This window comes from Pseudoalteromonas sp. MMG033 (assembly GCF_057197785.1).
This window is the reverse complement of the sequence record NZ_CM170070.1, coordinates 1,695,001-1,752,671: the sequence shown is the minus strand read 5'-3', so window position 1 is coordinate 1,752,671 and position 57,671 is coordinate 1,695,001. Positions and strand designations below refer to the sequence as shown.

50 protein-coding genes and 2 rRNA genes (2 of these 52 only partly in view) are annotated in these 57,671 nt (G+C 44.6%); 22 read left to right on the top strand and 30 right to left on the bottom strand.

Annotated elements, in window-relative coordinates:
- Positions 1-1,102: the 5' portion of an imidazolonepropionase gene (gene hutI / locus AC2CZC_RS07700; protein WP_484584859.1), read on the bottom strand. 80 nt of this gene lie to the left of the window's left edge; 1,102 of the gene's 1,182 nt are visible here — the first part of the coding sequence; the start codon lies at positions 1,100-1,102; its stop codon lies off the left edge, out of view.
- Positions 1,103-1,256: 154 nt separating this feature from the next.
- On the opposite strand from hutI, the gene hutC reads away from it, so the two are divergent.
- Complete coding sequence (hutC, locus tag AC2CZC_RS07695) at positions 1,257-1,967, top strand: histidine utilization repressor (protein ID WP_484584381.1); 711 nt, start codon at positions 1,257-1,259, stop codon at positions 1,965-1,967.
- An 11-nt stretch (positions 1,968-1,978) separates the two neighbouring features.
- On the opposite strand, the gene AC2CZC_RS07690 is transcribed toward hutC, so the two are convergent.
- Positions 1,979-2,743 carry an NAD-dependent epimerase/dehydratase family protein gene (locus AC2CZC_RS07690; RefSeq protein ID WP_484584380.1) on the bottom strand — a complete coding sequence of 255 codons (765 nt, stop codon included), beginning with the start codon at positions 2,741-2,743 and terminating at the stop codon, positions 1,979-1,981.
- 254 nt (positions 2,744-2,997) lie between these two features.
- Here AC2CZC_RS07690 and AC2CZC_RS07685 point away from each other — a divergent pair, with 254 nt between their 5' ends.
- The 4 genes from AC2CZC_RS07685 (at position 2,998) to AC2CZC_RS07670 (ending at position 9,186) form a co-directional block, all read left to right on the top strand.
- Complete coding sequence (locus tag AC2CZC_RS07685; RefSeq protein ID WP_484584379.1) at positions 2,998-5,028, top strand: methyl-accepting chemotaxis protein; 2,031 nt, start codon at positions 2,998-3,000, stop codon at positions 5,026-5,028.
- 325 nt (positions 5,029-5,353) lie between these two features.
- Positions 5,354-7,285: a HAMP domain-containing methyl-accepting chemotaxis protein gene (locus tag AC2CZC_RS07680; RefSeq protein ID WP_484584378.1), complete on the top strand. Its 1,932-nt coding sequence runs from the start codon at positions 5,354-5,356 to the stop codon at positions 7,283-7,285.
- Positions 7,286-7,407: 122 nt separating this feature from the next.
- Positions 7,408-8,778, top strand: coding sequence for an oxygen-independent coproporphyrinogen III oxidase (gene hemN, locus AC2CZC_RS07675; protein ID WP_484584377.1), 1,371 nt, complete (start codon positions 7,408-7,410; stop codon positions 8,776-8,778).
- A 126-nt stretch (positions 8,779-8,904) separates the two neighbouring features.
- The gene (locus AC2CZC_RS07670; RefSeq protein ID WP_484584376.1) at positions 8,905-9,186 is read left to right on the top strand and encodes a hypothetical protein; all 282 of its coding nucleotides are present in this window, start codon (positions 8,905-8,907) and stop codon (positions 9,184-9,186) included.
- Positions 9,187-9,193: 7 nt separating this feature from the next.
- Here the strand turns inward: AC2CZC_RS07670 and AC2CZC_RS07665 are convergent, their stop codons facing one another.
- The 12 genes from AC2CZC_RS07665 to rpsJ form a co-directional block, all read right to left on the bottom strand.
- Positions 9,194-9,883, bottom strand: a complete 690-nt coding sequence (locus AC2CZC_RS07665) for a hypothetical protein (protein WP_484584375.1) — start codon at positions 9,881-9,883, stop codon at positions 9,194-9,196.
- A 160-nt stretch (positions 9,884-10,043) separates the two neighbouring features.
- A complete protein-coding gene (gene rpsQ, locus AC2CZC_RS07660) occupies positions 10,044-10,301 on the bottom strand; it encodes a 30S ribosomal protein S17 (RefSeq protein ID WP_023398452.1) in 258 nt (85 codons plus the stop codon).
- Positions 10,301-10,492, bottom strand: a complete 192-nt coding sequence (gene rpmC / locus AC2CZC_RS07655) for a 50S ribosomal protein L29 (protein ID WP_039607538.1) — start codon at positions 10,490-10,492, stop codon at positions 10,301-10,303. Before rpmC ends, rpsQ begins: the two co-directional genes overlap by 1 nt.
- Positions 10,492-10,905 (bottom strand): 50S ribosomal protein L16, encoded by a 414-nt coding sequence (rplP, locus tag AC2CZC_RS07650; protein WP_023398454.1) that lies wholly within the window; start codon positions 10,903-10,905, stop codon positions 10,492-10,494. The genes rpmC and rplP overlap by 1 nt, the downstream gene beginning before the upstream one ends.
- A 13-nt stretch (positions 10,906-10,918) precedes the next feature.
- Positions 10,919-11,620 (bottom strand): 30S ribosomal protein S3, encoded by a 702-nt coding sequence (rpsC, locus tag AC2CZC_RS07645; RefSeq protein ID WP_023398455.1) that lies wholly within the window; start codon positions 11,618-11,620, stop codon positions 10,919-10,921.
- Between the two features lie 12 nt (positions 11,621-11,632).
- Positions 11,633-11,965 carry a 50S ribosomal protein L22 gene (gene rplV / locus AC2CZC_RS07640; RefSeq protein WP_010386167.1) on the bottom strand — a complete coding sequence of 111 codons (333 nt, stop codon included), beginning with the start codon at positions 11,963-11,965 and terminating at the stop codon, positions 11,633-11,635.
- Between the two features lie 12 nt (positions 11,966-11,977).
- The gene (gene rpsS, locus AC2CZC_RS07635; RefSeq protein WP_010367084.1) at positions 11,978-12,256 is read right to left on the bottom strand and encodes a 30S ribosomal protein S19; all 279 of its coding nucleotides are present in this window, start codon (positions 12,254-12,256) and stop codon (positions 11,978-11,980) included.
- A 16-nt stretch (positions 12,257-12,272) separates the two neighbouring features.
- Positions 12,273-13,097 (bottom strand): 50S ribosomal protein L2, encoded by an 825-nt coding sequence (gene rplB / locus AC2CZC_RS07630; protein WP_023398456.1) that lies wholly within the window; start codon positions 13,095-13,097, stop codon positions 12,273-12,275.
- 17 nt (positions 13,098-13,114) lie between these two features.
- Complete coding sequence (rplW, locus tag AC2CZC_RS07625; RefSeq protein ID WP_023398457.1) at positions 13,115-13,417, bottom strand: 50S ribosomal protein L23; 303 nt, start codon at positions 13,415-13,417, stop codon at positions 13,115-13,117.
- Positions 13,414-14,016, bottom strand: coding sequence for a 50S ribosomal protein L4 (gene rplD, locus AC2CZC_RS07620; RefSeq protein ID WP_023398458.1), 603 nt, complete (start codon positions 14,014-14,016; stop codon positions 13,414-13,416). The genes rplW and rplD overlap by 4 nt, the downstream gene beginning before the upstream one ends.
- Positions 14,017-14,033: 17 nt before the next feature.
- The gene (gene rplC / locus AC2CZC_RS07615) at positions 14,034-14,669 is read right to left on the bottom strand and encodes a 50S ribosomal protein L3 (RefSeq protein ID WP_010376387.1); all 636 of its coding nucleotides are present in this window, start codon (positions 14,667-14,669) and stop codon (positions 14,034-14,036) included.
- Positions 14,670-14,696: 27 nt separating this feature from the next.
- Complete coding sequence (gene rpsJ, locus AC2CZC_RS07610) at positions 14,697-15,008, bottom strand: 30S ribosomal protein S10 (protein WP_005495349.1); 312 nt, start codon at positions 15,006-15,008, stop codon at positions 14,697-14,699.
- A gap of 523 nt (positions 15,009-15,531) precedes the next feature.
- Here rpsJ and plsB point away from each other — a divergent pair.
- Positions 15,532-17,958: a glycerol-3-phosphate 1-O-acyltransferase PlsB gene (gene plsB, locus AC2CZC_RS07605; RefSeq protein ID WP_484584374.1), complete on the top strand. Its 2,427-nt coding sequence runs from the start codon at positions 15,532-15,534 to the stop codon at positions 17,956-17,958.
- A 21-nt stretch (positions 17,959-17,979) separates the two neighbouring features.
- On the opposite strand, the gene tesB is transcribed toward plsB, so the two are convergent.
- Entirely contained in the window at positions 17,980-18,837 is an 858-nt protein-coding gene (gene tesB / locus AC2CZC_RS07600) for an acyl-CoA thioesterase II (RefSeq protein WP_284021784.1), read from the bottom strand.
- Between the two features lie 74 nt (positions 18,838-18,911).
- Here tesB and AC2CZC_RS07595 point away from each other — a divergent pair, with 74 nt between their 5' ends.
- On the top strand, positions 18,912-19,373 hold the full coding sequence (locus AC2CZC_RS07595; protein ID WP_484584373.1) for an EVE domain-containing protein: 462 nt from the start codon (positions 18,912-18,914) through the stop codon (positions 19,371-19,373).
- 1 nt (position 19,374) lies between these two features.
- On the opposite strand, the gene AC2CZC_RS07590 is transcribed toward AC2CZC_RS07595, so the two are convergent.
- Together AC2CZC_RS07590 and AC2CZC_RS07585 are read right to left on the bottom strand one after the other, a co-directional pair.
- Positions 19,375-19,581 carry a hypothetical protein gene (locus AC2CZC_RS07590; protein WP_231099565.1) on the bottom strand — a complete coding sequence of 69 codons (207 nt, stop codon included), beginning with the start codon at positions 19,579-19,581 and terminating at the stop codon, positions 19,375-19,377.
- The gene (locus tag AC2CZC_RS07585) at positions 19,578-20,639 is read right to left on the bottom strand and encodes a potassium channel family protein (protein ID WP_484584372.1); all 1,062 of its coding nucleotides are present in this window, start codon (positions 20,637-20,639) and stop codon (positions 19,578-19,580) included. The genes AC2CZC_RS07590 and AC2CZC_RS07585 overlap by 4 nt, the downstream gene beginning before the upstream one ends.
- A 204-nt stretch (positions 20,640-20,843) precedes the next feature.
- Between AC2CZC_RS07585 and AC2CZC_RS07580 the strand changes: the two genes are divergently transcribed.
- The 5 genes from AC2CZC_RS07580 (at position 20,844) to AC2CZC_RS07560 (ending at position 28,115) form a co-directional block, all read left to right on the top strand.
- On the top strand, positions 20,844-21,785 hold the full coding sequence (locus tag AC2CZC_RS07580; protein WP_039607532.1) for a chemotaxis protein CheV: 942 nt from the start codon (positions 20,844-20,846) through the stop codon (positions 21,783-21,785).
- Between the two features lie 149 nt (positions 21,786-21,934).
- Positions 21,935-24,100, top strand: coding sequence for a DNA helicase II (uvrD, locus tag AC2CZC_RS07575; protein WP_484584371.1), 2,166 nt, complete (start codon positions 21,935-21,937; stop codon positions 24,098-24,100).
- Positions 24,078-26,156 (top strand): GNAT family N-acetyltransferase, encoded by a 2,079-nt coding sequence (locus AC2CZC_RS07570; protein ID WP_484584370.1) that lies wholly within the window; start codon positions 24,078-24,080, stop codon positions 26,154-26,156. Before uvrD ends, AC2CZC_RS07570 begins: the two co-directional genes overlap by 23 nt.
- A complete protein-coding gene (locus AC2CZC_RS07565; protein WP_484584369.1) occupies positions 26,122-27,228 on the top strand; it encodes an ABC transporter substrate-binding protein in 1,107 nt (368 codons plus the stop codon). The genes AC2CZC_RS07570 and AC2CZC_RS07565 overlap by 35 nt, the downstream gene beginning before the upstream one ends.
- Before the next feature lie 38 nt (positions 27,229-27,266).
- On the top strand, positions 27,267-28,115 hold the full coding sequence (locus AC2CZC_RS07560; protein WP_063362872.1) for a chemotaxis protein CheW: 849 nt from the start codon (positions 27,267-27,269) through the stop codon (positions 28,113-28,115).
- 62 nt (positions 28,116-28,177) lie between these two features.
- On the opposite strand, the gene typA is transcribed toward AC2CZC_RS07560, so the two are convergent.
- A complete protein-coding gene (gene typA, locus AC2CZC_RS07555) occupies positions 28,178-29,998 on the bottom strand; it encodes a translational GTPase TypA (protein ID WP_039607527.1) in 1,821 nt (606 codons plus the stop codon).
- A 270-nt stretch (positions 29,999-30,268) separates the two neighbouring features.
- Between typA and AC2CZC_RS07550 the strand changes: the two genes are divergently transcribed.
- The 10 genes from AC2CZC_RS07550 to AC2CZC_RS07505 all read left to right on the top strand — a co-directional run bounded on the left by AC2CZC_RS07550 (position 30,269) and on the right by AC2CZC_RS07505 (position 43,185).
- Positions 30,269-31,627, top strand: a complete 1,359-nt coding sequence (locus AC2CZC_RS07550) for a sigma-54-dependent transcriptional regulator (RefSeq protein ID WP_484584368.1) — start codon at positions 30,269-30,271, stop codon at positions 31,625-31,627.
- Complete coding sequence (locus AC2CZC_RS07545; protein WP_484584367.1) at positions 31,611-32,909, top strand: sensor histidine kinase; 1,299 nt, start codon at positions 31,611-31,613, stop codon at positions 32,907-32,909. Before AC2CZC_RS07550 ends, AC2CZC_RS07545 begins: the two co-directional genes overlap by 17 nt.
- Positions 32,910-33,060: 151 nt before the next feature.
- Positions 33,061-34,308: an HlyD family secretion protein gene (locus AC2CZC_RS07540; protein WP_484584366.1), complete on the top strand. Its 1,248-nt coding sequence runs from the start codon at positions 33,061-33,063 to the stop codon at positions 34,306-34,308.
- Between the two features lie 35 nt (positions 34,309-34,343).
- On the top strand, positions 34,344-35,075 hold the full coding sequence (locus AC2CZC_RS07535; RefSeq protein WP_484584365.1) for an ABC transporter ATP-binding protein: 732 nt from the start codon (positions 34,344-34,346) through the stop codon (positions 35,073-35,075).
- 12 nt (positions 35,076-35,087) lie between these two features.
- Positions 35,088-37,526 carry an ABC transporter permease gene (locus AC2CZC_RS07530; protein WP_484584364.1) on the top strand — a complete coding sequence of 813 codons (2,439 nt, stop codon included), beginning with the start codon at positions 35,088-35,090 and terminating at the stop codon, positions 37,524-37,526.
- Between the two features lie 433 nt (positions 37,527-37,959).
- Entirely contained in the window at positions 37,960-39,366 is a 1,407-nt protein-coding gene (gene glnA, locus AC2CZC_RS07525; protein WP_211012904.1) for a glutamate--ammonia ligase, read from the top strand.
- Positions 39,367-39,613: 247 nt separating this feature from the next.
- Complete coding sequence (locus AC2CZC_RS07520; protein WP_484584363.1) at positions 39,614-40,126, top strand: DUF4124 domain-containing protein; 513 nt, start codon at positions 39,614-39,616, stop codon at positions 40,124-40,126.
- A 103-nt stretch (positions 40,127-40,229) separates the two neighbouring features.
- The gene (gene glnL / locus AC2CZC_RS07515) at positions 40,230-41,294 is read left to right on the top strand and encodes a nitrogen regulation protein NR(II) (RefSeq protein WP_237135691.1); all 1,065 of its coding nucleotides are present in this window, start codon (positions 40,230-40,232) and stop codon (positions 41,292-41,294) included.
- 11 nt (positions 41,295-41,305) lie between these two features.
- Positions 41,306-42,712: a nitrogen regulation protein NR(I) gene (ntrC, locus tag AC2CZC_RS07510; RefSeq protein WP_484584362.1), complete on the top strand. Its 1,407-nt coding sequence runs from the start codon at positions 41,306-41,308 to the stop codon at positions 42,710-42,712.
- A 14-nt stretch (positions 42,713-42,726) separates the two neighbouring features.
- Entirely contained in the window at positions 42,727-43,185 is a 459-nt protein-coding gene (locus tag AC2CZC_RS07505) for a Crp/Fnr family transcriptional regulator (RefSeq protein WP_046358425.1), read from the top strand.
- Between the two features lie 51 nt (positions 43,186-43,236).
- Here the strand turns inward: AC2CZC_RS07505 and AC2CZC_RS07500 are convergent, their stop codons facing one another.
- The 12 genes from AC2CZC_RS07500 to AC2CZC_RS07445 all read right to left on the bottom strand — a co-directional run.
- A complete protein-coding gene (locus AC2CZC_RS07500) occupies positions 43,237-43,410 on the bottom strand; it encodes a hypothetical protein (protein ID WP_237135692.1) in 174 nt (57 codons plus the stop codon).
- A gap of 216 nt (positions 43,411-43,626) precedes the next feature.
- Complete coding sequence (locus AC2CZC_RS07495; RefSeq protein WP_484584361.1) at positions 43,627-44,862, bottom strand: cysteine desulfurase-like protein; 1,236 nt, start codon at positions 44,860-44,862, stop codon at positions 43,627-43,629.
- A gap of 10 nt (positions 44,863-44,872) precedes the next feature.
- The gene (locus AC2CZC_RS07490) at positions 44,873-45,505 is read right to left on the bottom strand and encodes a 2OG-Fe dioxygenase family protein (RefSeq protein ID WP_284021802.1); all 633 of its coding nucleotides are present in this window, start codon (positions 45,503-45,505) and stop codon (positions 44,873-44,875) included.
- Between the two features lie 288 nt (positions 45,506-45,793).
- The gene (locus tag AC2CZC_RS07485) at positions 45,794-46,771 is read right to left on the bottom strand and encodes a hypothetical protein (protein ID WP_484584360.1); all 978 of its coding nucleotides are present in this window, start codon (positions 46,769-46,771) and stop codon (positions 45,794-45,796) included.
- Complete coding sequence (locus tag AC2CZC_RS07480) at positions 46,771-47,718, bottom strand: autotransporter outer membrane beta-barrel domain-containing protein (RefSeq protein WP_484584359.1); 948 nt, start codon at positions 47,716-47,718, stop codon at positions 46,771-46,773. Before AC2CZC_RS07480 ends, AC2CZC_RS07485 begins: the two co-directional genes overlap by 1 nt.
- A gap of 235 nt (positions 47,719-47,953) precedes the next feature.
- A complete protein-coding gene (gene acnB / locus AC2CZC_RS07475; RefSeq protein ID WP_484584858.1) occupies positions 47,954-50,551 on the bottom strand; it encodes a bifunctional aconitate hydratase 2/2-methylisocitrate dehydratase in 2,598 nt (865 codons plus the stop codon).
- Positions 50,552-50,804: 253 nt separating this feature from the next.
- Positions 50,805-51,863, bottom strand: a complete 1,059-nt coding sequence (locus tag AC2CZC_RS07470) for an OmpA family protein (protein ID WP_237135697.1) — start codon at positions 51,861-51,863, stop codon at positions 50,805-50,807.
- 117 nt (positions 51,864-51,980) lie between these two features.
- The gene (locus AC2CZC_RS07465; RefSeq protein WP_247686936.1) at positions 51,981-53,783 is read right to left on the bottom strand and encodes an ABC transporter ATP-binding protein; all 1,803 of its coding nucleotides are present in this window, start codon (positions 53,781-53,783) and stop codon (positions 51,981-51,983) included.
- On the bottom strand, positions 53,784-55,214 hold the full coding sequence (locus AC2CZC_RS07460; RefSeq protein ID WP_484584358.1) for a protein adenylyltransferase SelO: 1,431 nt from the start codon (positions 55,212-55,214) through the stop codon (positions 53,784-53,786).
- Positions 55,215-55,217: 3 nt separating this feature from the next.
- Positions 55,218-55,907, bottom strand: a complete 690-nt coding sequence (locus AC2CZC_RS07455; RefSeq protein ID WP_484584357.1) for a DNA-3-methyladenine glycosylase I — start codon at positions 55,905-55,907, stop codon at positions 55,218-55,220.
- Positions 55,908-56,300: 393 nt separating this feature from the next.
- Positions 56,301-56,415 (bottom strand): 5S ribosomal RNA (gene rrf / locus AC2CZC_RS07450).
- Positions 56,416-56,531: 116 nt separating this feature from the next.
- A 23S ribosomal RNA gene (locus AC2CZC_RS07445) occupies positions 56,532-57,671 on the bottom strand (it continues 1,738 nt past the right edge of the window).

The window sequence follows — 57,671 nt, the reverse complement described above, 5'->3', positions numbered from 1 at the left end:
GCTGAATTTGCCACATCGCAATATCGGCTTTTGCACCCACTTTCAGTACACCCCTATCAGATAAACCCAATGCTTTCGCCGCATGTCTCGTCACACCTAATAACGACTCTTCTGGTGTCATTTTAAATAATGTGCATGCCATATTCAGCATTAAACGTAGCGAGCATAACGGTGCGGTACCTGGATTAAAATCACTGGCAATGGCAATCGGTACTTTATGTTCACGCAATAAGTCAATTGGCGGATGCTGAGTTTCTCTTAGGAAGTAAAACGCGCCCGGTAAAATCACCGCAACCGTGCCCGATTTGGCCATAGCCATCACACCGCGCTCATCTAAATATTCGATATGATCTGCCGATAAACCACCAAACTCAGCGACCAGCTCACTACCGTGTTGGTTAGATAGCTGTTCTGCATGGCATTTCACTTTCAAACCTAATTCAGTTGCACGTTCAAATACACGCTTTGTTTGCGCATGACTAAAGCCCACGTTTTCGCAAAATACGTCAACCGCATCCGCGAGGCCACGCTGTGCCACTAAAGGCAACATTTCGTCACAGACTAGGTCAATATAGCCATCGCTATTCCCTTTAAACTCTGGAGGTAGGGCGTGCGCCCCCAAAAACGTACTTTGTATTTGGATAGGGTGATGTTCATCCAAGATTTGATTTACTTCGAGTAATTTCAGCTCACTTTCAGTATCAAGACCATAGCCCGATTTACTTTCAACCGTAGTTACCCCTTCTTTTAACAAGGCATTTAAGCGCGACTTAGCAACCACGAATAAATCTTCTTTTGAGGCCTGACGTGTTGCTTTCACTGTTGTTGCAATGCCACCGCCCTGCTCTGCGATTTGCTGATAGGATACCCCATTCAAACGCTGCTCAAATTCTTGTGCACGAGAGCCTGCAAATAAGATATGAGTGTGGCAATCAATCAGACCCGGCGTCAGCCACGCCCCTTTTGCAGATGTCACTGGGGTCGCTAATGCGTCAAACTCTGGCATCTCAGGTGTTTTACCAAGCCATATAATCGTATCGCCTTTTAACATGATCGCCGCATTTTCAATTACGCCATACGCGCCTGCGATCTGCTCATCCATTGTGGCAATATTTGCATCAGTTATTACTAAATCTACTTCAATCACTGTCTACACTCAGTTGGAGAAAATTAATACAAGTTTAGCAAGAATACTTGTATATACAAGATGACTATGCCACCTTTATGACTAACCTTTTATTACACGGTAGCAGACAGTGACTGAACAACCTAAATTTGCACAAATCAAACAGCATATTATTGAGCAGATCCGCGCTGGAGTGTGGCTAGAACACCAACGTGTCCCCTCTGAAAATGAGCTATCCGATCAATTTAAGGTGAGCCGCATGACGGCGCGACGTGCACTGAGTGAACTCACCGAGGTAGGCATACTTACCCGCAGTCAAGGATTAGGCACGTTTGTCGCCAGTTTTAAATCTCAATCTTCACTGCTGGAAATACGCAATATCGCTGATGAAGTTGCACAGCGCGGTGGTGACTATGCCTGTGTGGTATTATCACTAGCGTCCATCTTTGCGATTGCGCCAATAGCCATAGCACTTGGGGTTGAAATTGACAGTCAGGTATATCGTAGTGTGATAGTCCATCACGAAAATGACGAACCACTGCAAGTAGAAGAGCGCTTTGTCAATCCGGCATTGGTACCTGAGTACTTACAGCAAGACTTTACCGCATTGACACCGCACGAATACTTAACACAAGTTGCGCCACTGACCGAAGCTAGACATACTGTTGAAGCCGTTATGCCCAACGAGGAAGTATGCCAATGGCTGAATATGTTTAATGAAGAACCTTGCCTGCAAGTCATTCGACGAACTTGGTCGTCTCAAGGTATCGTCAGCTTTGCCCGACTGATCTCCCCAGGCAGCAAGTACCGCCTTGGAGGTCACCTCACATTCAAAAAATAAAACGCTGCAGCTTAAATATCGTGACGATATTCAAAGCCCAATTTCGTGATTAGCGTGCCATCTATTACCCTTGCCACAGATTCGTCACTGGCAAAGCTAGGAGGCTCACTGCCATATTGCGTGCAGTGCTGTTGATAATAGTCTTGTTTAGTCGGATGAGCAGGATGACATATATTGTAGACAGGCTTTGCTGACTGCCAATTGGATATGATGCGCAGCAGTCCATTGACCACATCTTGCTGATCTACCATATTAACCAGCGCGTGTGAGGAACTTGATAAGTGTTTGCCTGAGATGAACCTGCCCGGCTCTCTGCTTGGACCAACCAAACCAGCCAAACGCGCGATTTTACCATTTTGTTCAAGAACCATGTCCTCTGCCGTTTGCAATATCTGCTGACGAATGGTGTCTTTTGACGCCAGTGGCGATTGCTCATCAAAATGACCCGAGTCAGTACCATACACCGCAGTTGAAGAGCATAATAAAAAGCCTCGACACTTTAACGATGCCGCAGTTTCCAGCGCCAAGCGCAATGTTTCTAGGTACAAGGTTTCACTTTGACGCATGCGTGGTGGTATAGCACACACCCAATATGCCTCATCAAGTGTAATAGAATGATGAAGTACTGAGTCAGTCACGCAAAATGCTTTGATGTCTTCGTCTACATGCGCTTCTCGGCGTGTCGCTTGAACTTGCCAACCGCTCGCTTTTGCATCTCGAACTAATGCGCTTCCCAGCCAACCTGCTCCTAAAACGACTAACTTATTATTCATCATATTTTCTTAATTTTACCTAAATCAGGTCATAATGTTAGTACAGCATAATAAAAAATACCATCAACATTTCCTCAGCTTTTGGTTATAAATTAGCTACTGCAATATGATGATTCTTTACTATTTTTTTATCTTTTTAGGAACGATATGATGAAACCACTTATCTCATCTTGCACGTACCTCGCCCAAATTAGCTAGATATATCAAATGAGATATGGTTTATTACGTTAGCGCTGTCCCAATAAAAAGAATACGTCATGTTTGAAAACTTATCTCTTCGTAAAAAAATTCTCATACTGATCGGTGGCACAATTTCGGTGTTATTGATGCTGGCTTCCACTTATTTTGTTAATCATATCGCAACAATCTCACGTCAAGGTATTGAACGTGAAGCACAGAGTTATATCTACTCTGAAAAACTATCAATGGAGTCATTTTTCGCTCAATACGGCAAGGTGGTCGAAACCTTTGTCACCAATCCCCATAACGTCAATTGGTTTGATAACTACTCAGTTAGAGAGCAAAGTCTAGCTAGTGACAAAGGCTATGATGAAGTCAACGAAGACTTTCAGCGTATCAGTAAAAGCGATGAAAACATTTTGTCTGCATTTATGGCGTCAGCACGCACTGGTGAGTACTTTAAGGAAAACGAACGTACTTCAAACTTCTCTGATGGACGACCTTATTACGCATACAAACGCCCATGGTGGCAAGACGCGCTGAATCACGGCAAGCTGTACGTTGGTGCACTGTCTGTAGATATCAATACAGGTGATGTGTCTGCCGTTGTTCAGCAACCAGTTTATAATAAACAAGGCGAGCTGGTCGCTGTTGGTGGTGTCGATTTACAAATAAACAAAATCAATGCCATGGTCGAAGAGATCCAATTTGATGGTGAAGGCTACGGATTCTTACTGGATAACGAACTCAAAGTCGTCCATTTATCAAAGCGTACTGGACATAACCTGTCGACAACGGATGCAGGACCTCGCGGTAAAGAAGGCTTAGCAGGTCTTGAACAGCAGTTTCAAGACACCAGTGGCTTTACCGAACTCACCCGTTTAATTGATCGCCAAGACGCAGGTAACGCCACTGTGACATTGCAAGGTCAAGACTATTATGTTGTGTTCAACAGCGTAAAACTGGATACGCCAGTGCTTGATTGGCATGTAGGTATTCTTATTCCAGTGAGTCTAATTGAAGAACCTGTAAATGAAGCGGTAATGAGCACTGTGACAGCCGTGATCGTCATTTTATCAATTATTGTCGCCATGATTTTACTTGCTGCACAGATGATCACACGTCCTATCATTACTTTAACAGACACCATGCGTGATATTGCTTCAGGTGAAGGTGACCTAACTCGTCGCATCAATATTGAGAGTCAAGATGAAGTGGGGCAGCTCGCTATGCACATGAACACCTTCATCGATAAGTTACGTGCCATGATGATCGATACAGCAGCGCAAGCAGAACAACTTAGCGGTGCCTCAGCTCAATTACGTGATGTCTCAAATAACACCAACGATGAAATCCAGCAAGAGAAAGAGCAAGTAGACAGCGTATCCGCAGCCGTCACGGAAATGGCTGCAACGGTAACCGAGATATCTCGCAATGCCCATGAAACAAATCGCGCATCGGATTTAGTGCAAAGTATGACCAACGATGGTGCTCAGCGCTCCAGTCAAGCTCAAGAAGTGATGACGGAACTAGCCAGCCACATTGGTGAAGCAGCCAAAGTTGTTGCAGGCTTAGAGCAAGAGACTAGCAATATCGGCGCGGTCATTGACGTTATCAATGGCATTGCCGAGCAAACAAACTTGCTGGCTTTAAATGCAGCAATTGAAGCGGCTCGTGCTGGCGAGCAAGGGCGCGGATTTGCGGTTGTTGCGGACGAGGTAAGAAGCCTTGCAAGTCGTACTCAAGAGTCAACAGATGATATTCGTAATATGATCTCGCGTTTGCAGCAAATTGCACAACAAGCGTCAACCATGATGCAGCAAGGTCAGGAGCGTGCGCAAAGCTCAGTTGAGCAAACTCAAGAAGTCTTAGATGCATTGCGTAATATCACCGAGTCGGTTAACACGGTACAAGATCAGAGTCACCAGATCGCGACTTCTACAGAAGAGCAAACTGTGGTGGCAGAAGACATTAATAATAGCCTGAACGCGATTAATGACTTAGTTAATAGCACGGCAAATCATGCCCACCTACTGGCTGATGAAGCTAGAGACTTAAATGACTTGGCCAAAGCCCTCAACGCGACTGTCAATCAGTTTAAGCTTTAACCGTTTTATGTACGGTGCATAAAATGCGCCGTACTTGCCCACCTTAAAATTTTTTCAAGTTAATGCTTGAGTTGAGTGATTAAATTACATACTAAAATTGGGTAATTATCCCCTCATCCGCAACAAAACCCAATAAATATCAATAGTTAATAAATTAAAGACAACTGTTGATCATAATCAAACAATTTCACCTAAAACGCTTTACATGGGTATTTTTTTTCGTCAAATTAATAATAAAATCGTAGAAAACAAGTATATTAATATATGGCACTGTATATTTATGTGCAGATCAACTCATAGCTCAACGTAGCTTCTAGGGTGTTATATGATAAAAAACTGGCGGCTCAGCCAACAATTAAACGGCGCCTTTGGCGTAATGATATTGATGATAATCGTATTATCCATTACCGCCTTCTGGGGATTAAACAGCGGGTACAACAATTTTGTCGAATATCGTACCAAAGCAAGGGACAGTAATTTAGCAGGACGAATTCAAGCAAATTTATTAGAGGTAAGATTACAGGCCATAAAATATTTAAAACACCAAAGCGATGCCAATATAGCCCAGTTTGACCAGCGACTAGAGCTGCTTGAATCCCTCCTCGACACCGCGCAAGCACAGTATACTAATTCCTCTCAATTGAACATCATCACAAACAGCCAAAAGCAAATGGAACAATATGAAGGCAGCTTCAGGCAGGTTATTAGCTTGTATGAACGACGCCATCAAATTGTTCATAACACATTGAACAAATATGGACCTGAGCTAGATGGTAAACTGCGGACCATGATGGATAATGCCCAATCTATCGAAGAGGTGAATAAAATCAGTGCGCTGAGAAGTCTATTACAACAAGGCAGGCTATCAACAAACCAATTCTTAGTGGCCAATGCTGAGCGAGACTACCGATTAGCAAAAGATACCTTGGGCACGTTAAACCGCCAAGCCAAACAATTTTTTCAGCTATCCCAATCAGGTCAATCTCAAGGGTTCATCACCCCTCTTGAAGCCTATCAAGCAGGTTTGGAAGAGGTGTATCAAGTCATCATAAAGCGTAATACTGAAATCACCCAAGTACTTGATAAAATAGGCCCTGACGTTGCGGCGCAAGTTGAAAATATCAAACTCGATATTAAATCCTCTCAAGATGAACTTGGGCCGATTGTGCAAGCGGCCAGTGCCAATGCCAAATTTACTGTGATCACCCTTGCCATACTTATTATTATTTGTGGGCTCTTCTTTAGCTGGTTTATCAGTAAAATCATCAAGCAACCTATTGGTGGTGAACCGCGAGAAATCGAAGCCATGGCTAGAAAAATTGCCTCAGGCGATCTCACTGTGCACTTCGATCACAGTCAAAATAACAGTGGCATTTACCAAGCCATGTCCGAAATGGTGACCAACCTGAGGGCCTTTATTGAGCAGATCCATCAATCTACCGATACATTGACCGCGACTGCACACAATATGAGCGCCATCACCACACAGGCTATGCAAGGTGCAGAGCAACAAATGTCACAGTTAGAAAACACCGATAGAGCGATGGATGAAATGGCGCAAACCGTCGCAGATATTACGCAAAGCACGCAGTCAGCAGCAGATACCGCCACAACCGCGGAAGAATCTTCTCAGCATGGACTAAATGCAGTGGCACAAACCACCACGTCAATCACAACGCTCAAAGCCGACATTGATAATGTTAGCCAAACAATTTCAAAACTTGCCGAAGAAACCCAGTCTGTCGGCTCCATCCTAGATGTGATCAGAGGCATTGCCGATCAAACCAACTTGCTTGCACTCAATGCTGCAATTGAAGCTGCGAGAGCTGGTGAGCAAGGTCGAGGCTTTGCCGTTGTTGCTGATGAGGTGCGCAGTCTTGCCAGCCGAACTCAGCAAAGTACCGAAGAGATCCAGGCCATGATTTCTCGTCTACAGCAGGAGGCACAGCGCTCAGTTGAGCTCATGGGCAGTAATGTAGAGAATGCAGAAACCACGGCCGAACAAATTCACCAAGCGGGAGAAACCCTTCAGCAGGTTTCCGATTCCGTGATTGCGATCCGTGACATGAGCATTCAAATTGCCAGTGCCACTGAGCAGCAATATGCTGTGACACAGCAGGTCTCACAAGGTGTACGTGACGTCACCGGCACAGCAAAAGAAACCGCACAAGGGGCAGAAAAAGCCTCAAATGATGCGACATTGTTGGCAACATTAGCAGATGACCTAGCTACCACCGCCAAGCGTTACCAACTTTAACTACTCGCTAGGCAATACAGCACACGCTGTATTGCCTAATAAACACCCGATTGCGTCAGATCAAGTTCTGCTGTTGTGCTAACACCTATAATTAGGCTGTGTAATTTTATTTGAGTGCGATCGTGATTAAACTACCTCATTGGGAAGACTCCCTGATCCAGAAATACAATATTTCTGGTCCAAGATATACATCTTATCCCACCGCTTTGTCATTGGCCTCTGGGTATACACAAAGTGATTTAACCAACGCGATTGCCAGCTCTGCCAATCGTGCACTGTCGCTGTATATTCATATCCCCTTTTGCCATCAGCTATGCTATTACTGTGGTTGTAATAAAATCATTACGCGCCACCAATCTAAAGCCGATGTTTACCTTGACCATCTGCTTCAAGAAATTGCCGCTCAAGCGCCCCTATTTAAGGATTATCAAATTGAGCAATTGCATTTAGGTGGCGGCACACCGACATTTTTAACTGCTGAACAAATGACGCGGCTCATCGACGCCCTCGAGCAACATTTTGACTTTGCTCACACTGCGCAGCGCGGCATTGAAATAGACCCTCGCTCATTAGCTGATGGCATGCTGGAGTCACTCAAAGCACTTGGCTTCAATCGCGTATCTTTTGGCGTGCAAGACTTTAATGACCAAGTGCAAGCTGCGGTGAATCGTCCACAGCAACTAGATGAAGTACTCACAGTCTTACATAAAGCAAGAGCCCTCGGGTTCAAGTCCATCAATATGGATATGATATACGGCTTACCACACCAAACTCCCGAGACCTACCAAGCCACCATAGAGCAACTTATCGAGTTGGCACCAGATCGTGTTTCGCTCTTCAATTACGCCCATTTGCCAGACAGGTTTGCCGCTCAGCGCAAACTCAAAGAGCATGATATGCCTACGCCAGAACAAAAGCTGGCCATCTTCAAAGCAACACTTGAGCGTATGACACAGGCAGGATACCAATACATTGGTATGGATCACTTTGCAAAACAGGATGATGAGCTTGCAACTGCGCAGCGCGAAGGTCAACTACACAGGAACTTTCAAGGCTATACCACCCATGGTAACTGCGATTTATTAGGGTTAGGCGTGTCATCCATTTCTCAGATAGGCAATGCAATATTACAGAATGAGAAAGATCTCAAGCCTTACTACCATGCGGTATCTGAGCACAAAAATGCCATCAGTAAAGGCATATCTTTACACCATGATGACCTCATACGTGCCGCCGTGATAAAGCAGCTTATTTGCCATTTCGACTTAGATAAAACAGCTATCAATGCCCAGTTTAATATCGATTTTGATGACTACTTTGCGCAGGCACTGCAAGCGCTCGCACCTTTGGAAACAGATGGCTTAGTGATCAACGACCAAAACGCCATTACGGTCACCGCCAAAGGCACATTATTTATTCGGATCATTTGCATGTGCTTTGACGCCTATTTGCAGCAACAAATCAAAAACACCCGCTTTTCACGAGTGATATAAAAAGACCCGGCCTACAACAACTGTGGGCCGCCCTACTACGCATCATAGTCTCACGTTCAGCCGAAAACGCTTGCACTCACAGTTACACTGTTTCACACTGGCAAAAAAGCAATACAAGGAAAAAGTATGCTCAAACCTAAACGCTGGTTAGCACTATCTGTGATCTTTGCAATCATTGCGATTGCGCCTATTTTCAGTGTGCTACTTGCACAGATTTTATCTAACTCGCTGACGTGCGTCATCAATGAGCGGGGCGATACACCTTGCATACTTTTTAACTATGATATCACCATGATATTGGTGAGTTTTTATGTCGGTGGCTGGGCAGCACTGCTCACGCTCCCTATTGCTGGCGGTATATCAGGGTGGTTTTATCTGCGTTACCTCAAGTTAACTTTAATTCGCTAACACTTTCTCATTTAAGGTATTTATCTAATGCTCGCTTTAACAGCGCTTCATTGTTAGAAAGTTCACCCGGACAAGGTTGACCCGAAGAAGAAGGCATATCTGCTTGTGCCATCTCCGACGAATCATCAAATAAGTAACACTTGCCTTTCCATTTCACCACACGTTTACCTTGACCGCGATAAATCTCCTCTGTATCACCGGATAAATACTGTGTGTGCGCTTTTGGCGTGCGCATTCTGAGTGCTGGCGCGCCAGTCTGTTTATCAAACTGACGAGAGCCAAAAAAAGCCTCTTGCTCTTTTTGCTGTAGCTGTTCAATACCTTTATAGGGATTAACCTTAATCACCTTTACTTTATTAGCTGTAGCAGTATTTTGCTCACGGTCTGGCTCCAGTGTGGGTTGCTCTTGTTCACTCTTCGGCTGCGTGGATGTTTGCTCAGCAATAACCTCTTCGACTTGCTCAGGCTCGTTTATTTTCTCTTCAATAGGAGGGCTATCTGCGACTTCGACCACATCGACGTCAATAACCTCTTCCTCGATAGCAGATTGGTCCGGCTCATCCATTGTCACCACATAGACTTTGAGCGATTTGTCAGTCTTCACGATAGGTACTGTCGGGGCGACTAAAAATAACAAACACCCAATAACACCGTGAATGGTCAAAGAGCCCAACACAGCCACTCGCGTAGAGTGCATTACATAATCCTTTAGTTTTTTATCGTTGTTTATGTTTGGAGGTTTTTTTTCTAAAAAAGTTCAGCGCATTAGAATGAAACTAAGTGGTTATAAACGCAAGTGTTAAAACGAAAAAACCCCGACCAAGGCCGGGGTTTTTATAAGTCAACTTAATTAAAAATTAAGCTTTCTTAGGACGTTCAATCACGTCAACTAGCGTCCAAGATTTTTTCTTAGAGATTGGCGCACATTCGCGAATAGTCACGACGTCACCTGCTAGTGCTGTGTTGTTCTCATCATGTGCGTGCAACTTAGTTGTACGCTTGATGAATTTACCGTAGATCGGGTGTTTAACCTGACGCTCGATAGCAACAACGATTGACTTATCCATTTTGTCGCTAACTACACGACCTTGAAGAGTACGGATTTTATCGCTCATTATGCACCTGCCTTCTGGTTGATAACCGTTTTAACACGCGCAATATTGCGACGTACTTTTTTCAGCTCGTGAGTTTGAGCTAGCTGACCAGTGCTCGCTTGCATGCGCAGGTTGAACTGCTCACGAAGAAGCTCTAGAAGTTCAGCTTTAAGCTCTTCTACGCTTTTGTCTTTCAATTCGCTAGCTTTCATTACATTACCGTCCGAGTTACAAATGTTGTTTTGAAAGGTAATTTACGAGCAGCTAGGTCGAATGCTTCACGAGCAAGCTCTTCTGAAACACCTTCCATCTCGTAAAGTACTTTACCAGGCTGAATTTCAGCAACCCAGTATTCAACAGAACCTTTACCTTTACCCATACGAACTTCAAGCGGTTTTTCTGTAATCGGCTTATCTGGGAACACACGGATCCAGATTTTACCTTGACGCTTGATATGACGCGTCATAGCACGACGAGCTGCTTCGATTTGACGAGCAGTCATACGGCCACGGCCAGTCGCTTTCAAGCCGAAAGAACCGAAGCTAACTTTGTTACCGCTAGTAGCAAGACCACGGTTGCGGCCTTTGTGTACCTTGCGGAATTTTGTACGTTTTGGCTGTAACATTAGTCGCTACCTCTTACTTAGCACTTTTTTTAGCTTTCTTCGGTGCGCGTTTAGCTGGCTTCTCTTGCTCTTGTTTCAGTGGAAGACCACCGATAACTTCGCCTTTGAAGATCCAAACTTTAACACCGATGATGCCGTAAGTAGTCAAAGCTTCTGAAGTTGCGTAATCGATATCAGCACGTAGAGTGTGTAGAGGTACACGACCTTCACGGTACCACTCAGAACGTGCGATTTCAGCGCCGCCTAGACGACCGCTAACTTCAACTTTGATACCTTTAGCACCTAGACGCATTGCATTTTGTACTGCGCGCTTCATAGCGCGGCGGAACATAACACGACGTTCTAGCTGTGAAGAGATACCGTCAGCAACTAATTGAGCATCTAGCTCAGGCTTACGTACTTCTGCAATGTTGATTTGTGCAGGTACACCAGCAAGCTTAGTTACAGCTTGGCGAAGCTTTTCAACGTCTTCACCTTTTTTACCGATAACAACACCAGGACGAGCTGTGTGAATTGTTACACGGATAGATTTAGCTGGACGCTCGATAACGATTTTAGACACAGAAGCGTTTTTCAATTCCTTAGTAAGGTATTGACGCACTTTGTGATCGCCAAAAAGCTGCTCAGAGAAATCTTTTGTATTCGCGTACCAAGTAGATACCCAAGGCTTTGAGATACCTAGGCGAATACCAGTAGGATGAACTTTTTGTCCCATTACTTATATCTCCTAGCTATCTGAAACCACAACAGTGATGTGGCTTGAACGCTTAAGGATGCGGTCTGCGCGTCCTTTAGCACGTGGCATAATACGTTTCATTGTAGGACCTTCGTCTACAAATACTTTAGCCACTTTAAGCTCATCAATGTCAGCACCTTCGTTGTGCTCCGCGTTAGCGATAGCAGACTCAAGTACTTTTTTAACCAATACAGCCGCTTTCTTTGGGCTATACGCTAGGATTTCTAGCGCGCGATCAACCGGAAGTCCGCGGATCTGATCAGCAACTAGACGTGCTTTTTGCGCCGAACCAGAGGCGAATTTGTGTTTAGCTAATGCTTCCATCATATCCTCCGATTAACGCTTTTTAGCTTTCTTATCCGCAGCGTGACCGCGGTAAGTACGTGTAGGTGCAAATTCACCTAGTTTGTGACCGATCATTTCGTCTGTAACGAATACAGGTACGTGCTGACGACCATTATGGACAGCGATGGTCAATCCGATCATGTTAGGGATGATCATTGAACGACGGCTCCAAGTCTTGATAGGCTTCTTGTCACCGCTTTCCAACGCCTTCTCTACCTTCTTCAGCAAGTGTAGGTCAATGAATGGACCCTTCTTGAGAGAACGTGGCATGGCAATTCCTCAACTATTACTTAGTACGACGACGTACGATAAATTTATCAGTACGCTTGTTCTTACGTGTCTTAGCACCCTTAGTAGGCTTACCCCATGGAGACACAGGGTGACGACCACCAGATGTACGACCTTCACCACCACCGTGTGGGTGGTCAATCGGGTTCATGGCAACACCACGAACTGTAGGACGGATACCACGCCAACGATTAGCACCAGCTTTACCTAGTGAACGAAGCATGTGTTCAGCGTTACCTACTTCACCGATAGTTGCGCGGCAATCCGCTTCAACTTTACGCATTTCACCTGAACGTAGACGTAGAGTCACGTACTGGCCTTCACGCGCTAGGATCTGTACATATGCACCAGCAGAACGTGCAATCTGAGCGCCTTTACCAGGCTTAAGCTCAACATTGTGTACTGTAGTACCTACTGGGATGTTACGCATTGGTAATGTGTTACCAGCTTTGATTGGTGCATCAACACCAGACTGGATAGCATCACCTGCTTTAACACCTTTAGGTGCGATGATGTAACGACGTTCACCGTCTGCATATAATACAAGAGCGATGTTTGCGCTACGGTTTGGATCATACTCTAGACGCTCAACAACAGCTGGAATGCCGTCTTTAGTGCGTTTAAAGTCGATTACACGATAGTGATGCTTGTGACCACCACCGATGTGACGAACCGTGATACGACCGTTGTTGTTACGACCACCTGATTTAGAGTTTTTCTCTAGTAGCGGAGCGTATGGCTTACCCTTGTGTAGATCAGGGTTAACCACTTTAACGACGTGACGACGACCCGCAGAAGTTGGTTTACACTTTTGAAGTGCCATAATTCTAACTCCCCTTATTACTCGGCGCCGCCGACAAAGTCTAGCTCGCTGCCTTCTTTAAGAGTAACGTAGGCTTTCTTCCAGTCTGAACGACGGCCGAAACGCATGCCTGTACGCTTTGTTTTACCCTTAACATTTAGAGTGCGAACACCAGTTACTTCTACTTCAAAAAGCTTTTCAACAGCTGCTTTAACTTCAGCTTTGTTTGCATCTTTTGCTACTTTGAACACAATAGTGTTGTTCGCTTCAGCAGAGATAGTGCTTTTCTCAGAGATGTGTGGAGCAAGAATTACTTTTAAAAGACGTTCTTCACTGATCATGCTAATGACTCCTCAAGTTGCTTCACAGCACCAGCAGTAATTAGAACCTTATCGAAAGCGATTAGGCTTACTGGGTCGATGCCAGCTACGTCACGAGTATCAACCTTGTACAGGTTACGAGATGAAAGGAATAGATTCTCATCTACTTCTTCAGTCACGATTAATACGTCTTTTAGCTCAAGCTCTTTAAGCTTAGCTACTAGTTCTTTAGTCTTAGGTGCTTCTAAACCGAAGTTTTCAACAACAACAAGACGCTCTTGACGAACTAGTTCAGATAAGATGCTCTTGATCGCACCGCGATACATCTTACGGTTAACTTTTTGGCTGTGATCTTGCGGCTTAGCTGCAAAGCTCACACCACCGCTGCGCCAGATTGGGCTGCGGATTGTACCAGCACGTGCACGGCCAGTACCTTTTTGGCGGAATGGTTTCTTACCACCACCACGTACTTCAGAACGCGTCTTCTGAGCTTTAGTACCTTGACGAGCACCTGCTGCGTAAGCAACAACTACTTGGTGTACTAATGCTTCGTTAAACTCACGTCCAAAAGTAGCTTCGGAAACTTCAAGCGCACCAGCGCCTTTAATTGCTAATTCCATCACTAAATCTCCAGGACTTATGCTTTAACAGCAGGTTTAACGATAACGTCGCCGCCGATAGCGCCAGGTACTGCACCTTTAACTAAAAGCAGGTTACGCTCAGCGTCAACACGAACTAGTTCAAGGTTCTGTGTCGTAGAACGAACATTACCCATTTGACCGGCCATTTTCTTACCTTTGAAAACTTTACCAGGAGACTGGTTTTGACCGATTGAACCAGGAGCACGGTGAGATAGAGAGTTACCGTGTGTAGCGTCTTGCATGCTGAAGTTCCAGCGCTTAACACCACCTTGGAAACCTTTACCTTTTGAAGTACCAGTAACGTCTACTTTTTTCACTTCAGTGAAAAGTTCAACAGTTAGTTCTGAACCTACTTCAAACTCACCTTCTCCGCCGTTAAGACGGAATTCCCACAGGCCACGACCCGCTTCAACGCCAGCTTTTGCGAAGTGACCCGCAGCTGGTTTGTTTACACGGCTTGCTTTTTTCTCGCCTGCAGTAACTTGAAGCGCGTTATAACCGTCTGTAGCGTCAGATTTGATCTGAGTTACACGGTTAGGCGTCGCTTCGATAACTGTCACAGGGATAGATACACCATCTTCAGTGAAGATACGTGTCATACCCACTTTACGACCGACTAGACCTAATGCCATTTTCCTAAAACCTCTCTAATCTTTCGATTAACCCAGGCTGATTTGAACATCAACACCAGCAGCAAGGTCTAGGCGCATTAGAGCGTCTACAGTCTTGTCAGTTGGTTCTACGATGTCGATCAGACGTTTATGGGTGCGGATTTCATACTGATCACGCGCGTCTTTGTTTACGTGCGGAGAGATCAATACAGTGAAACGCTCAAAACGTGTAGGTAGTGGGATTGGACCACGTACCTGAGCACCAGTGCGCTTCGCAGTTTCCACGATTTCCGCCGTTGATTGGTCAATCAAACGGTGGTCAAAAGCTTTTAGGCGAATACGAATGCGTTGATTTGACATTCTTAAACCTCAATTAAAAGAGCATTTAAAAAGAGCATAAAAAAACCGCCGAAACTATCTTAAAATACCTAAGAAGTCGGTTGTTCTTTTATTTCTACCATCGAACTCCAAATCGGAGTTCCTGTTTAATAGTCTGAAATCCAGACTTTCATTTGTACTTTCAACGGCCAGAAGCCGAGAAAGTTCGCACATTATAATGATACTGGTGATAAATGCAACAATTAAATGCAATAAATTTGTCGCATTGCGATATCTTATTTTTTCGCCAAACTCGATGCTACGACAACACCTTAGTCAAGTGACTAGTTAAAGTTCATTAAAAGGCTAACGTCCTAATAAATAACTAGGTTTAAACTTGGCTTGACTATACTTAACAGTGTTTAGCATACCTTGGTTTCATATTGGTGGTGCCTTAAACATCGTAACTCGGCTGTAGGCGACACAATGCAAGGATTCACTGGACCATGGTCAGTCCAGTGAATCCTTGATATTCTATTGCAAAAATTATTATTTGGTACTGTATATGCGCTTTATATCCCAAAGTCTCAACGTGCTTGCACGCTGGACTAATTGGCTTTTAGTTAAAAGTAAATTGTTGCCAGAAAACCCAATCGAGCAATTTGGTCTTGATCCAAATCTGCCAACTTTTTATGTGGCGAGATTGAACTCCCATTCCGATCTCGCAGCCATTGATCGCATGTGCCAACAGCTTGGTCTGCCAAGCCCGATGCAATCGCAAAAGATAGGCAACACCGAGGTGCCGCGTTTTATTGCGATGCAAAACCCAACGCCGTTGCTTTCTAAATCAGCCAAACCGAGTAATGCACTACAACTAAGCAAAGACATATTTCACGCACTTAAAGCCAATCCTGAAATCAAAGCCCAAATCTTGCCTGTCTCCGTATTTTGGGGCCGAGATCCGGGTAAGGAAAAGCCAGGACTTGGGACGCTATTGAGCCACTCACTGACGCCAAGTTGGCTTCGTAAAGGCTTGGTCATTTTGTTTTCAGGCCGTGATAACCTTGTACGCTTTTCGACACCCATTGCCGTTGAGCAATTAATGAATGACAAAGCGGATGTAGAAGAGTTACCACAAAAGTTACTGCGCGTAGCCCGTGTCCACTTCCGTCGTCAGCAACTTGCCGCAACAGGGCCTAAGCTCCCATCCAGAGAAGCCCTATTCAACTCGATTCTCGCCGCGCCCAATATCAAAAAGGCCATTGCTGAAGAAGCCAAAGCAAAAGGCTTGAGTCATCATGAAGCAAGGCTCAATGCACAAGAGTTACTAGACGAGATCGCAGCAAACTACTCTGATGCCATGGTGCGCGTTGCCGACCGCGTACTAACTTGGCTTTGGAACAAGTTATACAACGGGATTGAAGTCAAAAATGCCGATGAGGTCAGATCGCTGGCAGATAAGGGACATGAAATCATATACGTGCCATGTCATCGCTCTCATATGGATTACTTATTGCTGACTTATGTCATTTATCATCAAGGCTTAGTACCGCCGCATATTGCCGCAGGTGTCAATCTGAACTTTTTCCCAGCAGGTGGTATTTTCCGCCGCTCAGGCGCATTTTTTATTCGCCGCTCGTTTGCCGGTAATAAGCTCTATTCTGCGGTTTTCAAAGAGTATTTAAGCCAGTTATTTATCAAAGGCTACTCAGTCAAGTTTTACACTGAAGGCGGCCGCAGCCGCACAGGTCGATTGCTACCGCCCAAAACCGGTATGTTAGCCATGACCATGCAATCTATGCTTAAAGGCATAGATAGACCGATTTCGATTGTGCCTGTTTATATCGGTTATGAGCATGTCATGGAGATCAATACCTACCTCAAAGAGCTCGCTGGTAATAATAAGAAAAATGAATCTGTGTTAGGCGTATTCAAAGCCATTAAGAATCTGCGTAACTACGGGCGCGGTTATTTAAACTTTGGCCAACCTATCAACCTAAACCAATATTTAAATGAACACCAACCTGATTGGCGCCAGGCAATCAATGCTGAGGACGCTCCAAAACCACAGTGGCTTAACAACCAAGTCGCTAATGTCGCCGACCAAATCATGACAAACATCAACGCCAGTGCTGCTTTGAATGTGATTAATGTACTTGCGACCATCTTACTCAGTAATGAGCAATTTGCCTTGAGCAAGCAAAAGCTTCTGGAGCAACTGCGCTTTTATTTAGCACTGCAACAGCACGCCAAATACAACGCACATGTTACTCAACCAGATGAAGATGCAGAGGCGCTACTGGCCCATGCGCTTAAACTCGATAAATTTGAAGTACTGCAAGATGGGTTAGGTGACATCATCACCATCAAAGAAAAAGAACGTACACTGTTCAACTATTATCGTAATAATATTTTGCATCTATTTGCGGTACCTAGTGTATTGGCACAAATGCTATTCAATCGCTTTAGCATGACCACGCAAGAGTGTGAGCAAAAACTTGCAAGGCTTTATCCGCTATTTGCAAAAGAGTGGTTTTTGACCCCTATGCCAAGTGGCTATGTCAAGGATATCCTAACCAGCTTTGCACAGCATGATTTAATTACTTTTGACGGTGTTCATGCGGTTGCGAGTAAAGACAATCGCGCGCTTGCTAAGCTAGAAATGTTAGGTAAGGTGTGTCACTTAACCCTTGAGCGCTATGCCATCACCAGCAGCCTCGTGATTAATAATCAAGGTATCAAGCGTCCTGATTTAGAGAAGGAAAGTGACATCTTAGCCAATCGTTTAGGCACCCTGCATGGGATCAAGAGCCCTGAGTTTTTTGACAAAAAAGTACTGAGCAACTTCATCAATGCATTGCGTGAGCAAGGCTTTATCAGTATTTCAGAGCAACAGACTATCAATGCAGAACCTCAGCTTGAAGAGTTACAAGCATTCCTCACAGAGCTACTGCCGGCGCGGATCTGGCAATCTATTAACGATACCGTTTAAATTCGTTACCGATGCGCCGATTTAACGTTGGCGCATCACCCCTTCTTGTATCGTGGATGCCACAAGTTCACCCTGACGATTAAAGAACTGCCCTCGTACCAGACCGCGACCATTGCTCGCGCTTGGACTATCTACACTGTAAAGCATCCAATCGTCTAATCTAAATGGACGGTGAAACCACATCGCATGGTCAATCGTCGCAACCTGCATATTCGGCTGCATAAATGATAGACCGTGAGGTTGCAAAGCTGTTGGTAAAAACTCAAAGTCAGACGCATAAGCCAATAAATAATTATGAATACGCCTTTCATCTGGCATGGTGCCATTAGCCTTAAACCACACATGACGCTTAGCTGCCGCCTTTTGTGGCTGAAACGGATTTTGGAAATTAACCGGGCGCATATCCAATGGCATTTCTTGGGTAAACTTAGGTCTCAGCGCCTTTGGGATCAACTCAGCATTATCTTGATAAAACTGCAGCGCAGATTTCAGAGTTTCAGGCTCTGGCACAACCGGCATTTCAGATTGATGGGATAAACCTGGTTCATCTCCTTGAAACGACGCCGTCATATAAAAAATCGGTTTCCCGTATTGGATGGCACTCACTCGTCTTGTGCTGAAGCTGCGTCCATCACGAATATTTTCTACATCATATACAATGGGTTTACTGGCATCGCCTGGGCGCAAGAAATAAGAGTGCAGGGAGTTGACATAACGGCCCTCAGGTAGGGTATATTTCGCTGCAGACAGTGCTTGTCCCATTACTTGTCCACCAAAGACCTGTGGAAATCCTAAATCTTGGCTTTGACCGCGATAGATCCCCTGTTCAATTTCTTCCAAACTCAATAAATCAAGTAAATCCTGTAAAACCTGACTCATAAGTCACCTCACCATTGTAGTTACTGCGATTAGTGATAATAATACACTAATCTACTTTTAATTGAGTACTTATAATGGCTTATTGGTTATTCAAAACAGAACCTGATGCATACTCTCTCGATGATTTAAAAAACGCACCTGAGCAAAGCACGTTTTGGGAAGGAATTCGCAACTACCAAGCACGTAACTTTATGCGCGACCAGATGCAAGTAGGCGATGAGGTCTTTATTTATCATTCAAGTTGTAAAGTACCTGCAGTTGTAGGTATCGCTAAAGTAGTCGAGGGGGCACAAGCAGATCCGTATCAATTTGATGCCAGTAGTGATTATTACGACCCTAAATCATCCCCTGAGAACCCAAGATGGATAGGTGTCACCGTGCAATATGTCGAACAATTACCTTCTCAAGTGACCCTAAAGGCCATTAAAGCAGAGGATACCATCACTGAACTGGCACTCAAAAAAGCCGGTAGGCTTTCCATTATGCCAGTCACAGACACTGAGTGGCAGCACATCATCGCGATGTCTAAAAGATAAGTTAACTGTGTTTTTTACGGCGAGTTTTCACTCGCCCAGTTTTTGGGATCATTGTCACATACAGTAGCAATGCAACCCATGAGAAAAACAAGGTGCCTATCAACCAGCCGTTTTTCTCATGTCCTTTAGAGCGCTTACTACCAGCCACCATAGCAATAGGCGCTAAGTAAAGACAAACCATCCCAACCATTAACATCAACTCGGTCATAACTGCTCCCAAGCTACCTCTTTTTCTAACACTCGCTGCGGCGCAATATAGTGAATAAAGTCCCCACCTTTTAGGGCATAATTTAGCGGTGGATTTAAATCCATATCCTGACCACTTCGGTCATGGGCAACCCCCAGCAAAGTTGCATTGTGATGCTCTTTGAAAAACATAAACAACTGACCAAATTCACACGCTGCCAGCGAGCTCGGAATTTGCAGACTAAATTGCGTGTCACCTCTCAAGGTCGATAACAGCTCTTCCTGTATACGACTAGAACCGGGATCCTGCATAGAACGCACCAATATTTCAGCAGACATGGCCGTTGAGCACTCGACATTCGCACAGTGTACGCGCAGTAATTGCGCTTTGGTTTCATCAATAAAATGGGCACTGATATGTGCGGTCTCTTTCACCATTGGGCTAAGCTTTAACGCCGTAGTGAATGTATGATCATCATCTTTACCATCTACAATGATCTTATCGGCTTCCTGAATGGCGGTGCGAGATAACTCTGTATCATCTGTGAAGCTTGCTAAGCGCACAAAGTCTACTTGAGGGTAACGTAATAATGGGTGCTCCATTTCCTCTTGTACGGCAAGAATGATCCGTCGCTCAATACGCTTATTATCTGCCAAGATAAATTCAATCATCTTTTCAGTTCTGGTTGAATGCCAACCAAAGATAATGATGTGGTCATGTAGATGTGAGAAATCTTTATCGCCCTTCATTGCTTTTTTCACCCATATTGTAATTTCTTGTCCAACTTTCCCTAATAAAACACCAAACAACGCTAACCCAAATGGGATCTGCACCAAGGTAACAACCCATCGCCCAAGCTCAGACGCAGCGCTCAAGTCCCCATAACCCACCGTAGAGGTAGTCACGACATAGTAATAAACGAATGTACTAAAAGGTAATAGCGCTTGCTCTTGTGCTAACCATAATAGTCCCCACGTCAATAACATATGGCTGACTGTTGCCAGCACTAAGACTTGCCAGCTCGCTCGGTTGATGTGGCTTTGGATTTGTAGCAGCATGCGCTTCATGACAATTGGCATTGGTTATCCTGATCCTATCTTTTTATCCCTGTATGACATCATCTATCAGTAAATAAACAAGTCAATGCTTTACAGGCAAAAAATTGATTTATCCTATATTTTTCAGTAAATACGGCATTTGTACGTTGACTGAGGTAAAGAACTCGTAATTTTTACTGTTATATGTGTATACTTTGAAAAGCAGCAATATGATGAGGTGAAAGTATGGCGGGTGTGTTAGCTTCAGTTGATCAACGCACACAGTTGGTAGGTGAAAACCGGCTTGAATTATTGCTATTTCATTTACACAGTCGACACCTGTTTGCACTGAATGTATTTAAAGTAAAAGAAGTCGTTAAACTCCCTCACTTAAACAAGATGCCCAACGCCCACCCTAAGGTTGCCGGTGTCACCAATATACGCGGAGAATCCATCCCCGTTATCGACTTGCGACAAGCGATTTGCATGCCCCCTACTGAATATGACGATGACAGCAATCTTGTTATCACTGAATATAATCGTACCGTACAAGCGTTTTTAGTCGGTAAAGTGGATCACATCGTCAATACCACTTGGTCAGACATTATGCCAACCCCGAAAACGGTCGGCAGAAATCATTATTTGACGGCATTAACCAAGGTCCAACGTGAAGGGGTCGAACACATTGTGGAAATTATCGATGTGGAAAAGGTGCTGGCTGAAATCATTGACTACGACATCGAGATCCCTGAGGGCGTACTCGACCAGAGCATCTTAAATCAATTTAAAGGACGCAAAATCCTTCACGCAGATGATTCGGCCACTGCTCGCCGTCAAGTCTCTGATACTTTGGCGCAAATAGGCATAGAGATCATTCCGGCAACAGATGGCCAAGAAGCGCTTAATCTACTTAAACACTGGGCAGATGAAGGCATTGACGTGAACAAAGAACTGATGGCGGTGATCACTGATGCTGAAATGCCGGTCATGGACGGCTATCGACTCACCTATGAAATACGCAATGACGAAAGACTCAAAGATCTTTATGTCATACTCAATACGTCATTAAGCGGCAGTTTCAACCAAGCTATGGTGGAGAAAGTCGGGTGTAATGCATTTTTATCTAAGTTTCAGCCCGACTTATTAGTCCAAGAAATGCAAAAACGTTTAAAGCAAATTCTAGGCTAAAAACTGTATAAAAAGACAGTGGAGTAAAAATTAAATATAGCTAATTTTCAATTGGTTATATTTTAAGGCATTGAAATATTCGCTGAAAACTGGGCTTTAAATGCGACGCTAGGTATACTTTGCCCTCACTTTTCGAAATAGGCGCAAAGATGGACGTATCTGAATTACTTGACGGCTTGAATGACAAGCAGCGTGAAGCGGTTGCTGCACCGCTCAGCAATATGCTTATTCTGGCTGGCGCGGGCTCTGGTAAAACACGAGTGCTGGTGCACCGTATCGCTTGGTTAATGCAGGTAGAGCACGCCTCTCCTTACAGCATTTTTGCTGTAACCTTTACCAATAAAGCCGCCAAAGAAATGCGTACTCGTGTTGAAGAAACACTGCAAAGTCCAGTTGGCGGAATGTGGATCGGTACCTTCCACGGCTTATCACATCGTATTTTGCGCGCCCATCACAGAGAAGCGAACTTACCTGAGTCATTCCAAATCCTAGATTCAGACGATCAGCAGCGTATGATCAGACGTCTACTCAAGTCAATGAATATTGACGAGAAAAAATGGCCAGCCAAGCAGCTTAGCTGGTATATCAGTGCCCGAAAAGATGAAGGTTTACGCCCCAAAGACATTCAAGCTTATGACGCCAGTGAGCAACTCATGCTGAACGTTTACACGGCCTATCAAGATGCCTGTGATAGAGCTGGTTTGGTCGATTTTGCGGAAATCTTGCTACGTTGCTACGAATTGCTTCAGCAGCAACCAACATTGCTGCGCCACTATCAACAACGCTTCAAGCATATGTTGGTAGACGAATTCCAAGATACCAACAGCATTCAATACCAATGGCTTCGCCTACTCGCCGATGGCGACAACAACATCATGATCGTCGGTGATGATGACCAAAGTATCTACGGCTGGCGTGGTGCGAAAATTGAAAACATCAAACGCTTCTTAAAAGACTTTGATGCCGATACCATTCGCCTTGAGCAAAACTACCGCTCGACAGGCACCATTTTGAAAGCCTCCAATGCGCTCATTCAAAATAACTCAGAACGAATGGGTAAAAGCCTTTGGACAGATGGTACACAAGGGGAGCCAATCTCCATTTATGCCGCCTTCAATGAATTAGATGAAGCGCGCTTTACCGTAGGCAAAATTAAATCTTGGCTACAAGATGGCAATGCACTGACAGACTGCGCCATCTTATACAGAAACAATGCGCAATCCCGTGTACTGGAAGAAGCCCTTTTACAAGAAGGCCTAAAGTATCGCATATACGGCGGGATGCGCTTCTTCGAGCGTCAAGAGATCAAAGATGCGCTCTCTTATTTGCGCCTGATCAGCAACCGTAACGATGATGCCGCGTTTGAGCGTGTGATCAATACACCGACTCGTGGTATTGGCGACAAAACGCTGAGTCATATTCGTGACTGTGCACGCAATGAGTCTCTGCCACTATGGTATGCGGCCAAAGCTGTCATCGAGCAGCAACATCTGGCAGGGCGCGCAGCCACAGCGGTAACACGCTTTATTGAATTAATCGAACAACTAGATGAAAAGCTGGTTGAACTCGAACTTGCTGAACAAGCCAAAACCACCATAGAACACTCCGGCTTATTGGCCATGTATCAAGCTGAAAAAGGTGAAAAAGGTCGTGCCCGAGTAGAGAACTTAGAAGAATTAATTAATGCGTGTGGCCAATTTGAGCTGCCAATAGAAGAAGAATTTAGCTCGCCACTGCAAGGCTTCTTAGCCTATACCTCACTCGAGTCTGGTGAAGGTCAAGCTGATGAGCACGAAGATGCAGTGCAAATGATGACGCTGCACTCGGCCAAAGGTCTAGAGTTTCCACTGGTCTTTATGGTGGGTGTAGAAGAAGGCATGTTCCCATCACAGCAAAGCCATGAAGAGTCTGGGCGCTTAGAAGAAGAACGCAGACTGTGTTATGTCGGTATGACTCGCGCAATGCAAAAGCTGTATATCAGTCATGCTGAAAGTCGTCGTTTGTATGGCCAAGAGAAATACCATAGCCCATCTCGATTTTTGCGTGAACTACCTGAAGACTGTACTGAAGAGATCCGCATTAAAACTCAAGTATCTAGACCGGCTACCACTAATCGCTTCAGCGCATCGGTCAGCCATGCTGCATTTGAAGACAGTGACTTCAACCTTGGGCAACGTGTGCTACACGCAAAATTTGGTGCCGGTACCGTACTCAATTACGAAGGCGTTGGTGCGCAATCTCGTATTCAGGTCAATTTTGACGACGTCGGTACTAAGTGGCTGGTAACGGCTTATGCAAGACTGCAAGCCATTTAATCTCGACTCAATACTCCTTGCGTTGCAAAACGCAAGACACCGCCAACTGCTGCTACTTTGTGGCAGCAGAAGCTGGGGGAAAGCGTACTTTCAACGCCTTGCCCACTCTACTGAGCAGCTTATTCTGAGTGATGATAGCACCTTGGACAAGGCTGTTTGGCCACAGCATCTGCACCAAATATTAGGTCAGGAGTTCGATTTTGTCCTGTACGATGGCTACAGCGGCATAGTCCCCAATAAGCTCGCAGCATGCACTGGCACAGTCAGATCCGGTGGGCTGCTAGTACTGTTGCTGCCAGAATTATCAAATCTGGTATTTTGGTGTGATCCAGCGCTGACACGCTGGCTCTCTGAAGGCGAACAGGCCACACAAAGCCCTTTTTTAAAACGCTTTGCACACCAAGTCCAACAGCAAAACTGCTGGATAATTAATGAATCAGGCGAGACAAATCTTCCCGCTCAATACTGCGCAGAGAAATCCACTTTAGACCTACAGTCTCAAGCACACCTGGTCGCTCTGATCACAGGACATTTTCAACGCGAATCCAATACGCCAATATTACTCAGTGCGGACAGAGGACGTGGTAAGTCAGCAACACTCGGGTTAATTGCCGCCGCCTTCGCTGACAAACAGGTTATCTTATGCGCACAGCAGCGTCGAGCAGTACAAAATGGCTTTAAACACTATGCGCAGGCCCATGACCTTGATGAGCCCAAGGTCAATCAAAACCACTGTCAGACATTATCATACATGCCCCCTGATATTGTGATTGCAACCAAGCCACAGTGCGACATCTTACTCATCGATGAGGCTGCAGCGATACCGGTACCAATTTTAAAACAGTTACTCGATTTATATCCCAATACTGTATTTGCCAGTACCTTAGTGGGTTATGAAGGCAATGGCCGCGGCTATACACTGCGTTTTAAAGCGCATCTCGAAGCCGAGCATCCACACTTTTTAGACTTGCACCTCCAAGAGCCTATTCGCTATGGCGCAGGCGATCCATTAGAGCAGCATATGCGCCAACTACTGGCACTCGACAGTCAATATTCAGCGATAGAACCTGCGCAGAGCAAACTTGAATACAGCGAAGTGAGTCGCGATACCCTTATCCACAATGAAGCCTTGTTACAGCAAATCTTTGCATTACTGGTTTTGGCGCACTACCAAACGTCAGTCAATGACTTGAGACAGCTATTGGATAGCCCCAGCAACCGACTGTTTGTCGTCAGCCAACATCACCAGCCCGTCGCAGTGTGTTTAGTTGGTTTAGAGGGTAACTTAACACCGGAGCTTGCCAGTAAAATTGCACTGGGTGAGCGTCGACCAGCTGGGCATTTAATGGCGCAACAGCTGACCCAGCTCTTAGGCAACTCCCAATTTTGCACTGCACAAGGCGCACGCATCGTGCGTATTGCAGTAGCACCATCTCACCAAAAGCTGGGCATTGGTAGCGAGCTAATTCGCTTTGTCATGGCACAGTTAAACAGCCAAGTGAGTTATTTTGGCAGCAGCTTTGGCGCGCAGTCTAAGCTTCTCAATTTCTGGCAACAGCTGGGCTTTAAACCTATGAAGTTAGGTTTTAAGCAAGATAAAGCCAGTGGCGAGTTTGCAGTATTGATAATACATAGTCATAGCAAAATTGCGCTCAGCGCAGAGCAAGACGCTTTTACGGAACAACTTTTCTTTGCACTGAGCAGTCTATACGCTAAGTTACCATGGACGCTTGTTCGCAGCTTACTAAGCACACTTCCCGACAGGGGGCTGCCTGAACAGCTATATAAGCAAGTGGCTTACTTGGCCAGTAAAACGGCCACAGAGCAACAAGTTGCACCAGTAATACAGCAAGTTATAAAAACACAGCCCAGCATCATAAATTCGCTTTCAAGGATTGCTCAACAGCAGGTAATTCAACTATTATTACAACGACATCAGCCAAAAGAATTAGCCAAAGCACTTAAATTAGAGTCTAAAAAACAATTACAGCTGGCCTATCAGTCACTGTTATCGGAAGTTTATGCTGAAATTACTCGTAAAAACGGCCCTTATTAGCACGTTATTCATTGTATCCGCGCAGATTGCGGCACAGCCCAAAACACACATTAAATTAGGCATGAGCGTTGCATTGAGCGGACCTGCCAGTCATATTGGCCAGCAACTTAAGCAAGGTCATGAACTCTACTTTAATTACGCCAATCAACAATCCGATATTGAACACCCCCATATTCAACTCATTGCACTCGACGATGGCTATGAGCCGAGCCGCGCGGTTGATAATACGCAGTACCTTATCAGGCATCAGCACATCGATGCCCTGATCGGCAACATGGGGACGCCCACGACACATGCAATCAAAGAGATTTTAAAACGCCACCAGCTGCCATTATTAATGCCCTACACTGGCGCCGAATTCTTATATCAAAACCCGGGGTTCCCTATTTATAAACTCCGAGCAAGCTATTTAGATGAAGCCCAAGAACAAATTCGCTATCTTGTCGATGAACTTGGGCACACAAAAATTGCGTTGTTTATTCAGGCAGATGAATTTGGCCTCACATTAGAAAAAAGTCACCGCCAAGCACTTAAAGACAAAGGCATTGAACCCGTTGTCATCGCACGTTTTCGTCGCAATACCAATGATGTCGCAAAAGCGCTGACACAGATATTAACCACACAAGCAACAGCCATTGCCATGATTGGCACCTACGAGCCGCTTGCTGCGTTTATCAATCAAGCGCATAGAGGTGGTTTTAGAGGCACCTATACCAGCGTTTCGTTTGTATCATCTGCCTCTCTGTTTGCTGACATCACGGTGCCCGCTCATGTAATGGTGACCGAAGTCTTGCCCGACCCCAATACGTGTCATGGAGACATTTGCAACTTATTTCGCAACTTATCAAAAACACATCAGAAAACCATGACTTACCAATCTTTTGAAGGGTTTGTAAATGCTTACTTATTTTCGAAATCGCTTCAGCACTGCGATTACACCAAACTATCAGCGTGTATCGCCACCGCCATGCCACATACGTTAAGCACAGATAAAGCGCTACAATCGCTGTTAAACCAGCAACAAAAAAGTACCTCACAGCGTCCGGTATTTAGGTCTTATTTAAAATATTGATCTATGCTTAGCTCAAGCAATTAATGTTTGAGGCAAACATGGACTTGATCAATTTTCGAGTAGGAAAAAAAACAATATCGCTCAAAATTTTAGATATCTTATTGACCGAACGCTATGAAGGAAACCTCACTTCATTGCCCAATGACAACCCGAGCTTTTTGGGGGTTAAAGATTACATGGGCACACCAACCCCAATCTTTGATTTGGGGCTAATCCTGAATAACCAATCTTCATATGACACCAACCAATCTTTGGTTGAACTGTTACAGCAAAGAGAGCAAGACCAGAAAGCGTGGCTCTCAGAGCTAGAGATCAGCGTGCATAATGACGTCCCGTTCACTCAAGCCAGAGATCCCAAGCAATCAGAATTTGGCAAATGGTTTTATAACTTCAAAACAGATAATGAAGACCTAAAAGCAATTTTAGCGCGCTTTGAAGAGCCACATACTCGCTTACATGCTATCGCCGATGAAATACTCGCCTTGTCCAGCAAGGCCCAAAAAGAGCAAGCAATCGCCTTACTAGAGAAAGAAAAGCTCACAACCTTTACTAAATTGATACGACTGTTTGAGTCTGCCAGAGATCAAATTATTCTTGATCACAAGCCGATTATCGTCTTTACCACGGAAAATGGTCAGCAGCCTCACATAGGACTATTAGTGGATAAAGTGGAAGACAATATTCATTGTGATGAATCAGATATTAAACCACTACACGAGATGACCAATGTCGGTTTTGATATTGACCCGCAAACCAAAAAAATGATGAAAGGGCTGATCAAGCAAGGTGATAATCACAGCTTGGTATTAGACCCTAGTGCGATTTTTAGGCCGGAGCACTTGAAAGATTATGCACCAATAGAAACGGAAGAATACGGTTTATTTTAGTAAAGTAACATAAACAAAAACGCCGCGTAGTACGCGGCGTTTTTTATATTCGAAATTAAGCTTTATTTAGCTTGACGGCTTGCGCGCTTACGCTCACTTTCAGTCAATAGCTTCTTACGAATACGGATGCTTTCAGGCGTTACTTCTACCAGCTCGTCATCATCGATGAACTCAAGAGCTTGCTCAAGTGTCATGACGATTGGCGGCACAAGGTTTTGCGCTTCATCAGTACCTGATGCACGAACGTTCGTTAGCTGCTTACCTTTAAGCGCGTTAACGGTTAAGTCGTTATCACGTGCGTGAATACCGATGATCATACCTTCGTATACTTCAACACCGTGACCGATGAATAGCTTACCACGGTCTTGAAGGTTGAATAGTGCGTTAGTCAGTGCTTTACCTGCCGCGTTTGCGATAAGTACACCGTTCTTACGTTGACCAATGTTACCGCCTTTGTGTGGGCCGTAGTGATCAAACGTGTGGTACATTAGACCAGAACCAGACGTCAGCGTCATAAAGTCAGTTTGGAAACCGATAAGACCACGTGAAGGCATCATGAAGTCCATACGGATACGACCTTTACCATCTGGTGCCATATCAGTCATTTCTGCTTTACGAAGACCAAGTTGCTCCATGATAGAACCTTGGTGCTCTTCTTCAACGTCAACTGTTACTGTTTCGTACGGTTCTTCTAACTGGCCATCTACTTCACGAAGAATTACTTCTGGACGAGATACAGCTAGCTCGTAACCTTCACGACGCATGTTTTCGATTAGGATACCTAGGTGAAGTTCACCACGACCTGATACGCGGAAGCTATCTGGGTTATCAGTCTCTTCAACGCGAAGTGCTACGTTGTGTACAAGCTCAGCTTGAAGACGCTCAAGGATGTTACGTGAAGTCACGAACTTACCTTCTTGGCCTGAGAACGGTGATGTGTTTACAGAGAACGTCATTGTTACTGTAGGCTCATCAACAGACAGTGCAGGTAGTGCTTCAACAGCGTTCACATCACATACTGTGTCAGAGATCTTAAGTTCACCAAGACCTGTGATCGCAATGATATCGCCCGCTTGCGCTTCTTGCGCTTCGTGACGGTCAAGACCTAAATAAGTCAGTACTTGGCCAACTTTACCGTTACGTGTTTTACCATCAGCGCCAACAATTGTTACCTGCTGGTTTACTTTAACAGTACCGCGCTTGATACGACCAACACCGATTACACCGATGTAAGAGTTGTAGTCTAGCTGAGAGATCTGCATTTGGAAGTCGCCAGCTGGATCTGCGTCTGGCTGCTCTACCTGCTCAACAATCGCTTCAAACATAGGTTGCATGTTGTCAGACGGCTCGTCTAAATCAAGTGTCGCCCAACCGTTGATAGCAGATGCGTAGATAACTTGGAAATCAAGCTGTTCATCTGTCGCGCCTAGGTTGTCGAATAGGTCAAATACTTGATCCATAACCCAGTCAGGACGTGCGCCTGGCTTGTCAATTTTGTTGATAACAACGATAGGCTTAAGGCCAAGAGCAAATGCTTTTTGCGTTACGAAACGCGTCTGAGGCATTGGACCTTCTTGTGCATCTACTAGTAGAAGTACAGAATCAACCATTGATAGTACACGTTCTACTTCACCACCAAAGTCGGCGTGTCCCGGGGTGTCTACGATATTGATGTGGTAGTCGTTCCACTCAATGGCGGTGTTTTTCGCCAAGATTGTGATACCACGCTCTTTTTCAATATCATTTGAATCCATTACACGCTCTTCGTTGCCACCGCGTGTCTCTAATGTGCCAGACTGTTCTAGCAGCTTATCGACTAGGGTAGTTTTACCATGGTCAACGTGTGCGATAATCGCAATATTTCTTAACTTTTCAATGCTCATTACTGTTACTCAGAGAAGTTGGCCTTCAGTGATCCTAGTCGATCCACGCAAAATTGCGCACCTAAGATACCGTTCCACAATTAAAGGTCGCGTATTATCCCCTAATAATGTGACAGATGAAAGTTTATCCAGAGGATTTTTTTCTTCTTTACTGCAATTTACTGCTCAAATCCGCTGATTTATTGCCTGTTGTTTGTTCCTGTACAAAGTACTAAACTGCGTCACAAGCCCTTAGCAAAATGGGCAAAAAGAAAAACAAAGGAACGATATATGAAGTCACAGTCTCTGATTTTGATTGTGGAAGATAACCGTGAGGTGAGACTCGCGGCACGATTTGTACTGGAAGATTTCGGCTATCAAGTCGAAGAAGTCGAAAACCCCGTACAAGCACATGAATTTCTCTCCCATACCCACCCAGCTTTGATCATGCTCGACATGAACTTTGATCTCGACTCTACCTCAGGTGAAGAAGGACTGCGCTTTTTACGCGGACTCAAACGTGACGCCATCGACATTCCCGTGATCGCCATGACAGCATGGTCAAATACAGATTTGGTAGTGCAAGCCATGCAGCTGGGCGCTGTCGACTTTATTGAAAAGCCTTGGCAAAACCAGCGTCTTGAACAAGTGATTCAGCAGCAACTGAAAATCTCAGGGCTGCAAAAAAGTAACTCCGCCCTCAGCCAAGCGCTTACGCCAAACGGGGATGAACCCATTTGGCAAAGCGCGGCAATGCAGCAACTAATGACCCAGCTCAGCGCCGTAGCCCAAACGGATGCGAATATCCTCATAACTGGTGAAAACGGCGTGGGGAAAAGCCACATTGCCACTTGGATTCATAACCAGTCTTTGCGAAATACACAGCCGTTTATTTCACTCAATATGGCTGCCATTCCTGAGCAGTTATTTGAAAGCGAGCTGTTCGGTCATGTTAAAGGCGCATTTACGGATGCCAAAACTGAGCGCATAGGCCGTTTTGCATTGGCTGATAAAGGCACCTTATTTTTAGACGAGATAGGCACATTGCCGCTTGCGCAGCAGGCCAAGTTGCTGCGCGTACTTGAAACAGGCGAATTTGAAATGGTGGGCTCGAGCAAGACCCTGACCAGTGATGTACGACTTATCAGCGCAACCAACGCTGAATTTGAGCAACTCATTACCAAAGGTGAATTTCGACAGGACTTATATTACCGCCTAAATACATTCGCATTTACCATTCCTGCACTGCGAGAACGGGTCGATGATATTGTGCCTCTCGCCGAGCACTTTTTGGCAAGACATGGCAGTAAGTATAACAAGCTAGGTGTTACGATTGGTCCTTGCGCGAAGCAAGCATTGATGCAATACAGCTGGCCCGGTAATACGCGCGAGCTGAGCCATTTAATGGAAAGAGCCGTGCTACTTTGCCAAGCTGGCGTCATTCTCGCCACCGACCTGCATCTGCCTACTACACAAAATAGCAATGCCACCGACGCACTCCCAGAGATGACACTAGAACAAGCCGAAAGACATTTAATTGAAAAAGCGCTGAGTAAATTTTCTGGCAATAAAAACAAAGCAGCCCAGCAGCTTGGGATAACTAAACAGGCACTGTATCGACGGTTAGAAAAATATGCGCTGGAAGAATAATAGCTTAGAAGGCTTTTGGAAAAGACAGTGTCTGCTGCTGATCCTAGTGCAAATAGGTTTGCTCACGGTTTGCTGGCAGTTTGGTTTTTCACAGCCACACCCCATTTTCAATGCGGTGACAATCAGTTGTTTAATCGCTTGGCTAGGGGCAACTATTTGGATATTCAGTGGTGTTATCACACAGGTCAAATCTTCATATTTGCGCAGTACAACCCAGCTTGAGTCTTGTCGGCAACAAGACTTTAGCCAGCGAGCAAAAGCCCGTTTTACCTCAGGTATTATTGGTAACTTCCATCACCAGCTAAATGAATTAAGTAACGACTTACTCACAACAAAAAGTAATGAAGACAAAGAGTCCATCTTGCTTTTTCGACTTGTTAAGCAATTAAATACGCCAATATTGGTGTTCGATGAGCGTTTGCAATTGAGCTTCGGTAATCAAGCATGTACGACATTATTCAATCAACCTTGGCAATCCTTACGCTTTACCAGCGCTGCACGACTCGGTTTAGGCAACCAGCCTGATTGGCACTTTAAAGATGAAAAGCGCCAACAACGCTGGCAAGTGCGCCACAGTAACTTTAATCATAATGGCCACACTTATCACTTGTTAGTGATGACGGATATCCAAATAGCGTTGAGGGAGCAAGAACTCAAGGCATGGCAGCGTTTGATACGGGTTATTAGCCATGAGATCCGTAATTCTCTCACCCCAGTCAGTACCATGTTAGAGAGACTGAGGCATAGGGCAAGCAATGAGCGAGATAGCGCTGCCTTTGATATCATTGTGGAACGCTGTGAACATCTAGCTGAATTCGTAAAACGCTATGCTCAGTTACAACAAAGCGTCACGGTAAAGGCCACAGCTCAGCCTTTTTCGCAGCTTTGTATGGAACTGAGCGCTTTATATCCTCAGGTAAACTGGCAACTAGAAGGTCAACACCTCACGCTCAATTGCGATGTGACGTTACTCAAGCAAGTACTTATCAACTTAACTAAGAATGCATTGGAAGCCTGCTCGGACACACCGCAACTCACGTTATCACTGAAACTAAAAAATCACACTGCGACAATTAGCCTTACAGACAACGGTCATGGCCTCATTAACCCCGATAACTTGTTTGTGCCTTTTTATTCAACTAAGGAGCAAGGTGAAGGTATCGGCCTAATGTTGTGCCAACACCTGACTGAGCAAATGAATGGCCAATTGCAATTAATTAATCGCGTTGATGGTCAACGGGGTGCCAGTGCCGTTATCACATTATCGCAACCTACTCACTAAGTGTCCGAATTTAATAAAGCAAAGTCCGGTTTCGGACTTTGCTTTATTAATTTAGCCACATAAAAAAATAAAACCATTTAAAAACAATAATTTACTTTTTGGCACGTGGCTTGCTCAATCCTGTACATCATCAATAAATATAAAGATAAATATGGACGTCGCAAAATCAAAAACAATCTCGCCAAAACACTCACTTAAGAGAAAAATCACGGCTATGGTCGTCTGTGCCTCTGTGCTAGGCGGTGTGTTTCATTTCACCTCATCATCAAGTTCCACCAGCTTGCAACAGAACAGCTTGATTGTCGCAACCGTACAGCGAGGTGATCTCGCTATCCAAGTAGATGGATATGGCGTCCTACGCTCCAATCAACAAAAACTGTTAACTGCACAGAGCAGTGCGACGGTCAGTGAAATACTGCTGCGCCCAGGTGCAGTTGTGACGCCAGACTCTGTGATTTTAAGAATGCAAGATCCCGACCTAAAACAGTCAATTGAAACAGCACGCATGGCACTTGAAGAACAAGAAGCTAATTTGCGTCGTCAAAAGCTTGCCAACCAGCGAGAGCGCTTGTCAGAAAAAGCCACACAAGCACAATTGGAAAGCCAGTATCAATCACTGGTTCTGCGCCGCAAAGCGCAGCAGGTACTTCGAGATCAAGGTGTTATCCCAGCCATCGACGTGCAAACTGCAGAGTTGGAGGAGCAACAGCTCGGCGCACGAACTGAACTACAGCGTCAACGTATTACGCAACTGGCACAATTACACCAAGAAGACATCGAAATATCTCAACAGCAGGTCAACCAAGCGCGCTCAAATTTGGCAAGGCTAGAGCAACGCGCTCAGCAACTCGAAGTCACTGCGGGGATCAGCGGCACTATCCAACGCCTCGCGGTTGAGCTTGGTCAAAGCGTGTCCGCAGGACAAGAATTAGCGCAAGTGGGTAGCAACTCAGACTTGCAAGCGCTGATCCGCGTACCGCAATCAAAAGCGGAACAAATCAAAGTCGGACAACCAGCAACGATTGATACTCGACGTGAACGCGTTCCCGCTGCCGTTACTCGGATCACGCCACAAGTGCAAGATGGCACTATCGAAGTAGAGCTGTCGTTTACCGAGGGAGTGCCTGAGTCGGCTAGACCAGAATTAAGCGTAGAAGCAGAGATCCTCACCAATCAATTAAGCAACGCTTTATATGTCGAGCGACCAGCGAATAAACAAGCCCATAGCGCAACCGAGCTATACATCATCGACGGGGATCAAGCTATTGCAACCACAGTACGATTCGGCGAAGACGCGGGTCGACACTTGCAAATTCTGCAAGGTGCGCAAGAAAACCAGCGTGTCATTCTCTCTGATATGACGCAGCACAGTGAGCATAAGGCCATCACGTTACTTTGAACCCAATAACAAGAATTAAAAGAAAGGAATTAGACATGAAAGAAAGCGTATTAACAATGTCAGGTGTAACCAAGGTATTCAGCACCGAAGAAATGGAAACCCATGCATTAAGAGGCATAGATCTCACCATTTATCGCGGCGACTTTGTCTCCATCTGTGGCCCGTCAGGCTGTGGAAAATCAACGTTACTCTCTATTTTAGGGCTGTTAGACATGCCCAGTTCTGGTCAATACCAAATTGAAGGCGAAGAAGTCAGCCAGCTGACGTTGGCGCAGTCGGCATATATTCGCAACGAAAAAGTCGGTTTCATATTCCAGTCGTTTAACCTGATTGATGAACTGACGGTCTTTGACAATGTCGCACTACCGCTTAGATACCGCAAAGAACCCATGCCAGAAGAGCAGATCAAGCAAGCCGTGGAAGCTTGCCTTGCCAAAGTCGATATGAGCCATCGTGCGAGCCACAAACCCAACCAACTTTCCGGTGGTCAACAACAGCGTATTGCCATTGCCCGTGCACTGGTTGGACAGCCAAGCATGCTGCTCGTCGATGAGCCCACTGGTAACCTCGATTCAATCAACGGCGATGCAGTGATGGCCATGTTGCAGCAGCTCAATGCCGAAGGCACCACCTTATGTATGGTGACGCACGATCCACGCTACGCCGATATGGCGACTCGGCAGCTCCACTTACTCGATGGCAAAATCATCGACAGTGAAGAGCATAGCGACCCCAAGCATGCATTTGAAATTCCACTTGCACAGTAAGTAGGTGCCATTATGTTGAAACACAATTTATTAATCGCAATCAAAAGCCTAGCAAGAGTAAAAAGCTATGCACTGACCATCATCATGACCTTGGGTGTCACGCTGGGTGTGATGGTGGCGATGTATAACCTCAATTACCAGATCATCGCAGCGCCACTGCCTTATCCTGATCAGGATCGGTTATTCTTAGTCCAAGGCCAACTGCTGGCTGACGGTGAAGTAAAGCGTGAAAACTACCTGCCCTTTTTAGGCGCAGTTGAAGCTTACAAAGATAAACACCCAGGTATCGAGACTTTTGCACTACACAACATCAGTATTGATGTTGAGCAAAGCTTACCAAACAGCCCAACTTTTAACACCGGCGCCATCACACCTGAATATATGCAGATCATCGATGCGCCACTGGCATTAGGACGTCACTTTACTAACGAGGAAGGACTCGATAGCAATCAACCTGTTGCCATTATCTCATACGATGTCTGGCAAACACACTTCGGTGGGAGCAGTGAAGTACTCTACCGTTCTGTGACTTTCAAAGGTATTAGCTTTATCATCGTTGGCGTCACTGCTGAACACTTCGCTGAGCCGGTATTAGCAACTCCCACTTGGCGCACCGATGTGTGGTTCCCATACGACTATCGCGATACCCCGGATCCGCTTTGGACATTTTCCTCAAATCAGGTTCACTTGGTTGGTAAATTGGCCAAGGATGCGGATATTAACCGTACTCAGCTCGCACTCAATAACTGGGTGATGGCACGCTACCCAGCAGCGGTTGCGGATGATCCCACGGTAGCAAATACTGAAGTTAAATGGCGTTTTACCACTTACAAATCACGTATTATTGGCGATGCAGGCAATACCAGTGTCATGATGCTCGCAGGCAGTGTGGTTCTGCTGCTTATTGCCCTCAGTAACATTGGCAATCTTGTTTTATCTCGCGCTGTTGAGCAACAACGAACCTTTGCTATTCAAGCCGCATTAGGTGCGCAACCTCACCACTTATTCAAGCAAGTACTGGTTGAATTATCTTTGTTATTCGCTGCCGCACTCATTGTTGCCACCGGTATCGTGAGCCTTATTTTAGGCTTATTAAAAGCTGGCTATGCAGGCCCACTTGCGCGTTTAGATGAACTCAGCCTCAACCTGAACACAGTGCTATTTGCGATTGTCTTAACACTCGTTCTTAATTTTGCACTCGCTTGGGTGGTCAGCAAGCAGCTTAATTACAATGCCATTATTGGTGCATTGCAAAGCAGTGGTAAAGGTTCTGGTGTACAAGTATCTAAACACACACGCCAAGTGCTGGTTTCAATGCAGGTATTTTTTTGCATCTCTCTGCTTGTCTTATGTGTGAGTATATTCAAACAAAGCTGGGCACAACTCACAGCCCCAACGCATATCAATACTGAAAATACCTCACAGATTGCTTTAAATGTTGGCACTTTACTGACTGAAATGTCGCCAGAGCAGCGCGCTACACTGGTGCTTGAAGCAACAGAGCGACTTAACCAACACAGTGACATCGTACGTGCAGGTGTCGGTAGTTATCCTCCTATCTCCTATTGGTTAGAGCAGTTCTCTACATATCACTCGCAGTTACAGCCCGGCATAGATAAGCCCGTCGTGTCACACAAACGGGTCTGGGGAACACGTGCTTATTTTGAAACATTCGGCTTAAGATTAGCGCAAGGACGTCACTTTACTGATGCAGAGGCCAGAGATAGAGCCCCAGTGGTCATCATCAATGAATTTATGGCTGACATGATAAAAGCCTCTGGCCAAAACCCAATTGGTGCAAAGCTGTATGGGCGTAACTCCAGTGACCCCATCACAGTAGTGGGTATCGTCGGTAATTTGAATTTACCAAACCAACCGCCAATTTCTAGAACCTATCGCCCTCGTGTAAATACTGGATACCCTATTGTTGTCGTCGAAACCAAACCCAACGCACAGCTATCCAGACAAAATATCAATGATTTACTGGCGCAAGTGCATTCACAAATACGCGTTTATGACTTGCAAACTACAGAGCAAATTCTGTCCTCGCACCTTAAATCACAGCGCGTTGCCAGTATTTTTACTATCGTGCTTTCTGTGGTCGCGGTGATATTAGCAGGTATTGGTATTTACGGCGTATTTAACTATGCCATTGCCTTAAGACGCTATGAGCTAGGCATTAGAATGTCAATTGGTGCAACCCCTGTGGCAATTTTCAAACTGGTACTGACAGAAAATATGCAGCCCTTTTTAATCGCAGCCGCTGCGGCCACCTGTGCATTACTTATCGGTTACTTTAGTGCCGCATCTACGCCCATCATGCAAATGATGAATATCTGGAGTTGGTTGATCCCTGTGGTCCTGATAGCAAGTCTAGTCATAGGTATCACCTTGCTGTCAGCGTGGAGCATTATTCGCCAGCCTGCACAATACGCACTGAAAGGCGCTTAACCATGTCTCAAACCAGCCGTCAATCAGCATGCAATATCATGATAATTTCCTTCCTGAGATGTTGTATCTGGTGTGTCATGGCGGCTGGTTTATTTATCTTGCCCCTAGATAATATAAATGGACTATGCTTAACCTGTGAGCTCGTATTACTGTCCCAATCCAGTACTGCGAGTCCCGCATTTTTATACTCACTTAACGTGCTAGAGTGGCTGGAATAAACCAGCCAATATCCCATTCCAAATGGTTGCACCAATATAGTGCAACTCGTCCTGTTATGGTGCACTCATTTAGGTCAACCACACCATTTTCAACCATCTAAAACAAAATAAATTATATTTTACAATAAGTTATATTATTGGCACAGATCACGCTTATAAGAGCGCAGTTAAGCAAATTATTGCAGCAAAAAAATAACCCACGAGTCGGAGGACACATGTCACAATCGGTTTTAGATTTTATTAAAGAGAATGAAGTAAAGTTTGTAGATTTACGTTTCACGGACACTAAAGGTAAAGAGCAACACGTTTCAATCCCTCATCATCAAGCCGATGAAGACTTCTTTGAAGACGGTAAAATGTTCGACGGTTCATCGATTGCAGGCTGGAAAGGCATTAACGAATCAGACATGGTATTAATGCCAGATGCAAGCACAGTGAAGCTTGACCCGTTTGCTGAAGAGACAACAATGATCGTGCGTTGTGACGTATTAGAGCCTGCAACAATGCAGGGCTATGAGCGTGACCCACGTTCAGTCGCTAAGCGTGCTGAAGACTACATGCGCTCTACTGGTATTGCTGACACAGTATTATTCGGCCCAGAGCCAGAATTCTTCTTATTCGACGACGTTAAATACAAAACAGACATGTCAGGTTCTATGTACTCTATTGACTCTGAAGAGGCATCTTGGAACTCTGATAAGAGCTACGAGGAAGGCAACACGGGTCACCGTCCTGGCGTAAAAGGTGGTTATTTTCCAGTAGCACCTGTTGATTCTTCACAAGACTGGAGAAGTGCGACGTGCTTAGTACTTGAAGAGTTCGGTCAAGTTGTAGAAGCGCACCACCATGAAGTAGCAACAGCAGGTCAAAATGAGATCGCAACACGCTTCAATACCATGGTTATCAAAGCAGACGAAATCCAAGAGATGAAGTACGTTATCCACAACATGGCACACCACTATGGTAAAACGGCAACCTTCATGCCTAAGCCAGTTGTTGGCGACAACGGTTCTGGTATGCACTGTCACCAGTCATTAGGTAAAGATGGTCAAAACATCTTCGCAGGTGACAAATACGGTGGCCTATCTGAAGATGCACTTTACTACATCGGCGGTATCATCAAGCACGCTAAAGCAATCAATGCATTTGCAAACGCGTCTACGAACTCATACAAGCGCCTAGTACCTGGCTTCGAAGCACCTGTTATGCTTGCTTACTCTGCACGTAACCGTTCAGCTTCAATCCGTATTCCAGTGGTACCTTCAGAGAAAGCACGTCGTATCGAAGTACGTTTCCCTGACCCAACGGCGAACCCTTACCTTGCTTTCTCTGCAATGTTAATGGCAGGCCTTGACGGTATTAAAAACAAAATCCACCCTGGTGATGCAATGGATAAAGATCTTTACGATCTACCAGCTGAAGAAGCAGCTGAAATCCCAACTGTTGCAGCATCTCTAGAAGAAGCATTGGCTTCACTTGACGCTGACCGTGAGTTCTTAACGCAAGGCGGTGTTTTCACTGATGACCTAATCGATGCATATATTGCACTTAAGTCTCAAGAAGTTGAAAAGCTAAACATGACAACTCACCCAGTTGAGTTTGAAATGTACTACAGCGTTTAATTCGCAAATTACTTGCAGTGAATAGAGATAGTTATCTATCTATGCGCAATATTCACTGCACTTTATAGTGTAACTGCGCGCTTAAATCATATGTGTTCTCAAGCCCGCTTTTGCGGGCTTTTTTAATGGCAAAACCGCGCTAAAACCTCTACAGTTAAACGGTGAGTGTTCGCACTGACACCATAATTGAGAATCTGACAATGATGATGCGCTTTAGCACGATTGAATTGAGTAGAGTGAGGTTGCTGTGAGTCGACTGTGGTTAGTGATAATATTATGTCTAGCAAGCCATACTGCGTTCGCTGATAAAAAAGTCTATCGCTGGAAAGACGACAAGGGTAATTGGGTGTATTCGGATACGCCAAAAAAAGGCGCAACTGAAGTTAAAATCAATACCCACTTTTTAACCATGCCAGCAACCGATACTTCAGTACTGAGCAGTGGTACTCAAGATCAATCCAAGCAACAGTACAAAGCGTCCATTATCGCCCCCAATCACAAGCAAACGTTACGAGATAATACCGGTAGCGTGTATGTGAGCGGGCAGATCACCCCAAGATTTGCGAAAGACTTTACCGTTCAGCTATTTTTGGATGGCAAACCAACAGGCCCTAAGCAACACACGATCACGTTTGCACTGCGAAATGTCGAGCGCGGTGAACATTCATTACAACTCATGGTATTTGACTCTAAAGGCAATGTCGTCACCAAAAGTGATGAAACGATTTTCTATCTACATAAAGCCAGAGCCAGTCAATAACCTTATAAAACAGTACATTTGAGAACTCCAACCAATAACAACAGCAAACACGGTTTTTTTGTGTTAGATTAATATGCACCAACTTGGTGCAAGGCGACCCATAATGGAACACCTCAATTCATCAATACTGCCTGAACTGTGGCAAAACCTGTCAACCTCGATAATTTTACTCGATGAAGACTTTAAAATTCACTATGCCAACAACAGTGCCAGTGAGCTCTTAGGACTGGGCCAGAAACGACTGATTGAACAGCCGTTTGAAAGTATTTTCCACCACCATTTAATCGACTTAAAAAGGCTCAAACGCTATGTGCTTGAAGACGGTATTGACTGCCAACAACACAAGGTAGACGTTGTCTTCATTGATAACCGTGCCAGCACCATCAATTTATTCGCGCGCAAGCTCAACCATAATAAACGCCAATATATTCAACTAGAATGCAGGCGGATTGATGAAGAGCTGCGCTTTGATAAAGCCTTCAATCAAGCGCATCAATATCAAGCTGCACGCAACCTCATTCGCGGATTAGCCCATGAAATCAAAAACCCACTCGGTGGTATACGCGGAGCGGCGCAATTATTGCAGTATGAAGTAGACCAACAAGAACGTAATGAATGTGCTCAATTGATCATAGAGCAAGCAGACCGCTTAAGAGAGCTCGTAGATAGACTGTTGGGCCCAAATGAACTGCCAAAGCGAACGCTGTGTAATATTCATAAAGTGCTTGAGTCTATATTGAAGCTCAGTGCGCTGGACACTGAACATAGCATCACTTTGCATAAGGACTATGATCCGAGTATTCCAGATATTTACGTTGATGAATCAAAAATACAGCAAGTGGTGCTCAATATTGTCAGAAATGCTCAGCAAGCACTCAAAGGTCAAGGCAAGATACGTGTCACCACGCGCATTTGCCACCGAGTGCGACGCGGTAAGTTAATGTTGAGAAAAGCACTCTTAATAAAAATTGCCGATAATGGGCCGGGTATAGACGAAGCAATCAAAGCGACGCTTTTTTACCCTATGGTCACCAACAAAGAAGGTGGCTCTGGACTTGGTTTATCAATCGCACAAACCTTAGTTGAGCAACACAAGGGGTTTATTGAGTGTGACAGTTGGCCAGGACATACCGAGTTTTGTATCTACTTACCCTTTGAAGAAAGTTAGGGAGCAAATTAATGAAAAGTGTGTGGTTAGTCGATGATGATGCCTCAATTCGCTTTGTATTGGAAAAAGCGCTATCGAGAGCTGGCTTTGCAACTGAAAGCTTTGCCAATGGGCAAGACGTATTAACAGCACTTGAATATGGTCAACCTGCCGTTTTAATGTCTGATGTGCGTATGCCAGGCATAGATGGTATGGCCTTACTCGAGGAAGTGAATCGATTATATCCATCTTTGCCAGTGATCATCATGACTGCGCACTCTGACCTTGACTCTGCCGTTAATGCATTTCAAAAAGGCGCGTTTGAATACCTTGCAAAGCCGTTTGATTTAGAAGAAGCCACTTCCCTTGTTGATAGAGCTTATCGCGCGGCACAACAAAACGCTAAGAGCAAACCGCAGGATGCAACCGTTGACCAACCAGATATCATTGGCGAAGCGCCCGCCATGCAAGAGGTCTTTAGAGCCATAGGCAAGCTCTCTGCGTCGAGTATGAGCGTACTCATCAATGGCGAGTCTGGAACAGGTAAAGAGCTCGTTGCTGGTGCTCTGCACAATCACAGCCCTCGAAAAAATAACACTTTCATTGCGCTAAACATGGCTGCTATTCCAAAAGATTTAGTTGAATCTGAACTCTTTGGGCACGAAAAAGGTGCATTTACAGGTGCCGATAGCGTCCGGCGAGGACGCTTTGAACAAGCCAATGGCGGTACACTGTTCTTAGACGAAATTGGGGATATGCCGCTCGATGTCCAGACGCGTTTACTGCGGGTACTTGCTGACGGTGAATTCTACCGTGTCGGCGGCCACCAAAGTGTCAAAGTTGATGTCAGAATACTGGCTGCGACGCATCAGGATTTAGAAAAGCTGGTCAGTGAAGGAAAATTTAGGGAAGACTTATTCCATCGCCTTAATGTGGTGAGACTAAGGATCCCACCGCTTCGAGAAAGAAGCGTTGATATTGCGAAGTTAGCAGAATACTTTCTGGCCAAAAGTGCCAAAGAGCTCAAAGTACCTAGCAAAGTACTTACGGACAAAGCGTTAGATCATATGTGTACTTTTCATTGGCCTGGCAATGTCAGGCAATTAGAAAATACCTGCCGCTGGCTAACCGTCATGGCGCCAGGAGATATGGTTGGTCCACAGGACTTACCGCCAGAGCTTGCACAACCCAGCAATACAGCTAAGCTTGAAGAAAATCAGGACTGGCTTGATGCTTTTCAGCTTTGGTTAGATCAACAACTGAGACTGGGAGAAGACCACATATGGCCTCAAGTACAAGCTCAGTTAGAGACAAGACTGATAAAATCTGCACTCGCAGCTTGTCATGGTCACAAGCAAGATGCGGCACTGAAAATAGGCTGGGGCCGTAATACGTTGACCAGAAAGCTCAAAGAGCGCAATATGCTAGAAAATGACTAAATGATTGGCCAAGCATGAAGCTGCTAGAAAACATCACGACGATAAAACAACTAGAAATCATCAACCGCTTAGACTTTTTTTCTGAGTTCACGCTCGCTGAGCGGCAGGTTTTGTTAGAGTCGTTCAGCCATTTATATTTAATCAGCAAAGATCGCTACGCATTTAAACGTTTTGAGCAAGATAGTCGCTTATACATTATTTTAACTGGCGAACTACGAATTTTCGCCGAGAAAAGTCATATAGATATTGGCCATGTAGGGCCCGGTGAGTTTGTCGGTGAAGGCGCATTCATATCAAATCGAGAACGCAGCACCAGTGCTCAGGCCATATCAGATACTATCGTATTGGCCATCACTTCTGAGGCACTTACCAAATTACCGGCGGTGATAAGAGAAAAAATCAAAGACAAAATTATTGCTGGCATGAGTGAGCGTATTCACAAGCTCAATCATTTTATCGAAGAAAAACTCTAAGCTGCTCATAATGACTACAGCGCTCACTAAAGCCCTGTAGTCAATAACTGCTTAACAGTTATACATAGAGTTACATGTCCAACCGTTGTAAGAAATACAACCAGGTACATGTGGTGAGCTTGCGTACATACCACCCGCTACATTAGGTGTTTGCTCAGGGTTTAACGCTTTATTGTTAGTAGATAATTTCTTAACCGAACGTTTATTCAATGTGATTTTCATCATTATTTCCTTTTTATGTTGTACTTATTTTTAATAGGGCGACCACGCCTCTGATTAATAAATAACCACCAACTCAGTTTAAAATCAATGATTTCAATCCGTACATTATTTCATTACACACGCTCTGCTAGGTATGACATAGTAAAATGTTTTGCTTCAGCATTGAAATTGTTCTTATCCAACTAAAAAAGGATGCTGACGCATCCTTGTTTGTTGAATTTAATTGAGCAGTTCTGTGAACAATTCGAACAGTCTGTCTAACTCTTCAATGGTGTTGTAATGCATACAGCCAATGCGCACTACACCGCCTTTGTCCATCACACCTAATTGCTCACACAAGCCCTGCGCATAAAAGTTCCCATCCCATACACACACATGGTGCTGACCTAGAAACTCTGACACTTTGCGTGGTTCTAAACCTTCAAACGTCAATGCGAATGTCGGTGTACGCTCGCTCAGGCGAGATAAGTCGTCAATTCCGAACAGTTTGATCTGCGGAAATTCACCAAGTCGTGTTAAAAAGTGCTGACTCAAAGCCATTTCATGTGCTTTTGAATTCGCAAATGCTTGCTCTAATCTCACTCGTAATGGCTCAGACTCTGGCAAGTCACTCAAAGAGGCAATGTATTCAATCGCAGCGATAACACCTGCCAAACCTTCAAAGCTCTGTGTGCCCGTTTCCCAACGTCCAGGGATCACGTCTTTTGCAGGCTCCACTTTATAAGGTGTAAAACCTTCAAGATGTTCACGCTTACCATAAACAATACCAACATGTGGACCAAAGAATTTATAAGCTGAACACGCTAAGAAGTCACAATCTAATGCTTGTACATCAATCAGTTCATGAGGTGCAAAATGAACGGCATCGACATATACCAGAGCACCCACTTCGTGTGCCATAGCAATGATCTGCTTAATGTCGTTAATTGAGCCTGTGGTATTTGATGCATACGTCACAGCCACCAGCTTAGTGTTGCTGTTAAGTAACGACGCATAGTGCTCCAGATCAAGTGTGCAATCTGATTCATTGATGCGCAAAGCATGCACTTTAGCACCTTTGTCCTCAGCCGCTTGACGCCAAGAAGATACATTTGAATAGTGATCCGCGTTGGTCACAATCACTTCATCTCCAGCTTGCCACTGCCTTGATATTGCACGACTAAAACTGAACGTTAAGCTCGTCATATTCGCACCAAAGACAATTTGATCACTACTTGGCGCATTGAGCAGCTGTGCAACTGACTGTCTTGCGCGGCTCATTAGCTCAACGGTTTTATCACTCGAAAAAAACGCACCACCTAGGTTTGAATTAAAATAACCTAGATATGCAGACATTGCACTTAAGACCGACTGCGGTACTTGTGAGCCACCCGGGCCATCTAAAAATATTGGTGAAACACCAGAAACTTCCTGCATTAAAGCGGGAAACTGACGGCGGATTGGCATTAAGTTCATGTGGACCTCTTTATGCTGTAAATACAAAACAATCTAAGTAGCCAACTTGGTCGGCATTGAGTTTATTCATCGGAGTGGCGTTATGCCAAACTTCACGATCATTCACAAGTGCAAATAGGCCATCTTTTATTTCCATCTTAAAACATGGCTCCGCTTCTTTATGCTCATAGACAAGGAGCTCACCACCAGCAATGTTTTCATGAGACACACCGCATACACATACATGATCAAAGCCATCTTGGTGAATACCTTCTGGTGCAGGTGGTGTATCGCTCTCTATCGCCAACATTCTAAACTGATGTACTTCAATATCTGCATCATCTGCAACACCTGTCATTGCTTTAAACTCAGACAGCAGGTGCTTAAAACCATCGCTCTGCAATAATTCCGCCTCTAAGTTTTCATACACGCGTTCCACATTACCTTGAAAGTGGTTAATCGAATCATCTTGTACGAACGCTTTTGTCGGCTGGATAGACACATTACCTTCGGCAAACTTCAATACTGAGTAACGGCGTTTGCGAAATGCACCATCGGCATAAGGGTTATCTGGCAAACGCGAAAAAAACGGTTTAACTGAATCAATATGTGATTGTTGAATAAAACGAAGTTGAAGCAAATTCTGGTTGTTTACTGCTGTCATGCTTACTCTTGCCTGTAGATGTAAAATTGGCAGAGATCTTAATCTATTTGGATGGAAATTTTGATTTTGAATAACTTGTTTTTATCAAAAAACAAGAATAAATATACCCAATAAAAACATATGTTAGATTAAAAATGCTAAATGTTTTAAATTTGGTAACTAGCACATCTAAATGTGGGAGATGTTTTTTTGCTTAATCACGCACACACTGTGCATGAATATTTATTGCATAAAAGGTGTTAAGCCAAAATAAACCGGTCTAACACCTCATTCAAAATTGCAGTTAAATTAGAGCTTATCCTTCACAGCAGACAATTGCTCAGCAAAGCTCAAATGACGTAAATCACCTAGTCCCGCTTTTTCCGTTAAGGCCAATAAATGACTTTCCAATTCAAGTAGTTGGGCCTCAACTTTATTATTTTGCAGCGCCTCTTTACGTGCAAGATGCTCTTGATAAAGACTACCTACTCTAAGCAGCTGCAATTTAGCTAGACGCACCTTTTCTTCAATCTGCTCATAGTCACGGACGTTATTTCGAATATATACCTTGGCATATTCACTGGTGTTACTCGCATCTAGCGCAACGCTAGGCAATACCTTAGCCTTTGGCGATGCCGAAATAGTACGCAATTGTGACAAGATTTCACCTAAGTAATAACGCTCAACAGCACTGACTTCTAATGCCGTTAACTGGGCATTAAAATCAGCCAGCTCAGCTTCAACTTCGGGCTGCTTGCCATCAACTAGCATCGCACGATATTTTTTATGGGTCTCATTTAATTTGCGATATCGAATAGGAAAGTGCTCTTGCGCTGCAAATTTATCTAGCACTGCAAAGTGAGAACGAACCGGCTCTAAAACAGATAAAATCAAGTTCTTTGCCGCCTGTGCCCCACCTATTAAAGCCAGCACCTCTTGGCTAAGTTCAATAATCTCACCGCTGACAGTTTGAGAAGAAAAGAACGAGGCACTATCTAGCGCTTCAAATGGCTTCGCTTTTAAATCAGCAAAACTTTCCTCAAGTTCCTGCCATTCTTTTTGCGCTTTTTGAACGCGTACACGGTCATAGTCAATCAATGACTCAGTGTTAGCCAAGTACATTGCCTGCTGTGCTTCCTGATAAGCAGCTTCGGCACGACTATATGCCGCTTGTACTTGTTCATTAGAGGGGGAAGACCCTCCTATTGATTGCACTGAATCCAGTGTTTTACACCCCGTTATGTTTAATAACACAGCCCCAAACACTAAGCCAAACTTCATTCGCATTAGTAACTCCATTGTAATCCTGCGGTCAGAGAGACATTAGTATACTCTATTTCAGGGACACGCAAACGTCGACCGTTCACTTCTTCTGTCACCGTATCTCGCTCTTTGTAGTACGCATCGACACCAAACATCACCGCAATATGCTCAACTAGCTGATATCTGACCCCCGTTCTGGCCATTACACCCCAACCGTTAAAAGTATCCGTGAGTGTTGTTGTCTCAAATTGGGTGTTCTGAATACGACTATATACCGGTGTACTCAATTCGCCTTCGATATACCAGCTGAGTTTTTCTTCAGGATGAGTAAGTTTGCTATCGTAACGGGCACCTAAGGTAGCCAACAACCCCATTTGATCCTCTGTGACTGAGATGACAGGCAATAGTGAAGCTGGGTTATCTTGTAGAACATCATCACCATCTTTCGTTTGTCCTGGCAAATCAAAACGGGGGACTGGATCGCCTTCCTCGCGTGGCAATGCTTTTAGCGCATCATCAAATCGCGTTGCGCCGGGGTTAACAAATTTAAAGTTAGAGCGGGTAAAACTCGAGGTGAATATTTTCATGCCAAATGTAAGCTGAACAGCACGTTGATAATTATACGCTGCGGTAAATGCCAACTCATTAGCTTTAACCTTAAAATCATTTTGCTGGATAGCGCCAAAGTCTTTTAATGACCATACCTCCTGATCGATTTCCGTGGAGATGGTCGCAGCACTGCCAATGTAAAATCCCCAACGCTCATCTATACCTGTATACGACAACTGCCTCACCGCTGGGTTAGTAACTGAAATTGATTGAGACAATTGTCCAAAACCAGCGACATCCGCTAAGGATTCACTATAGTCGATGCTTTCAAACCCTAAACGGACTTCGCTATAAGAAGGTAGAGGTGCTGCTGCAAACGTATAACTACTAAACATCCCCAGTAAGGCAAGAGTATATTTCATGACTTTCCCCGATAATGTTGTTGTCTTGTATCACAAGGCACCACATTCCTCTTCCTTGCATACAGGTTATAGAAACAAATTTACACTGACGACTAGACATCAGTGAATGATATAAACATTAGTACAGAGGTCTTTATAGTCAAGGACATAGGTGAGCTTAACAGCATCGTTTAGAAGGAATAGAATTATCAAAAGCGTGGAAAAAAGCTCGTAAATTACGAGCTTTTTTAAGCAATTATACCGCTTGTTGAATGATCACACTGTCTGCTTTCTTTGTGTAATGTGACATTTTGTGGAAATTCAAATAACGATAAGTATCCGCAGCTGTCGCGTTAATTTTCGTCGCATATTCTTGATACTCATCCGGTGTCGGCAAGCGACCTATGATCGCAGCGACTGCCGCCAGTTCTGCTGAGGCCAAGAATACATTTGCCCCTGTGCCTAACCGATTGGGGAAGTTACGGGTTGATGTTGAGACCACAGTCGCCTTATCTGCCACTCTCGCCTGATTCCCCATACACAAAGAGCACCCCGGTGTTTCAATACGCGCACCAACTCGACCATAAATACCATAATACCCTTCATCTGTGAGCTGATCTTTGTCCATTTTGGTCGGTGGCGCTATCCACATGCGCGTAGGTAACTGACCACTAAAGTTATCAAGTAATTTACCGGCAGCACGAAAGTGGCCAATATTGGTCATACAAGAGCCTATAAAGACCTCATTGATCTCTTCGTTTTGTACGGTAGACAGCAAACGAGCATCATCCGGGTCATTCGGCGCACATAAAATTGGTTCTTTAATGTCGTTTAAGTCAATCTCAAGTACATGGGCGTATTCAGCATCACTATCAGCAACCATAAGCTGCGGATATTCGAGCCATGCCTGCATTTTTGCAATCCGGCGCTCTATTGTACGCACCTCTCCATAGCCCTCTGAGATCATCCACTTCAACATCACAATATTGGAATTCAAATACTCTTCAACAGAGGACTGTGACAGCTTTACAGTACACCCAGCCGCAGATCGCTCAGCTGACGCATCTGACAACTCAAAGGCTTGCTCAACCGTCAAATGCTCAACCCCTTCAATTTCAAGAATACGGCCTGAAAACTCATTGACTTTGCCTTTTTTCTCGACAGTAAGTAGCCCTTGCTTAATCGCGTAGAGCGGGATGGCATGTACTAGATCTCGCAATGTGATCCCAGCTTGCATCTCGCCCTTAAAGCGCACAAGTACAGACTCAGGCATGTCCAAAGGCATAACACCTGTGGCAGCGGCAAAGGCAACTGCACCAGAGCCTGCCGGAAAAGAAATTCCTAAAGGGAAGCGGGTATGTGAATCACCACCAGTCCCCACCGTGTCAGGTAAAAGCATACGGTTGATCCAAGAGTGGATCACACCATCTCCCGGTCGCAACGACACCCCGCCGCGATTCATCATAAAATCCGGCAAAGTATGATGAGTATTTACATCAATGGGCTTTGGATAAGCGGAGGTATGACAAAAAGATTGCATGGTTAAATCCGCTGAAAAACCAAGGCAGGCTAAATCTTTCAGCTCATCTCGGGTCATCGGCCCAGTAGTGTCTTGCGAGCCAACCGTGGTCATTGTCGGCTCACAATATTGGCCTGGTCTAACCCCTGTAACGCCACAGGCTTTACCTACCATTTTTTGTGCTAGCGTATAGCCTTTGCCAGTATCATCTGCTTGTGCTGGTTTTTTGAAAATAGTTTCTGCGTCTAGGCCAAGTGACGCTCGTGCTTTGTCTGTTAGACCTCGACCAATGATAAGTGGAATACGCCCACCTGCTTGAACCTCGTCTAAAATAACATCCGATTTTAAAGTGAAATGCGAGAGCACCTCGTCAGTGCCAAAGCGCTTAACCACCCCTTGATAAGGATAAATGTCAATTTGATCGCCCATGTGGAGCTTTTCAACAGGTAGCTCAATCGGCAGTGCACCAGAGTCTTCCATCGTATTAAAGAAAATTGGGGCAATTTTTCCACCTAAGCACACGCCGCCTGCCCGTTTATTCGGGACATGAGGAATGTCTTCTCCCATAAACCAAAGCACTGAATTAGTTGCTGACTTTCTTGAAGATCCGGTACCAACTACATCGCCGACATACGCCAAGGGTAGGCCTTTGCTTTGCAATGCTTCTAATTGCGCAACAGGGCCTATTTCACCATGTTTATCTGGAGATATGCCATCTCGCGCAAGCTTCAACATAGCTAACGCATGTAACGGAATATCTGGACGAGACCAAGCATCAGGCGCAGGCGACAGATCATCCGTATTGGTCTCCCCCGTGACTTTAAATACCGTGACAGATATTTTCTCAGGAGCTGCGTTTTTTTGCGTAAACCACTCTGCCTGCGCCCATGACTCAAGTACTTGCTGTGCAAACGCATTACCGCCCTTTGCTTTTTCCTCTACATCATAAAATGCATCAAACATTAATAAGGTATTTGACAACCCTTTAACAGCAATAGGGGCAAGCTCTGGTTCATCTAACAACTCAATCAAAGGTGCAATGTTATAGCCACCTAACATAGTGCCCAGTAGTTCAACAGCATAAGCCTTAGATATCAGCGGTGATACTGCCCCTCCTTTTGCCAACGCAGCCAAAAAGCCAGCTTTGATATAAGCAGCATCATCCACTCCAGGGGGCACACGATTGACCAATAAGTCTAAAAGAAAGGCTTCTTCACCTATCGGTGGTGCTTTTATTAACTCAATTAAATCTGCGGTTTGCTGTGCGTCCAACGGCTTAGGTACTATCCCTTTTGCCGCGCGCTCTTCAACATGATTTCGATACTCTTGAAGCACGGTGATATCCTCTTGGTGACGTGTTTTAATAAGCATTTTAGTAGTTTTGTTTATGACTGCTTATCTTTTAATCTAGCCACTTGATTATAAGAGCTTTTTATCAATATGAAAATCTTGCAAGTTGTACCATCGAGAGATACTCAATATCAATGTAATGAATGGAGAGGTAAGGGAGAAATTACAGAATGAATGGTTGTTGGCATATATACAATAATGGCTGAACAATAATGTTATTCAGCCATATTAAATAAGATTATCTCTTCACTTTTACTCTTTCCACTGAAATAACCTTTGCTTCAACACGGCGGTTAGCTGTATGTGCTTCTTGAGTATTACGGTTATCCATTAAGCGCTCTTCACCATAGCCTACGGTTGAGATACGTGATTGCGCAATGCCTTTTTCGACCAACTGCGCCGCAACGGCATCAGCGCGTTTTTTAGATAGCCACATATTGTAATCTGCTTTACCTAGACTTGATGTATGGCCTTCTAGTACAACCGTTGTTTCAGGGTGTGCACGTAAAAACTCTACAACTGAGTTAATATCGTCTAAATACTGCTGAGATACTTGAGAGTTGTTATTCGGGAAGCGGACTAACAAGCTCACAGTAACTTCTTTATTTTCATATAAGCTACAACCAGCAGCATCGACTGCATCACTCATCGGTGTATTAGCACATCTATCTTTACTATCTAATACGCCATCGCCATCGCTGTCTTTAGGCTTTTCAACCACAACTGGCTGAGGTGCAGGTTGCGGTGCTGGCTCAACTTTTTTCGGACTACTTGACGCCTTACCAAACATATAATTGATACCAAGCTTTGCACCCACATCGGTATAGCTACGCTCTAAGCCTTGATAAATTGCTGTTTCAAAATTAGCGGCCAAGTTATCAGTGAAATGATGACGATAACCTACACCGGCATTAGCAAATAAGTTGCTATCAAAAATATCTATCGATTTAAGACCTGCCAATGCATAAAAAGGGCCGCCATTAAAGTGGTAAAGACCATCGATACCAAGACGATCACCATCTTGAGAACCGACACCCGCACCCTCTAAATCAAAATCCATATCAGCATATTCGATGCGCGCACTCCAATATTTGTTAAACCTGTAACCAAGTTCTGCACCCCATCCCGTGGAGTCATCAATGCCAACTCCACCGTTGCCAACCCCTCTGATATTCTCCCAATCTGCGTTGTAGTAATCACCAAACACACCAAGGTATACACCCTCTTCAACCTCTTTCGCATGTAAAGACGTTGCTGCTGCCATTGCCACAATTACGCTTAGCATTTTAAGTTTCATCGCTGTTTCCCTCTAAAATCCAGACTTATTTAATTTGATAGCAAGATAATAGTAGTCGATGTCTTAATAATTACTTAACACTAAATAAGTATTTTTAGTTAAGAATTAAAGCTGAACCTAGCCTTGATGACCAAATAAAACTTGGTATAAACCATCTTCTTCAACTAATGTACGATGATCGCCTGACTGAGTAACGTAGCCATCATCCAGCACGTAAATAATATCAGCTTGACGGATTGCGCTAAGCCGGTGGGCAATGATCAAAGTCGTGCGGCCACTCAAAAATTGATTGAGATTTTTATGGATACGCGCTTCTGTTTCCACATCGAGCGCCGAAGTCGCCTCATCCAAAATCACCATTTTTGGATCTGCTGCAACCATACGTGCAATCGCTAGTCTCTGCTTTTGGCCACCCGATAGTTTGACACCATTACGACCAACAATGGCATCCAGCTGTCCGTCCATTTCTTTAACATTGTCTGCCAACTCTGCGATTTCCAAAGCATGCCAAAGCTGTTCATCAGTGCATGCCTTACCTAAACTTAAATTTTCTCTGATACTCGAGTTGAACAAGATAGGCTGCTGTAACACAGTCACTGCGTTTTCTCTAATTAGGTCATAACCTATGTCTTCAGCTGCAATACCATTGATCAGGATGTCTCCTGCGGATTTCTCATAAAGCCCTAATAAAAGCTGTACAAGGGTCGACTTTCCGCCGCCAGAGACAGCAACCAAGGCCACTTTTTTTCCTTTCGGAATATACATGCTGACATCATGTAAAATAGGCTGTCCTTCATTATATTCAAAACTCACCTGTTTAAATTCAATGCCAATTTTATCTGCTTCGAATACTTGCTGAGCTGATTCTGTACGTGCGTCATTCGATGTTTCCGTCTCAAAGTCCAACACTTGGTTTAACCTCTGTAATGCCGCAGAAGCACTGTAATAAGAGTACTGAATACTGAGAATTTCCTGGACAGGTCCCATCATGAACCACAAGTAACCAAACACAGCAAAAATCTGACCAACAGAAAGGCCTGAAAACACCACCATTAACATCGCAATGGCACGAAATACCTCAAACCCGAGTAAAAACACTGTAAAGCTCAAACGATTAACAGCATCTGTTTTCCATTGTGATTGGACAGAGTGATAACGCAAATCTTTTGCCGCAGTGAGTACATTGTCAAAGTACCCGTGTTCACGGCGCATGGCTTTAAGTTGGGCAATAGCATCAAGCGTTTCAACTAATGCTGTTTGAAAGGCTTCAAATGCATTGTTTTTCTCTTTCGTTAAATGTTTAACCTGTTTGCCAAATTGTCTCGAGAAATAGATCACAGCCGGGTTTAACGTCAAAATAATTAATCCGAGTGTAAAGTCTATCCATAACAGTACAATCGCCGTACCAATAATCGTCAGCAGGCCAATTAAAAAGCGCGACATCGTTTGACTGATAAAGCCATCTAGCGTCTCTATGTCAGTTACGCATCGCGAACTGATCGCTGCACCACCTTGTGTTTCAAACTCTTTAAGCCTCACCTGAGATAAGTGGCCAAGTAAACGCTGGCGGATATTCAGCGAAACATCCTTGCCAATAATGGTGAACTGACGAGACTGAGCGACCCCTAATAATAAAGCCCCTATCCGCATTAGCATAACCGCCACCAAAATGGCCAGTATGTACCCTGTTGCTCCATGCCACTCTGCAGGTAAAAAGCCATTCATAAATTCAACAGCAACACCGGGTTTTGCTAGGAGTACCTCATCAACTAATAAGGGCATCATCAAGGGGATAGGTACACTGACCAACGCCGCTAACAGTGCAATGATATGAGCGTAGATCAGGGGCTTTTTATGTTTGAGCACCTGTCTCTGAATTTCTTTCCAAGTTAATGGCCCTGTCATCTCTGGATTCTGCATTTAAGTACCACAAAAAGTTTGGTAATGAGTCGAGTTCGCTTGCGATTGCAGCCATTTATCTGGATAAGAGATGTATTCATATGGAGAACTCAACGCCGCTAGCCACAGTGTTAATAATTCGCTTTTGCCCTGTTGATAAAATTCATTGATCACTTCCTCTACTAAATCATTACGAGGAATGATTGCCGGGTTATGTCGCACCATCAGTGTGGCAACTTCACCATCGTTAAACTGCTCAGTACTTGCTTGCCACTTAGCAACCCACTCTTGCAACTCACTGGGGATCGGAAATTGCGCTTGCTGCTTATGTAACTTAGCGGCAGTAAGCGATGCAAAAGTATTCGTATAATCAAGCTGATGCTTTGTCATCAGTTCAAGTAACTCAGTGACTAAATCTTGATCACCCTTTTGAGCTTGAAGTAAACCCAATTTATTGCGCCATAACTGCTGATAGCCTTGATTAAAGCGTTCAGAAAAGCCAACTAACATAGCTGAGAATCGCTCAATTGCAGGTTGCTCTTCTGCGAATAAAAGAAGAAGTGATTCAGCTAATCGACCACAGTTCCAACTTGCCATATTAGGCTGTTGGCCAAAGGCATAGCGGCCTTGCCTATCGATTGAGCTAAATACACGATTAAATGAAAATGCTTCCATCATAGCGCACGGACCGTAGTCAATTGTTTCGCCGTTCACTAGGGTGTTATCGGTATTCATCACGCCATGGATGAAGCCTACCTGCAACCACTTAATCATCAAGTCGCATTGCGCATCACATACATATTGGAAAAAAGTGAAAATATTATCGTCTCGATTTTCAGTAACTTCTAACCCCATGTCTCTCATTGTGCTCTCTAGCAACTTGAGCATAGCATCCTCATCTTGCTGTAAAGCCAGATATTGAAAGGACCCAACTCTAATATGGCTCTTAGCAATTCTCGCAACGACGGCACCAGGTAAAGTCCCTTGGCGGTAAACAGTTTGACCCGTTGTAAGTACAGCGAGACACTGAGTCGATGGGACGCCAAGAGCCGTTAAAGCGTGACTCATGACAAACTCTCTCACCGCTGGCCCCAATGCACATAGGCCATCACCGCCACGAGAGAAAACGGTCGCACCAGAACCTTTTAACTGCAGATCGATTACATCGCCGTTCGGCGCAGTAAACGATCCGATCAAATGGGCACGACCATCACCTAAAGTAGGATTAAATTGACCAAATTGATGGCCTGAATATGCTAAGCATACACTATGAGAGTCAGGTAGAGACTGCTGGCCAGATAAATATAGTGATGCGGTATCATCGTCCCAATTTAAACCAAGTTGACTGTTAAGCGAGGTATTAAATAGGGCTAGATTTGCATTCTCAAAAACATTTGGTGCTGCAGGAATAGCAAATTGCTCACCAATGGTGGCATATCTTGAATAAAACATAATTTAAGTACTCTGAATTACATTATCACCAACACTAAAGGCAATAAGTTGGCTAAGAGCTGTCAATGACAAGCCACTTGATTGTTGAAGTTCATTAAAGTGTTGTTGTGCTGCTTTTAGTGACTTCAACGATTGGAGTCCACCATCAATGACACCATTTGCACGCAAATAAGTCTCCACGTCTTTTGTCATTAAAAAAGTGTCCTTACCAAGCGCACGTAAGGCAAATGGCCCTGTATTACCACCTAAGCGATTACCTCGCTTTTTAAGCAATAACCACAGATTAATTATATCTTCGCTAGGCCAACTTGCTATCATCTCACTAAAAGAGCCATGCTCTTGTTGCAACTCATAAATCATATGGCAATTGATAGCGATACTTTGTACTTTTTTGAAGTTACGAATAATACGCTCATCCTGAGCGCGCTGTTCATACATTTCAGGAGACATGTAAAGTAATTTATCAACGGAAAAATCCCAAAAAACCTCCCTAAATCCATCCCACTTGGCATTGACTACCGACCAATAAAAGCCTGACTGAAAGATTTTCTTAGTAAACTCTTCTAGCCATAAATCATCACTGTATGTACTAAGCACACTATTATTAAGTGGTTCATTTAATAACACGCGTAAATTGGCCTCACCGCCTTTGCGTTCACAGGCTCTGTCGTAAATATCATTAAATCGAGTCAATGGTGCTCCGCTATCACATTAATTCAAATATCATTATTAATAATAGTCTCACATATTGTGTCTACTAAACACACTCAAGATATAGGGACATTTATGATATAGGTAAGTTACGATTTACATAGCCAGACAAGATGAATATCGTGCGAAAGGTTAGCGACAGCGAACGCAGCTTCCTTTACGCAAGGTGAAATGAGCTATTTTAAACAGCGCCGATTAATGTATTGGCGCGATGGAACCCAGCTTCAGGGATGAATAGACAACCCAGAACTATCTACAAAGAAATAACGTAATGCACTAAAACATATAACCGTGAGATGAGCTAGTTTTACCACAGCTAAGGGACTTAAATGCAAAAAACCCGTCGCATTTCTGCAACGGGTTTCTTTAATTGGGCCCTGGCAATGTCCTACTTTCACATGGGAAACCCCACACTATCATCGGCGCTATTTCGTTTCACTACTGAGTTCGGCATGGGGTCAGGTGGTTCCAAAATGCTATGTTTACCAGGAAAATCTGTGTGTAAGATGTTTAAAACACCTTACTAAAATCTGGAAGCGTAATTAAATTCTTATCGTCTACTTCTATTCTTAACTTCTAACAAGCTTAAAACCACTTTGGCGTTGTATGGTTAAGCCTCACGGGTAATTAGTACGAGTTAGCTCAATGCCTCACAGCACTTCCACATCTCGCCTATCAACGTTGTAGTCTTCAACGGCCCTTCAGTTAACTTAAAGTTAAAGTGAGAACTCATCTCGAGGCTCGCTTCCCTAGATGCTTTCAGCGGTTATCGATTCCGAACGTAGCTACCGGGCAATGCTATTGGCATAACAACCCGAACACCAGCGGTTCGTCCACTCCGGTCCTCTCGTACTAGGAGCAGCCCCTCTCAATTCTCAAACGCCCACGGCAGATAGGGACCGAACTGTCTCACGACGTTCTAAACCCAGCTCGCGTACCACTTTAAATGGCGAACAGCCATACCCTTGGGACCGACTTCAGCCCCAGGATGTGATGAGCCGACATCGAGGTGCCAAACACCGCCGTCGATATGAACTCTTGGGCGGTATCAGCCTGTTATCCCCGGAGTACCTTTTATCCGTTGAGCGATGGCCCTTCCATTCAGAACCACCGGATCACTATGACCTACTTTCGTACCTGCTCGACGTGTCTGTCTCGCAGTTAAGCTGGCTTCTACCATTACACTAACCGTACGATGTCCGACCGTACTTAGCCAACCTTCGTGCTCCTCCGTTACTCTTTGGGAGGAGACCGCCCCAGTCAAACTACCCACCAGGCACTGTCCTCAATCCCGATTAGGGACCTAAGTTAGAACATCAACACTACAAGGGTGGTATTTCAAGGACGGCTCCACACAATCTAGCGACTGTGCTTCAAAGCCTCCCACCTATCCTACACATGTAGGGTCAATGTTCAGTGCCAAGCTGTAGTAAAGGTTCACGGGGTCTTTCCGTCTAGCCGCGGGTACACAGCATCTTCACTGCGATTTCAATTTCACTGAGTCTCGGGTGGAGACAGCGTGGCCATGGTTACACCATTCGTGCAGGTCGGAACTTACCCGACAAGGAATTTCGCTACCTTAGGACCGTTATAGTTACGGCCGCCGTTTACCGGGGCTTCGATCAAGAGCTTCGCCTAAGCTAACCCCATCAATTAACCTTCCGGCACCGGGCAGGTGTCACACCGTATACGTCATCTTACGATTTTGCACAGTGCTGTGTTTTTAATAAACAGTCCCAGCCACCT

Coding starts and splice junctions, on each gene's coding strand:
- AC2CZC_RS07595 (WP_484584373.1), top strand. CDS start 18,912: ATGGCTTATTGGTTATTCAAAACAGAACCTGATGCATACTCTCTCGAT.
- rplC (WP_010376387.1), bottom strand. CDS start 14,669: ATGGCATTAGGTCTAGTCGGTCGTAAAGTGGGTATGACACGTATCTTC.
- plsB (WP_484584374.1), top strand. CDS start 15,532: ATGCGCTTTATATCCCAAAGTCTCAACGTGCTTGCACGCTGGACTAAT.
- rplD (WP_023398458.1), bottom strand. CDS start 14,016: ATGGAATTAGCAATTAAAGGCGCTGGTGCGCTTGAAGTTTCCGAAGCT.
- AC2CZC_RS07500 (WP_237135692.1), bottom strand. CDS start 43,410: ATGATGAAAATCACATTGAATAAACGTTCGGTTAAGAAATTATCTACT.
- AC2CZC_RS07570 (WP_484584370.1), top strand. CDS start 24,078: ATGCAAGACTGCAAGCCATTTAATCTCGACTCAATACTCCTTGCGTTG.
- AC2CZC_RS07465 (WP_247686936.1), bottom strand. CDS start 53,783: ATGCAGAATCCAGAGATGACAGGGCCATTAACTTGGAAAGAAATTCAG.
- rplB (WP_023398456.1), bottom strand. CDS start 13,097: ATGGCACTTCAAAAGTGTAAACCAACTTCTGCGGGTCGTCGTCACGTC.
- AC2CZC_RS07685 (WP_484584379.1), top strand. CDS start 2,998: ATGTTTGAAAACTTATCTCTTCGTAAAAAAATTCTCATACTGATCGGT.
- rplW (WP_023398457.1), bottom strand. CDS start 13,417: ATGATCAGTGAAGAACGTCTTTTAAAAGTAATTCTTGCTCCACACATC.
- AC2CZC_RS07590 (WP_231099565.1), bottom strand. CDS start 19,581: ATGACCGAGTTGATGTTAATGGTTGGGATGGTTTGTCTTTACTTAGCG.
- glnL (WP_237135691.1), top strand. CDS start 40,230: ATGGAACACCTCAATTCATCAATACTGCCTGAACTGTGGCAAAACCTG.
- AC2CZC_RS07580 (WP_039607532.1), top strand. CDS start 20,844: ATGGCGGGTGTGTTAGCTTCAGTTGATCAACGCACACAGTTGGTAGGT.
- AC2CZC_RS07540 (WP_484584366.1), top strand. CDS start 33,061: ATGGACGTCGCAAAATCAAAAACAATCTCGCCAAAACACTCACTTAAG.
- AC2CZC_RS07530 (WP_484584364.1), top strand. CDS start 35,088: ATGTTGAAACACAATTTATTAATCGCAATCAAAAGCCTAGCAAGAGTA.
- AC2CZC_RS07495 (WP_484584361.1), bottom strand. CDS start 44,862: ATGAACTTAATGCCAATCCGCCGTCAGTTTCCCGCTTTAATGCAGGAA.
- rpmC (WP_039607538.1), bottom strand. CDS start 10,492: ATGAAAGCTAGCGAATTGAAAGACAAAAGCGTAGAAGAGCTTAAAGCT.
- typA (WP_039607527.1), bottom strand. CDS start 29,998: ATGAGCATTGAAAAGTTAAGAAATATTGCGATTATCGCACACGTTGAC.
- rpsS (WP_010367084.1), bottom strand. CDS start 12,256: ATGCCACGTTCTCTCAAGAAGGGTCCATTCATTGACCTACACTTGCTG.
- AC2CZC_RS07505 (WP_046358425.1), top strand. CDS start 42,727: ATGAAGCTGCTAGAAAACATCACGACGATAAAACAACTAGAAATCATC.
- AC2CZC_RS07485 (WP_484584360.1), bottom strand. CDS start 46,771: ATGCGAATGAAGTTTGGCTTAGTGTTTGGGGCTGTGTTATTAAACATA.
- AC2CZC_RS07690 (WP_484584380.1), bottom strand. CDS start 2,743: ATGATGAATAATAAGTTAGTCGTTTTAGGAGCAGGTTGGCTGGGAAGC.
- AC2CZC_RS07470 (WP_237135697.1), bottom strand. CDS start 51,863: ATGAAACTTAAAATGCTAAGCGTAATTGTGGCAATGGCAGCAGCAACG.
- ntrC (WP_484584362.1), top strand. CDS start 41,306: ATGAAAAGTGTGTGGTTAGTCGATGATGATGCCTCAATTCGCTTTGTA.
- rplP (WP_023398454.1), bottom strand. CDS start 10,905: ATGTTACAGCCAAAACGTACAAAATTCCGCAAGGTACACAAAGGCCGC.
- rplV (WP_010386167.1), bottom strand. CDS start 11,965: ATGGAAGCATTAGCTAAACACAAATTCGCCTCTGGTTCGGCGCAAAAA.
- uvrD (WP_484584371.1), top strand. CDS start 21,935: ATGGACGTATCTGAATTACTTGACGGCTTGAATGACAAGCAGCGTGAA.
- AC2CZC_RS07560 (WP_063362872.1), top strand. CDS start 27,267: ATGGACTTGATCAATTTTCGAGTAGGAAAAAAAACAATATCGCTCAAA.
- rpsC (WP_023398455.1), bottom strand. CDS start 11,620: ATGGGACAAAAAGTTCATCCTACTGGTATTCGCCTAGGTATCTCAAAG.
- AC2CZC_RS07550 (WP_484584368.1), top strand. CDS start 30,269: ATGAAGTCACAGTCTCTGATTTTGATTGTGGAAGATAACCGTGAGGTG.
- glnA (WP_211012904.1), top strand. CDS start 37,960: ATGTCACAATCGGTTTTAGATTTTATTAAAGAGAATGAAGTAAAGTTT.
- AC2CZC_RS07460 (WP_484584358.1), bottom strand. CDS start 55,214: ATGTTTTATTCAAGATATGCCACCATTGGTGAGCAATTTGCTATTCCT.
- AC2CZC_RS07535 (WP_484584365.1), top strand. CDS start 34,344: ATGAAAGAAAGCGTATTAACAATGTCAGGTGTAACCAAGGTATTCAGC.
- AC2CZC_RS07665 (WP_484584375.1), bottom strand. CDS start 9,883: ATGCACTCTACGCGAGTGGCTGTGTTGGGCTCTTTGACCATTCACGGT.
- AC2CZC_RS07490 (WP_284021802.1), bottom strand. CDS start 45,505: ATGACAGCAGTAAACAACCAGAATTTGCTTCAACTTCGTTTTATTCAA.
- tesB (WP_284021784.1), bottom strand. CDS start 18,837: ATGAGTCAGGTTTTACAGGATTTACTTGATTTATTGAGTTTGGAAGAA.
- AC2CZC_RS07480 (WP_484584359.1), bottom strand. CDS start 47,718: ATGAAATATACTCTTGCCTTACTGGGGATGTTTAGTAGTTATACGTTT.
- AC2CZC_RS07565 (WP_484584369.1), top strand. CDS start 26,122: ATGCTGAAATTACTCGTAAAAACGGCCCTTATTAGCACGTTATTCATT.
- rpsJ (WP_005495349.1), bottom strand. CDS start 15,008: ATGTCAAATCAACGCATTCGTATTCGCCTAAAAGCTTTTGACCACCGT.
- AC2CZC_RS07670 (WP_484584376.1), top strand. CDS start 8,905: ATGCTCAAACCTAAACGCTGGTTAGCACTATCTGTGATCTTTGCAATC.
- AC2CZC_RS07545 (WP_484584367.1), top strand. CDS start 31,611: ATGCGCTGGAAGAATAATAGCTTAGAAGGCTTTTGGAAAAGACAGTGT.
- AC2CZC_RS07680 (WP_484584378.1), top strand. CDS start 5,354: ATGATAAAAAACTGGCGGCTCAGCCAACAATTAAACGGCGCCTTTGGC.
- rpsQ (WP_023398452.1), bottom strand. CDS start 10,301: ATGAGCGATAAAATCCGTACTCTTCAAGGTCGTGTAGTTAGCGACAAA.
- AC2CZC_RS07585 (WP_484584372.1), bottom strand. CDS start 20,639: ATGCCAATTGTCATGAAGCGCATGCTGCTACAAATCCAAAGCCACATC.